The sequence below is a fragment of the Pseudomonas sp. TSO6 genome, from assembly GCF_056098905.1.
Genome location: NZ_JBLZWV010000037.1, coordinates 280,899 through 337,663 on the forward strand (window position 1 = coordinate 280,899; position 56,765 = coordinate 337,663).

The 56,765-nt window shown below is 62.6% G+C and carries 50 protein-coding genes and 5 pseudogenes (2 of these 55 cut by a window edge); 25 read left to right on the forward strand and 30 right to left on the reverse strand.

The window, feature by feature from the left end; all coding sequences use genetic code 11:
- Window positions 1-36, reverse strand: a pseudogene (locus tag ACN6NG_RS17460) (transporter); its annotated part reaches 155 nt to the left of the window's first position; the annotation flags it as partial.
- Between the two features lie 15 nt (window positions 37-51).
- Between ACN6NG_RS17460 and ACN6NG_RS17465 the strand changes: the two are divergent.
- Window positions 52-231 (forward strand): annotated as a pseudogene (locus ACN6NG_RS17465) (DUF1254 domain-containing protein); the annotation flags it as partial.
- Between the two features lie 58 nt (window positions 232-289).
- On the opposite strand, the gene betT reads toward ACN6NG_RS17465, so the two are convergent.
- Window positions 290-2,515, reverse strand: a complete 2,226-nt coding sequence (betT, locus tag ACN6NG_RS17470; protein WP_353456343.1) for a choline BCCT transporter BetT — start codon at window positions 2,513-2,515, stop codon at window positions 290-292.
- A 648-nt stretch (window positions 2,516-3,163) separates the two neighbouring features.
- Between betT and ACN6NG_RS17475 the strand changes: the two are divergent.
- Window positions 3,164-3,361: pseudogene (locus ACN6NG_RS17475) on the forward strand (AraC family ligand binding domain-containing protein); the annotation flags it as partial.
- Here ACN6NG_RS17475 and ACN6NG_RS17480 read toward each other — a convergent pair.
- From ACN6NG_RS17480 to ACN6NG_RS17495, 4 genes and pseudogenes are all read right to left on the reverse strand, one after another.
- A pseudogene (locus ACN6NG_RS17480) lies at window positions 3,361-3,831 on the reverse strand (LysR family transcriptional regulator); the annotation flags it as partial. The pseudogenes ACN6NG_RS17475 and ACN6NG_RS17480 sit on opposite strands and share 1 nt — an antisense overlap.
- Before the next feature lie 82 nt (window positions 3,832-3,913).
- Window positions 3,914-4,420: a peroxiredoxin gene (locus ACN6NG_RS17485; protein ID WP_063425871.1), complete on the reverse strand. Its 507-nt coding sequence runs from the start codon at window positions 4,418-4,420 to the stop codon at window positions 3,914-3,916.
- An 88-nt stretch (window positions 4,421-4,508) separates the two neighbouring features.
- Entirely contained in the window at window positions 4,509-4,649 is a 141-nt protein-coding gene (locus ACN6NG_RS17490) for a hypothetical protein (RefSeq protein ID WP_016486219.1), read from the reverse strand.
- 234 nt (window positions 4,650-4,883) lie between these two features.
- Window positions 4,884-5,771 (reverse strand): LysR substrate-binding domain-containing protein, encoded by an 888-nt coding sequence (locus tag ACN6NG_RS17495; RefSeq protein WP_016500200.1) that lies wholly within the window; start codon window positions 5,769-5,771, stop codon window positions 4,884-4,886.
- Between the two features lie 95 nt (window positions 5,772-5,866).
- Here ACN6NG_RS17495 and ACN6NG_RS17500 point away from each other — a divergent pair, with 95 nt between their 5' ends.
- The 14 genes from ACN6NG_RS17500 (at window position 5,867) to dsdC (ending at window position 22,338) form a co-directional block, all read left to right on the forward strand.
- Complete coding sequence (locus ACN6NG_RS17500; protein WP_474315191.1) at window positions 5,867-7,309, forward strand: aldehyde dehydrogenase family protein; 1,443 nt, start codon at window positions 5,867-5,869, stop codon at window positions 7,307-7,309.
- Between the two features lie 13 nt (window positions 7,310-7,322).
- Window positions 7,323-8,309: a dipeptidase gene (locus ACN6NG_RS17505; RefSeq protein WP_016500202.1), complete on the forward strand. Its 987-nt coding sequence runs from the start codon at window positions 7,323-7,325 to the stop codon at window positions 8,307-8,309.
- A gap of 55 nt (window positions 8,310-8,364) precedes the next feature.
- A complete protein-coding gene (locus tag ACN6NG_RS17510; RefSeq protein WP_016500203.1) occupies window positions 8,365-9,915 on the forward strand; it encodes a BCCT family transporter in 1,551 nt (516 codons plus the stop codon).
- Window positions 9,916-9,941: 26 nt separating this feature from the next.
- Window positions 9,942-11,636 carry a hypothetical protein gene (locus ACN6NG_RS17515; protein WP_474315195.1) on the forward strand — a complete coding sequence of 565 codons (1,695 nt, stop codon included), beginning with the start codon at window positions 9,942-9,944 and terminating at the stop codon, window positions 11,634-11,636.
- Between the two features lie 2 nt (window positions 11,637-11,638).
- Window positions 11,639-12,334, forward strand: a complete 696-nt coding sequence (locus tag ACN6NG_RS17520) for a DUF3726 domain-containing protein (RefSeq protein WP_474315198.1) — start codon at window positions 11,639-11,641, stop codon at window positions 12,332-12,334.
- A gap of 28 nt (window positions 12,335-12,362) precedes the next feature.
- Window positions 12,363-12,734 (forward strand): RidA family protein, encoded by a 372-nt coding sequence (locus ACN6NG_RS17525; protein WP_028613671.1) that lies wholly within the window; start codon window positions 12,363-12,365, stop codon window positions 12,732-12,734.
- A gap of 435 nt (window positions 12,735-13,169) precedes the next feature.
- Window positions 13,170-14,579 carry a circularly permuted type 2 ATP-grasp protein gene (locus ACN6NG_RS17530; protein ID WP_016486198.1) on the forward strand — a complete coding sequence of 470 codons (1,410 nt, stop codon included), beginning with the start codon at window positions 13,170-13,172 and terminating at the stop codon, window positions 14,577-14,579.
- Between the two features lie 3 nt (window positions 14,580-14,582).
- Complete coding sequence (locus tag ACN6NG_RS17535; RefSeq protein ID WP_016500207.1) at window positions 14,583-15,533, forward strand: alpha-E domain-containing protein; 951 nt, start codon at window positions 14,583-14,585, stop codon at window positions 15,531-15,533.
- Window positions 15,530-16,309: a transglutaminase family protein gene (locus ACN6NG_RS17540; RefSeq protein ID WP_063425856.1), complete on the forward strand. Its 780-nt coding sequence runs from the start codon at window positions 15,530-15,532 to the stop codon at window positions 16,307-16,309. Before ACN6NG_RS17535 ends, ACN6NG_RS17540 begins: the two co-directional genes overlap by 4 nt.
- A 72-nt stretch (window positions 16,310-16,381) precedes the next feature.
- Window positions 16,382-17,104 carry a proteasome-type protease gene (locus tag ACN6NG_RS17545; RefSeq protein ID WP_059396061.1) on the forward strand — a complete coding sequence of 241 codons (723 nt, stop codon included), beginning with the start codon at window positions 16,382-16,384 and terminating at the stop codon, window positions 17,102-17,104.
- A 319-nt stretch (window positions 17,105-17,423) separates the two neighbouring features.
- Window positions 17,424-18,560: an MFS transporter gene (locus ACN6NG_RS17550; protein ID WP_474315203.1), complete on the forward strand. Its 1,137-nt coding sequence runs from the start codon at window positions 17,424-17,426 to the stop codon at window positions 18,558-18,560.
- Window positions 18,561-18,699: 139 nt separating this feature from the next.
- Window positions 18,700-20,043: a GntT/GntP/DsdX family permease gene (locus ACN6NG_RS17555; protein ID WP_028613665.1), complete on the forward strand. Its 1,344-nt coding sequence runs from the start codon at window positions 18,700-18,702 to the stop codon at window positions 20,041-20,043.
- A 34-nt stretch (window positions 20,044-20,077) separates the two neighbouring features.
- Entirely contained in the window at window positions 20,078-21,427 is a 1,350-nt protein-coding gene (locus tag ACN6NG_RS17560; RefSeq protein WP_474315206.1) for a D-serine ammonia-lyase, read from the forward strand.
- Window positions 21,424-22,338 carry a DNA-binding transcriptional regulator DsdC gene (dsdC, locus tag ACN6NG_RS17565; RefSeq protein WP_016500212.1) on the forward strand — a complete coding sequence of 305 codons (915 nt, stop codon included), beginning with the start codon at window positions 21,424-21,426 and terminating at the stop codon, window positions 22,336-22,338. Before ACN6NG_RS17560 ends, dsdC begins: the two co-directional genes overlap by 4 nt.
- A gap of 213 nt (window positions 22,339-22,551) precedes the next feature.
- Here dsdC and ACN6NG_RS17570 read toward each other — a convergent pair whose 3' ends face one another.
- The 11 genes from ACN6NG_RS17570 to pedF form a co-directional block, all read right to left on the reverse strand.
- On the reverse strand, window positions 22,552-23,166 hold the full coding sequence (locus tag ACN6NG_RS17570; protein ID WP_474315258.1) for a hypothetical protein: 615 nt from the start codon (window positions 23,164-23,166) through the stop codon (window positions 22,552-22,554).
- A gap of 637 nt (window positions 23,167-23,803) precedes the next feature.
- Complete coding sequence (locus ACN6NG_RS17575) at window positions 23,804-25,474, reverse strand: PAS domain-containing hybrid sensor histidine kinase/response regulator (RefSeq protein WP_353456337.1); 1,671 nt, start codon at window positions 25,472-25,474, stop codon at window positions 23,804-23,806.
- Window positions 25,458-26,621: an alcohol dehydrogenase-like regulatory protein ErcA gene (ercA, locus tag ACN6NG_RS17580; protein WP_279923871.1), complete on the reverse strand. Its 1,164-nt coding sequence runs from the start codon at window positions 26,619-26,621 to the stop codon at window positions 25,458-25,460. Before ercA ends, ACN6NG_RS17575 begins: the two co-directional genes overlap by 17 nt.
- Window positions 26,622-26,764: 143 nt before the next feature.
- On the reverse strand, window positions 26,765-26,836 hold the full coding sequence (pqqA, locus tag ACN6NG_RS17585) for a pyrroloquinoline quinone precursor peptide PqqA (protein WP_010455123.1): 72 nt from the start codon (window positions 26,834-26,836) through the stop codon (window positions 26,765-26,767).
- A gap of 386 nt (window positions 26,837-27,222) precedes the next feature.
- Entirely contained in the window at window positions 27,223-28,743 is a 1,521-nt protein-coding gene (gene exaC / locus ACN6NG_RS17590; protein ID WP_474315210.1) for an acetaldehyde dehydrogenase ExaC, read from the reverse strand.
- Window positions 28,744-28,933: 190 nt separating this feature from the next.
- Complete coding sequence (locus tag ACN6NG_RS17595; protein ID WP_474315213.1) at window positions 28,934-29,908, reverse strand: RHS repeat-associated core domain-containing protein; 975 nt, start codon at window positions 29,906-29,908, stop codon at window positions 28,934-28,936.
- Between the two features lie 128 nt (window positions 29,909-30,036).
- Window positions 30,037-31,824: a PQQ-dependent alcohol dehydrogenase PedH gene (gene pedH, locus ACN6NG_RS17600; RefSeq protein ID WP_353456334.1), complete on the reverse strand. Its 1,788-nt coding sequence runs from the start codon at window positions 31,822-31,824 to the stop codon at window positions 30,037-30,039.
- Between the two features lie 164 nt (window positions 31,825-31,988).
- Window positions 31,989-32,921, reverse strand: a complete 933-nt coding sequence (locus tag ACN6NG_RS17605) for a quinoprotein relay system zinc metallohydrolase 1 (RefSeq protein WP_474315216.1) — start codon at window positions 32,919-32,921, stop codon at window positions 31,989-31,991.
- Between the two features lie 39 nt (window positions 32,922-32,960).
- Complete coding sequence (locus ACN6NG_RS17610) at window positions 32,961-33,722, reverse strand: quinoprotein dehydrogenase-associated SoxYZ-like carrier (RefSeq protein ID WP_474315219.1); 762 nt, start codon at window positions 33,720-33,722, stop codon at window positions 32,961-32,963.
- 178 nt (window positions 33,723-33,900) lie between these two features.
- The gene (locus ACN6NG_RS17615; RefSeq protein ID WP_474315222.1) at window positions 33,901-34,776 is read right to left on the reverse strand and encodes a substrate-binding periplasmic protein; all 876 of its coding nucleotides are present in this window, start codon (window positions 34,774-34,776) and stop codon (window positions 33,901-33,903) included.
- A gap of 5 nt (window positions 34,777-34,781) precedes the next feature.
- Complete coding sequence (gene pedF, locus ACN6NG_RS17620; RefSeq protein ID WP_016500222.1) at window positions 34,782-35,243, reverse strand: cytochrome c-550 PedF; 462 nt, start codon at window positions 35,241-35,243, stop codon at window positions 34,782-34,784.
- A gap of 254 nt (window positions 35,244-35,497) precedes the next feature.
- Between pedF and exaA the strand changes: the two genes are divergently transcribed.
- On the forward strand, window positions 35,498-37,384 hold the full coding sequence (gene exaA / locus ACN6NG_RS17625) for a quinoprotein ethanol dehydrogenase (RefSeq protein ID WP_474315224.1): 1,887 nt from the start codon (window positions 35,498-35,500) through the stop codon (window positions 37,382-37,384).
- Between the two features lie 173 nt (window positions 37,385-37,557).
- Window positions 37,558-38,217 carry a pentapeptide repeat-containing protein gene (locus ACN6NG_RS17630; protein ID WP_474315226.1) on the forward strand — a complete coding sequence of 220 codons (660 nt, stop codon included), beginning with the start codon at window positions 37,558-37,560 and terminating at the stop codon, window positions 38,215-38,217.
- Window positions 38,218-38,376: 159 nt separating this feature from the next.
- Here the strand turns inward: ACN6NG_RS17630 and ACN6NG_RS17635 are convergent, their stop codons facing one another.
- Both ACN6NG_RS17635 and ACN6NG_RS17640 read right to left on the reverse strand, forming a co-directional pair.
- Window positions 38,377-39,015 carry a response regulator transcription factor gene (locus ACN6NG_RS17635; protein ID WP_474315228.1) on the reverse strand — a complete coding sequence of 213 codons (639 nt, stop codon included), beginning with the start codon at window positions 39,013-39,015 and terminating at the stop codon, window positions 38,377-38,379.
- The gene (locus ACN6NG_RS17640) at window positions 39,015-40,289 is read right to left on the reverse strand and encodes a HAMP domain-containing sensor histidine kinase (protein WP_474315231.1); all 1,275 of its coding nucleotides are present in this window, start codon (window positions 40,287-40,289) and stop codon (window positions 39,015-39,017) included. Before ACN6NG_RS17640 ends, ACN6NG_RS17635 begins: the two co-directional genes overlap by 1 nt.
- Window positions 40,290-40,451: 162 nt before the next feature.
- On the opposite strand from ACN6NG_RS17640, the gene ACN6NG_RS17645 reads away from it, so the two are divergent.
- From ACN6NG_RS17645 to ACN6NG_RS17670, 6 genes are all read left to right on the forward strand, one after another.
- Window positions 40,452-41,645, forward strand: a complete 1,194-nt coding sequence (locus ACN6NG_RS17645) for an ABC transporter substrate-binding protein (RefSeq protein WP_474315234.1) — start codon at window positions 40,452-40,454, stop codon at window positions 41,643-41,645.
- A 30-nt stretch (window positions 41,646-41,675) separates the two neighbouring features.
- Window positions 41,676-42,665: a YVTN family beta-propeller repeat protein gene (locus ACN6NG_RS17650; RefSeq protein ID WP_474315237.1), complete on the forward strand. Its 990-nt coding sequence runs from the start codon at window positions 41,676-41,678 to the stop codon at window positions 42,663-42,665.
- Entirely contained in the window at window positions 42,662-43,402 is a 741-nt protein-coding gene (locus ACN6NG_RS17655) for an ABC transporter ATP-binding protein (protein WP_063425821.1), read from the forward strand. Before ACN6NG_RS17650 ends, ACN6NG_RS17655 begins: the two co-directional genes overlap by 4 nt.
- Entirely contained in the window at window positions 43,399-44,190 is a 792-nt protein-coding gene (locus tag ACN6NG_RS17660; protein ID WP_016500230.1) for an ABC transporter permease, read from the forward strand. Before ACN6NG_RS17655 ends, ACN6NG_RS17660 begins: the two co-directional genes overlap by 4 nt.
- Window positions 44,191-44,459: 269 nt before the next feature.
- Window positions 44,460-45,008, forward strand: a complete 549-nt coding sequence (locus ACN6NG_RS17665; protein ID WP_016500231.1) for a PQQ-dependent catabolism-associated CXXCW motif protein — start codon at window positions 44,460-44,462, stop codon at window positions 45,006-45,008.
- 52 nt (window positions 45,009-45,060) lie between these two features.
- Window positions 45,061-45,726: a response regulator transcription factor gene (locus tag ACN6NG_RS17670; protein WP_016500232.1), complete on the forward strand. Its 666-nt coding sequence runs from the start codon at window positions 45,061-45,063 to the stop codon at window positions 45,724-45,726.
- Window positions 45,727-45,787: 61 nt separating this feature from the next.
- Here the strand turns inward: ACN6NG_RS17670 and ACN6NG_RS17675 are convergent, their stop codons facing one another.
- The 9 genes from ACN6NG_RS17675 to pstS all read right to left on the reverse strand — a co-directional run bounded on the left by ACN6NG_RS17675 (window position 45,788) and on the right by pstS (window position 55,790).
- Entirely contained in the window at window positions 45,788-47,686 is a 1,899-nt protein-coding gene (locus ACN6NG_RS17675; protein WP_063425817.1) for a PAS domain-containing hybrid sensor histidine kinase/response regulator, read from the reverse strand.
- Window positions 47,655-48,818, reverse strand: coding sequence for a nitric oxide-sensing protein NosP (gene nosP / locus ACN6NG_RS17680; RefSeq protein ID WP_474315240.1), 1,164 nt, complete (start codon window positions 48,816-48,818; stop codon window positions 47,655-47,657). Before nosP ends, ACN6NG_RS17675 begins: the two co-directional genes overlap by 32 nt.
- A 238-nt stretch (window positions 48,819-49,056) precedes the next feature.
- Window positions 49,057-50,244, reverse strand: a complete 1,188-nt coding sequence (locus ACN6NG_RS17685) for a porin (RefSeq protein ID WP_474315243.1) — start codon at window positions 50,242-50,244, stop codon at window positions 49,057-49,059.
- Window positions 50,245-50,598: 354 nt separating this feature from the next.
- On the reverse strand, window positions 50,599-51,198 hold the full coding sequence (locus ACN6NG_RS17690; protein ID WP_016500236.1) for a trehalose-phosphatase: 600 nt from the start codon (window positions 51,196-51,198) through the stop codon (window positions 50,599-50,601).
- Window positions 51,198-51,896 (reverse strand): hypothetical protein, encoded by a 699-nt coding sequence (locus tag ACN6NG_RS17695; RefSeq protein ID WP_063425813.1) that lies wholly within the window; start codon window positions 51,894-51,896, stop codon window positions 51,198-51,200. The genes ACN6NG_RS17690 and ACN6NG_RS17695 overlap by 1 nt, the downstream gene beginning before the upstream one ends.
- Window positions 51,897-51,990: 94 nt before the next feature.
- Window positions 51,991-52,779 (reverse strand): phosphate ABC transporter ATP-binding protein PstB, encoded by a 789-nt coding sequence (pstB, locus tag ACN6NG_RS17700; RefSeq protein ID WP_016500238.1) that lies wholly within the window; start codon window positions 52,777-52,779, stop codon window positions 51,991-51,993.
- A 50-nt stretch (window positions 52,780-52,829) separates the two neighbouring features.
- Window positions 52,830-53,723 carry a phosphate ABC transporter permease PstA gene (gene pstA, locus ACN6NG_RS17705; protein ID WP_016486166.1) on the reverse strand — a complete coding sequence of 298 codons (894 nt, stop codon included), beginning with the start codon at window positions 53,721-53,723 and terminating at the stop codon, window positions 52,830-52,832.
- The gene (gene pstC, locus ACN6NG_RS17710) at window positions 53,720-54,688 is read right to left on the reverse strand and encodes a phosphate ABC transporter permease subunit PstC (RefSeq protein WP_016486165.1); all 969 of its coding nucleotides are present in this window, start codon (window positions 54,686-54,688) and stop codon (window positions 53,720-53,722) included. The genes pstA and pstC overlap by 4 nt, the downstream gene beginning before the upstream one ends.
- Window positions 54,689-54,758: 70 nt before the next feature.
- Window positions 54,759-55,790 (reverse strand): phosphate ABC transporter substrate-binding protein PstS, encoded by a 1,032-nt coding sequence (pstS, locus tag ACN6NG_RS17715; RefSeq protein ID WP_016486164.1) that lies wholly within the window; start codon window positions 55,788-55,790, stop codon window positions 54,759-54,761.
- 140 nt (window positions 55,791-55,930) lie between these two features.
- On the opposite strand from pstS, the pseudogene ACN6NG_RS17720 reads away from it, so the two are divergent.
- Window positions 55,931-56,008: pseudogene (locus ACN6NG_RS17720) on the forward strand (termination factor Rho); the annotation flags it as partial.
- A gap of 100 nt (window positions 56,009-56,108) precedes the next feature.
- Here ACN6NG_RS17720 and ACN6NG_RS17725 read toward each other — a convergent pair.
- Both ACN6NG_RS17725 and ACN6NG_RS17730 read right to left on the reverse strand, forming a co-directional pair.
- Window positions 56,109-56,342, reverse strand: coding sequence for a hypothetical protein (locus ACN6NG_RS17725; RefSeq protein WP_063425809.1), 234 nt, complete (start codon window positions 56,340-56,342; stop codon window positions 56,109-56,111).
- Window positions 56,343-56,477: 135 nt separating this feature from the next.
- Window positions 56,478-56,765: the 3' portion of a DUF2834 domain-containing protein gene (locus tag ACN6NG_RS17730; RefSeq protein ID WP_474315247.1), read on the reverse strand. The gene runs 27 nt beyond the window's last position; 288 of the gene's 315 nt are visible here — the last part of the coding sequence; the start codon falls outside the window, past its right edge — the gene reads right to left on this strand; it ends in the stop codon at window positions 56,478-56,480.

Consider the following 56,765-nt stretch of genomic DNA (forward strand, 5'->3'; position numbering starts at 1 on the left):
TGCGCTGATATCGACATAAAGCTGAGTTACCTGTATCGCAGAGTTGCGCCCGCCGACATCCTGATGACCACGCCCAACCCCGACCTGGTCTACGCCATGAGCTACCTGGACCTGACGAAGTACGGGCCGCTGGTGGTCGAAGCACCGCCCGGGGTGCAGGGCATGTTCGATGATTTCTTCCAGCGGCCGATTATGGGGCCGACCATCGGTGGCAAGATCTGGCGCGATGAACACTGGGTGCGTCACCCATGCACGGTCGCCGCGCACACCAAAAATGTCACGGACAGCATTACGACTGCCTGGGTGTCAACACAGAGGCGGTAGCGTTCTCGCTGGAGAAAACAAGGAACGCCAAGTGGGCCTCATAGCGATTGAGCACATCATCTATGACCTGCTGTTTGGTCAGGCCCATCAAGTCATAACCGCCAGACCCCGTCTGGGTGAACACCTCCAAACGGTAATAGACATCGATCTCGCGCGTCATGCGGCCACTGAACATGGGCACAGGCGCCTCGACAATAGCGACGTGGTAATGGAAGTCACGGAATTCGTCCATCGATACCCGCAGCAACGGTTCCTCGATACCGCTGGTATTGACCAGGTTTTCCCGGGTGACGTGATAGCCCTGATGGCGGAATTCAGCGACGACTTCGCCCAGCGCTGGCCCGACTGTCCGGTCCAGGAACTGGGTGACCTGGTGCAGCGATGGGTACGCCCGCAGGTGCTCGAGCCGTTGCTTCCAGGAGCGCTCCGGTACATGCCCCCCGCTCGCCGCCATCGAGGGACGGCGCAGCACGCGCCCTTCACGTTCGGCACGTTCCATGCGCAATACCTTGTAGAAGGATGCCATCACCAGATAAGCGATGACCGTCACCGGTAGCGCAAAGATCAGCGTTGCATACTCCATGGTCGTGACCCCACCTGCGACCAGCATCGCCACAGTGAGCATGGCCGTGAGCAAGGCCCAGAAAATCCGCAACCAGCTCGGGCCGTCCTGGGAAGGGTCGGGAATCGTTGCAGAAAAGTTCGACATCACCATCGCCCCGGAGTTGGCGCTGGTGAGGTAGAACAGCAAGCCTGACAGCGTTGCCAGTCCAATCAGAAACATCGAGCCCGGGAACATCTGAAGCAGTGCATACCAACCCCGCTCGGGGCTGTCCATCGCCAGCGTGGCAAACTCGGTGTTGCCCTGGAGTACCTGAAAAAGTGCGCTGTTGCCGAAAAGCGAGACAATGATGAAATCGCACAGTACCGGCGCTGTGACTGCTGCCAGGACGAATTCACGCAAGGTGCGGCCCCGCGAGATTCGCGCCAGGAACACGCCGACGAATGGCCCCCAGGCCAGCCAGAAGGCCCAGAAAAACAACGTCCACCCCCCCATCCAGCCGGCCCCGTCGGGCTCGTAGGCAAACGTCTGGAATGTACGCGCAGGAAAGGTGACGAGAAACTGACCGATGTTCGACACCAGTGCATTCAACAAGAACGCCGTCTGCCCTGTTATCAGGATGTACAGCATCATCGCCACGGCGCTCCAAAGGTTCAACTCGGCGATCCAGCGGATGCCTCGGTCAACCCCGGAGGTGGTGGCCGCAATGGTAAGCGCCACAGCACCCATCACCAATGCGATCTGTAATGAGAGGCCCTGTTCCAGGGCGAATATCAGCGAAAAACCAACACTCAGCAGTACCACACCGATACCCATCGACGTGGCGACTCCAAACACGGTGCCGACCAGCGCAATGATACTGATGCCATCGCCCAAGGGGCCGCGTACGCGTTTGCCAAACAGAGGGTAGAGCGCGGCGCGAATCGACAGCGGCATGTCCCACCGATAGGCGAAATAACCCATGGCCATTCCCAGCAGGGCATACATCGCCCACCCTGCGATGCCATAGTGAAACATGGTCCAGATGACCGCGTCCTGCATGGCCTGGGCAGTACCGCCTTCACCGCTGGGCGGGTGCAAGTACTGTACGACCGGGCCGGTGACCGAATAGAACAGCATGTCTATGCCGACCCCTGCGGCGAACAGCATGGCAACCCAGGTCACCAGCTTGTACTGCGGCCGCGAGTGGTCAGGGCCGATGCGCACGTCCCCTTCCCTGGATAACGCGACCCACAGCACGAAGCCGACGACCAGGGTCATCGTCAGCACGTAGTACCAACCCAGGTTCGTCGCAATCCAGTCGGTTGTCCGCTTCATCGCCGAGCGTGCTGCATCGGGCATGAGGATCGTGGTAATGGAAAACACCAAGATCACCATTGACGAGATCAGCAGGACGCGCCAGTTGATGCGCGCCTCCTGATGTACGACCAATTGGCCGTGACCTTTGCCGAGGTCACTGCGAGATACGGGAGGATCGTCAGCGTCGCCTGGTCGGCCAGGGCGGCGTGCCGTACCGCCGTATTTGCTGCGCTCGAGTGCTGGCATCGACTTCACGCAGGGGCCAGCAGTCGTTGAAGTGGTCGGATCGTTACCGTTGCAGTGTTGATCCTTGGGAGGTACGAAGGGCATGAGCTTTCTCCTGTTGCGTACTTCATTCAACTCCGCCTGATCAGGCCTGCCTCACAGTAGGAGCGAATTCCATCCATTCGGTTGTTTCATGCGATTGCACGCGCGCGTATGCGCGTTTGGGCAGCAGTCCCCAAGGCAGGCTCGCCCGGCGCCAGCGCAAGTGCGTGAAAGGGCCTGATGATGACGACCACATTGATCGTGCGGGGCAGGATTGCCGGTTCTGGACCAGGCTCCGTTGGCCGGGCGCAAGGCAGACAGCACAAGAGTGTCACGCATGTCGGCTGGATACACCGCAGTTCAGGCCCGCAGTGTCAATCAAGCGCTTCAACTGAGCCTTGGCTCAATTGAGGGTGGAAGCCCTGGGCACGGAGCATCGCCAGGGTTGGCGTCGTCGCTGTTGCCGGACGACGTATGGGGAATGTTCTGGTGGAACCCGCGAATTCTAACGATACAGGCAGTCAAATAGAAGGCTCACCCACAGCTATCGTTCAGAAGCGGCGGAAAACGATGTGGCCAGTCGATTTGGATTGACTGACTCCCTCAGGGCGTGAAACGGGCATTGAGCGGAAATGGATTGGGTGCTCGCGTAATCCTGAAATAGCATGGACTATTCACATTCAAGATGGCGCACTCGCGGTGAGCATACCCATGGAGCGAAAAGCAATCCCCTCAGCCACCTCTGATTGGGTCATACGCAGCACTACACCTGGCAGTGTGGAGCGCATCGAAGCGTGGTTTGGCGGCCATGGCTACGACCCGCATCGTCACGATACCTATTCGATAGGCCGCACCCTTGCCGGCGTCCAGAGCTTTCACTACAAGGGCGCGCTGTGCCACGGTGAGCCCAGGCTCAGCCGGCTCAGCGGTTGCTGCGAGGTAATGGCAAAGTCCAGGCTGCCGTCGCGCAGGCGTTGCAGGATCTGGCTGGGGCGCAAGTCGGTGATGGTGATCTTCACTCGCGGGTACTTGCGCCGGAACGCGAGGATGCTCTCATCGACACCATCGAGCATCGCTGTCAGCGATGTGACCCCGATCGACACAGCGCCCAGCGCGGCATCCTGAATGCTCGCCGCTTCGATCTGCAGGCGACGAATGCTCTCCACCACGAGGTTGGCGTGGCGAATGACGCGCTTGCCTTCCTCGGTAAGGGCCATGCCTTTGTGCGAGCGCTGCAACAGGCTGAAGCCGACCTCCCGTTCCAGGTCCTTGATCGAACGACTCAGCGCAGGCTGGGTAATGTGCATGAGCTTGGAAGCTTCAAGGATGCTGCCTGCGTTGTGGATGGCGACCAGCGCCTTGAGTTGATGCAGTTTCAACCGTCTTTTCCCTTGTTGTTATCGGGTCGGTTTGAAATAGGCTTTGGCGACCCTGACAGGCCCTGACTGAAAGGCCTGGCGGCTAAACGTGACGCAACGTGGCCAACACGCTCGCCGCATCACTGACCTCGAACTTGCCAGGCGCTTCGACAGCAAGGTGTTTGACAACCAGGTTGTCGACCACCATGGCGTAACGCAGCGAACGGCGCCCCAACCCACGCGCCGACAGGTCCTGGATCAGGCCCAGTGCGTCGCTGAATTCGCCGTTACCATCGCCGATCATCCTCACCGCTTCGCCCACCTGCAGGCTGTTGCCCCAGGCATTCATGACAAAGGCATCGTTCACGGACACGCAGAGAATCTCGTCAACGCCCGCGGCGAACAACGCTTGTGCCTCAGCGACATAACCCGGGACGTGGCGTTCGGAGCAGGTAGGCGTGAACGCGCCGGGCAAACCGAACACAACCACTTTTTTCTGCTTGCAGCGCTCGTGAACGGAAAAGGCATTGGGGCCGATCGCGCAGACGCCCTCGTCATTGTTGTACTCGTACAGCGTAACGTCGGGCAGTAGATCGCCAGTGTTGATCATCGTGGTCTCCTGGGTGCGTTGATGGCCGGGCACGCTATGATGGCGCAGTCCACCAGGCCAGGTACACCATGCCCGCCGCAACGTCCGTTCAACGCGCCAATATCGCCTGGGTATGGTCGATGGAAGGAACGGGCACCAGCACACGCCGAGCCGCCAGCCATTCCCGCATGCGCGCCGTATCGAAAATCTGCCCCTCTTCCATCATCACCAGGATGAGCGCTTGTGACATTCGGTAACATCCACACTGGGAACAATGCCGCTCTTCCCATCCCTGGGTGCACTCGACGGATTGCGCCTGTCCCGCGCAAATCAGACAACTCATGTAAGCCCCCTTTTGTTTTTGTCCATGGAGGTGAGCGCAAGGTTACGAAAATCGTATGCCAAGCGCTGTACATGAGATTTCCATGCCAACTTTAAATCCCCTCCATTTTCAGAGCGAAATTGGGTGCCATGAGCCGCAGGCTCAGCCGGCGTGGGCCAGCTGCACCTGCAAAAACGCCATCAATGCCCCCGCCGCAGGTGACAAGCTGCGCCCCTTGCGGGTGAGCATGCCGATATGCCGCTCGACCTTGGGCTCCACAAGCGGTACGAACGCCAGCTTGTCGTTCTCGTGCGGAAAGGCGAGGTACGGCAGGGTGCTGATCCCCACCCCCTCCTCCAGCATGGCGATCAACGAAATCATGTTGGAGATGAAGAGCCGGCTGTGCGACAGCAAACCCTCGGCCTCGGTGCCTGCCAGCAGTTGCGAGGTACCATTGCGGATCATCGGCACGCCCTGCAACTGCGCCCAGTGCAGCGGATCACCCGCCTGCGCCAACGGGTGGTCGCTACGGCACACCACGCCCACCTGATCGTTCACGATCGGGGCGAATTCAACCTGCTCATCATCCATCCACAGGCTGCTGATGCCGAAATCCACCTGCCCTTGGGCCAGCAACTGCTGCACACGTTCGGCGGTGCCATCCTGAATGCTGACCTGCACGTTCGGGTGTGCGGCCACGAACCGGGCCAGCGGCCCTGGCAGCATGCGGCTGGCCACCGAAGGTACCGTGGCGATGCTGACTTGGCCGATTTCATGCCGGGCAAGCAGCGTGGCTTCACGGGCGATACGGTCATGGTGCTCGATCAAGCCGCGAAACAACGGCAGGCAATGCTCGCCGAAGGGCGTCAGCTCTACCCGTCCCCCGCCCTTCTCGACCAATGCCTGGCCCAGCTTCTGCTCCAGTTCACGCACGGCCAGGGATATCGCCGGCTGGGTGCGAAAGGCCTGGCGGGCGGCGGCATGGAAGCTCTTGAGTTCGGCGACCAGTACGAAGTAGCGCAATTGGGCGATCTTCAGCTCGGGCAACATGGTTAGCATTCCTTATCAAAGCATTTTTTTTATTAATTTTTATTTGCTGCATATTGCTCGCATGATGAATGCCATGCAAACAGAGGCGTTCATCCATGTCACACAAGACCTACAACAACTACATTGATGGCCAGTGGTGCGAAGGCCACACCACCCTGGGCAACTACAGCCCCTCGGACACCGGCGACCTGATCGGCCAGTACCATCAGGCCAGCGCCGAACAGGCCCGCCAGGCCATCCAGGCCGCCCGCGCCGCACAACCGCAGTGGGCCGCCAGCGGCCTGGAAGCCCGTCAGCAAATCCTGATGGCCATTGGCGACGAACTGATTGCCCGCAAGGAAGAGCTCGGCGAACTGCTCTCGCGAGAAGAAGGCAAGCCCCTGGCCGAAGGCATCGGCGAGGTCAACCGCAGCGGCCAGTTCTTCCATTACTACGCCGCCGAAGTGCTGCGCCAGATGGGCGAAACCGCCGCCTCGGTGCGCGCCGGGGTCGACATCGAAGTGCATCGCGAACCGGTGGGTGTGGTGGGCATCATCACCCCATGGAACTTCCCCATGGCCACCGCCGCCTGGAAAATCGCCCCGGCCCTGGCCTTCGGCAACACCGTGGTGTTCAAGCCGGCCAACCTGGTGCCGGCCAGTGCCTGGGCACTCACCGAGATCATCAGCCGCCAGGGCCTGCCAAGCGGCACCTTCAACCTGGTAATGGGCAGCGGCGCCGAGGTCGGCGAAGCGCTGGTGCAGTCCGCCGACATCGATGCCCTGACGTTCACCGGTTCGCTGCAGACTGGCCGGCGCGTGGCGGTCGCCACCGCAGGTAACCTGGTGCGCTGCCAGCTGGAAATGGGCAGCAAGAATGCCTTGGTGGTCATGGATGACGCCGACCTTGAACTGGCCGTGGAATGCGCGCTCAACGGTGCCTTCTTCGGCACCGGGCAGAAGTGCACGGCTTCGTCACGGCTGATTGTCTGCGACGCCATCCACGACCGCTTCGTCGAGGCCCTGCGCCTGCGCATGCGCCAGCTCAAGGTCGGCCATGCCCTGGATACCGGCGTGCAGATCGGCCCGGTGGCCGACGCGCGCCAGCTGGAACAGAACCTCGCCTACCTGCAGTTGGCCCAGGCCGAAGGCGCAACCCTTATCGAAGGTGGCGAACGCCTGCAACTGGAGAGCGACGGCTACTACATGCGCCCGGCGCTGTTTATCAACAGCCGCAACGACATGCGCATCAACCGGGAGGAAGTGTTCGGCCCCATCGCCTGCGTGATCCGCGTACGCGACTTCGAAGAGGCACTGGCCACGCTCAACGACACCGAATACGGCCTCACTGCCGGCATCATCACCCAGTCGCTGCGCCACGCCAGCCACTTCAAGCGCCGCGCCCAGACCGGCTGCGTAATGGTCAACCTGCCCACCGCCGGCACCGACTACCACGTGCCGTTCGGTGGCCGCAAAGCCTCAAGTTTCGGCCCACGGGAACAGGGCCAGTACGCCCGTGACTTCTACACCGTGGTCAAGACCACCTACCTGCGGCCCTGAAGGAGTACACGCCATGCACGACCTCTTGATGATCGACGGCCTGCAGTACTCCAACTGGAGCCCGGAAATATTCCAGCAGATGCAGGCCGGTGGCCTGAGCGCGGTGCACGCCACCATCGCCTACCACGAGAACGCCCGCGAAACCCTGTCGCGCCTGGGCGAATGGAACCGCCGCTTCGAGACCTGGCCCGAGCTGATCCGCCCGGTGCGCACGGCCAGCGACATCCGCCTGGCGCACGAGGAAGGCCGGGTGGGGATATTCTTCGGCTTCCAGAACTGCTCGCCGATCGAGGACGACATCGCGCTGGTGGAAGTCTTCCGCCAGCTCGGGGTGTTCGTCATGCAGCTGACCTACAACAACCAGAGCCTGCTGGCCAGCGGCTGCTATGAGCGCGAAGACAACGGCATCAGCCGCTTCGGCCGCCAGGTGATCGCCGAAATGAACCGCGTCGGCATGCTCATCGACATGTCCCACAGCGCTGAACGCAGCACCCTGGAGGCCATCGAGCTGTCGAGCCGACCGGTGATCATCTCCCACGCCAACCCGGCCAGCTTCCACGCAGCCAAACGCAACAAGTCCGATGCGGTGCTGCGCGGGATCGCAGCATCAGGCGGGCTGCTGGGCTTCAGCACCTACCCGTTTCACCTCAAGGGTGCCTCGGGCTGCAGCCTGGAAAGCTTCTGCGACATGGTCGCGCGCACCGCCGACCTGATGGGCGTGGAGCATATCGGCATCGGCACCGACCTGTGCCAGGCGCAACCGCTGGCCGTGCTGGAATGGATGCGTAATGGCCGCTGGAGCAAGGACAAGGACTACGGCGAAGGCTCCAAGGATAACGCCAACTGGCCAGCGCCCTTGCAGTGGTTCCGCGACAGCCGTGACTTCGGCAACATCGCCCAGGGCCTGCGCGCCCGTGGCTTTGCCGAACAGGATGTGGCCAACATCATGGGCCTGAACTGGTTGCGCCTGCTGGAGACTGCCACCACGGCGCAGGCCTGAGCCCCTTGCACGGACAGCATCCACAATAACAACAATCGCAGGTTCCGGAGGCTTCATGAAAAACCCAACCACCCTGCAGGCTGAAGGCCAGGCCATGGGCCTGCCAATGGCACGCGACATCGACTGGCCGCTGTTCGTGATCAGCGGCGGGTTCCTCGGCGCCTTCCTCCTGGCGGCACTGATCGACATCGACAGCGTGTCGGCGCTGGTCAACACCCTGTTCGCCTGGTCGACCAGGTTCTTTGGCCTCTACTGGCAAGTGCTGATGCTGGCAACCTTCGCCGTCAGCCTGTTCATCGGTTTTTCCAGATGCGGACGCGTACGCCTGGGCGGCGTCACCCAGCGCCCGGACATCAGCACCTTCAACTGGATCGCGGTGATCATGTGCGCCCTGCTGGCAGGTGGCGGCGCCTTCTGGGCCGCTGCCGAACCCATGATGCACTTTGCCAGCCCGCCCCCCCTATTCGCCGGCCTGCAGCCGCACAGCGAAGCGGCGGCCACCGCGGCACTGGCGCAATCGTTCGTGCACTGGGGCTTTCTCGCCTGGGCCGTGCTGGGCAGCCTGCTGGCAATCGTGCTGATGCACCTGCACTACGACAAAGGCCTGCCACTGGCGCCGCGCACCCTGCTTTACCCGCTGTTCGGCGAGCGGGCACTCAAAGGCCCGATCGGCACCCTGGCCGACGCCACCTCGATCATCGCCGTAGTCGCCGGCACCATCGGCCCGATCGGCTTCCTCGGCCTGCAGATCAGCAGCGCCATGCATGCGGTGTGGGGCTTGCCCAACGATATCGTCACCCAGTCGCTGACCATCGTCCTGGTCACGGCCATGTACACCGTCTCGTGCCTGGTGGGCCTCAAAGGCATCCGTTTTGTCAGCGAGATCAACGTCTGGCTGATGATCGGCCTGGCGCTGTTCATGGTGGTGTTCGGGCCGACGCTGTTCATCCTCGGCGGCTTCCCGGCGGCTTTTGCCCTGCATGTGGAGCACTTCATCCCGATGGCGATGTTCCGCGCCGACCCCAAGTGGCTGGACTGGTGGACGGTGTTCTACTGGGGCTGGTTTATTGGCTACGCGCCGATGGTGGCACTGTACGTCGCGCGGATCTCGCGGGGCCGAACCATTCGCGAGATCATCATGACACTGTCGATCATCGCGCCGCTGGTAACCATGTTCTGGTTCACCGTGGTGGGCGGCACCGGTATCGGCCTGGAGCTGCAAACGCCTGGCATCGTCACCGCCCACGGCACCCAGCCCGAGGACCTGCTGCTGGGGGTGACGCAGAACCTGCCACTGGGCGGCCTGATCAGCGCGCTGTTCCTGTTCCTGAGCTTCATCTCGGTGGCCACCAATGGCGATGCCATGGCCTTCACCGTGGCGCTGGCGATGTCCAGCAACGATAAACCGAAAAAATGGCTGTGCGGTTTCTGGGCCATCGGCATGGGCCTGGCAGCGGTGGTGCTGATCACCATCGGCGCTGGCGGCGTGACGGCCCTGCAGTCCTTTATTGTCATTACCGCGGTGCCGGTGTCGCTGGTGATCCTGCCAGCCTTGTGGGATGCAGTGCGCATCGCCCGGCACATGGCCCGCGAACAAGGCGTCTGAACATGATCCATCCAGGTACAACAACAATGCCCAACACCGTGCCTGCAATACCCGCGATGCGCCCTGCCAGCCAGGTCATGGACCTGGCCCGGCTGGGCAGCCACTTCCAGAGCCCGCTGAGCTTCGTGCGCAGCAGCATGCGGCGGATGATGCAGCAGCACTGGCACATCCAGCGCAGCTGCTTCGACCTGGACGGCCAAGGCTTCGGCACCGCGATCTACCGCATCGACACCCCGAATGGCCTTTACCACTGCGTGATCTTCTCGGCCTACCTGCCGCCGGAAAAGCGCAGCGACCGGGTCATCGCTGACCAGTGGGATGTTACCTTCGTGCTGGTGAATGGCGATGTCGATGCTGCACAACTGGCCGACCTTCAGCGTAACGTGCCGCTGCAGGAGGCGGGCCGCTTCGATGCCCGCGTACTCGTGCTGTCACGGGCCAACCGCAGCCTGCGCAATTTCGACCGGTTTCTGGCGGCGCTGGCGGAGGGTCGCCAGCCCGACCCACAGCAACTGGTTGAGGTTGGCTACCTGTATCGCACCACTGCGGTTTACGGCAACGGCAAGTTCGGCATCGCCGACTTTGGCTGCCTGCAAGACAACCCGGACTTCAACCAGCCGTTCAGCGCGCAGATGTTCACGGTCTACTTGCTGCGCCACTTCAGCATCGAGCAGATCAACCACATGGCCCAGGCGCTAGACCCGCAGCGGGCAGTGCAACTGGCGCCGGCCCTGCAGCGGTACCTGGGGGTCGGCAACGCGACCGGGTTGGGCATGGCCCCGTTCCTGATCAACCACCCGCAACTGGTGGAACGCTGGATCAGCACCCGGGAAACCGCCCTGACCCTGGTGTTGGCGCAGCCGGCCGACCCTGACCGGTTGGTGCGCCTGCAGGCACTGCTGGCACGCGCCCGCCTGCATTTGGAACAGTCCCGGACCGAAGACCAACGCCAGCATGAGCAGAACCTGCAAACCTTGGCCGAGCTTGCTTTACTGACCACCTGGCTTGGCGCACAAGCCACCGGCGCGGGCCTTTGGTCGCGCCTGCTGGCCTGGGCTGAGGCACAGGCGGGGGTGGGCTGCCAGGAACTGCTGGCAAGCCTGCTGCTGGAGCTGTACCCCGAGCAGGTCACGCCACTGGCCGAGCACATGGGTGTCAACGAAAGCTGGCAGCTGGACGCGCAGATGCCCCTTGGGCAAATGCGCCAGCTCATCGAGCAGCGGTACGGCTGGGCGCTGGGCTACGACTTCAGTGCCGTGGATGCCGAGCACTTCTTCTGGTACCGCTCGGCCGAAAAAGAGGAGCCGCGCCTGGGTATGCGCGCCGAGGAACCGGGGGCCGAAAAAGAAATGCAGCTGGGCATTGCCCGCAATATCCAGCAGTGCCACGCCGCACTGCTGCAACACCTGCAGCTACAGCCCCAGGCATTGACCGCGCACTTCCTGATCGCCCAACCGGCGTTCAAAGGCACGGTGCGCCGCCTGCAAGGCATGGCACAGACAACCTACGGTGAAATCCGCGCCAACCTGCTGGCCCGGGACATGCTGCCGATTCACCTGCTGCGCTGCAAACTGGCGTTTTTCGGCGCGGGCAAGTTCGACCCCAAGTCCAGCCGCTGGGTGCGTATCACGCTGTTCCAGGGCGCACCGCTGGTCAGCGACATCGGCCAGCCATTCGCAGACGACTGGAATTTTGCGGTCATGCCGCAAGGGGAACTTTGACCATGCGCGTATCGCTTAACGAAATACAGGTGATGTGCCGCAAGGCATTCGAAGGCATGGGCTTCGCCCCCGGCGACTGCGAGGATGCCGCCGAGCTGGTGGGCTGGCTGCAATTGCAAGGGCTGGATGGCGTGGGTGCGCTGGAAAAGGCCCTGCTCTACCTGCAAGCCGAAGCCGCCCAGCCGTACACCCTGAGCCGCGAAGATGACGCCCTGCTGGTGATCGACGCCAAGGGCCAGAGCGTGTTGCGCTGCGCCGCAACGGTGGTGGAACTGGCAGCCGCCAAGGCCATGCGCCGTGGTCAGGCCGAGCTGCGCATCCACCAATGCCACAACCGCTTGCTACTGCTGGGTTACCTGAGCCGGGCAGCTGTGCAGGGGCTGCACGTGCAAGCTCGCTGGGAAGACGACCGTCAGTGCCACCTGGCCGACTTTACTGCCGGCATTCAGCGCCCGGCACTGCGCAGTGAAGCCCGGCCCGGCACCATTGACGCGGCCGAGCAAAGCGTCACGGTGCTGTTTAGCCGGCCTGGCCAGACTGCAACGGCGCCAGCCAACCCGCAGAGCACCTTGCAGCAGGGCTTTACAGTCAACGACCACACCTGGCAACGGCTCAAACAGCTTGCCGAACACATCCTCGTCGAAAGCACCGATGCCTCGCGCCGCCACGGCGCAGGCGGCGGCAGCGATGCTGACTGAAGCCGCTCAACACTCAGGAAACCAACCCATGAAACATGCAATCAAGACCGAGCTGTTCGCCTCTCGGGCCCCTCTGGAATGGGCGGTAGTCGGCAACGGTACGCTGTACACCGCCCAGATCCCCATCGACGCACAGGGCCAGGTGGTTGCTGGCGGCATCGAGGCGCAGGCCCGCCAGACACTGGACAACCTGCGCCATACCCTGGAAGCCGCCGGCAGTTCGCTGGATGCCGTGACCCAGGTGCTGATCTACGTGACCGACCGCCAATACCTCGCCACCGTCAACAGCCTGTATGCCGACTACTTCCAGGCCCCCTACCCTAACCGCGCGGCAATCGTAGTGGCGGGGTTGGCACGCGAAGAAATGCTGGTGGAGCTGGTGGTGTACGCCTGCCTTTGAGGGCCTTGAGGCGTTCGCCTGGAGGTTTTCAGCGCCTGTGCGATCGAGCGCCGCCCGCGCGGCGCTCGATATACGCATCACATAACCCCCAAGACATGCACCCGGAACACTACGATTTTTCCCCGCCAGGCACCGACCTGTGCCCCATCTCGGTTCAAAACCCTCTCCCTGATCAAAACCGCCCTTTATTGATGCATCGGCCAAAGCCCCCCCGACAGCACCGGCCCGCAACGCCCCTCGCATTCCCGCATTTCCGGCACTGCCAAGCGTTTTCGGCACTTTCATTGCAAAGGCTGTTTGTGCCCAACGCACAGGCAATCAATCGCAACCGAGGCTTACGCCAGACACAGCACCCACTTACCCCAGCAAGGCAGCACCCTGAAAAACGCAGATGAATCGCAATGAAGCTGCCGGCGACGGCGGCAAGGAGTGGGTATGTCCCGGGCTTTTTTCAATGAAATGTACGAAGCGAACGGCAGTTGCCGCCCGCATTACCAGGAGTTCGCCCGCTGGCTGGCCAACACCCCGCTGGAGCTGCTGGAACAGCGCCGGCGCGAGGCCGACCTGCTGTTTCACCGTGCAGGCATCACCTTCACTTTGTACGGCGATAGCCAGGACACCGAGCGCCTGATCCCCTTCGATATCATCCCGCGCAGCATCCGCGCCAGCGAGTGGCGCACGGTCGAGCGTGGCTGTATCCAGCGGGTGCAGGCCCTTAACCTGTTCCTGCAGGACATCTACCACGACCAGCGCATCCTCAAGGCCGGCATCATCCCGCCAGAGCAAGTACTGGCCAACGAGGGCTATCAGATCGCTATGCAGGGCCTGGACCTGCACCGTGGGCTGTACGCCCATATCGCCGGTGTCGACCTGGTGCGTGACGGCGATGGCAGCTACTTCGTACTGGAAGACAACCTGCGTACCCCCAGCGGCGTCAGCTACATGCTCGAAGACCGCAAGATGATGATGCGCCTGTTCCCCGAACTGTTTGCCGCCCAGCGTATCGCGCCCATCGACCATTATCCCAACCTGCTGCTGGACACGCTCAAGAGCGCCAGCCCGCTGGACAACCCCACCGCCGTGCTGCTCACCCCGGGCCGTTTCAACAGCGCCTACTTCGAGCACGCCTTCCTGGCCCGGGAAATGGGCATCGAGCTGGTCGAAGGCGCAGACCTGTTCGTGCGTGACGAGCATGTCTACATGCGCACCACGGCCGGCCCCCAGCAGGTGGACGTGATCTACCGCCGGCTGGACGACGACTACCTCGACCCGCTGTCCTTCAACCCTGACTCGACGCTGGGCGTACCGGGGCTTATCTCGGTTTACCGCGCCGGCAATGTGGTGCTGGCCAACGCCGTCGGCACGGGCGTGGCCGACGACAAGTCGATCTACCCGTATGTGGACGACATGATCCGTTTCTACCTGAGCGAAGAGCCGATCCTCAACAACGTGCCCACCTGGCAGTGCCGCAAACCCGCAGACCTGTCCCATGTCCTGGCCCACCTGCCCGAGCTGGTGGTCAAGGAAACTCAGGGCTCCGGCGGCTATGGCATGTTGGTGGGGCCGGCATCAACCAGCGCCCAGATCGAGGATTTCCGGGCGCGTATCAAAGCCCGCCCGCACGCCTATATCGCGCAACCCACCTTGTGCCTGTCGACCTGCCCCACCTTCGTCGACAGCGGCATCGCGCCGCGCCACATCGACTTGCGCCCGTTCGTGCTATCGGGCAGTGAAACGCGCCTGGTGCCTGGCGGCCTGACCCGCGTGGCCTTGCAGGAAGGCTCGCTGGTGGTCAACTCGTCGCAGGGCGGCGGTACCAAGGACACCTGGGTGGTAGAGGACTGAACCATGCTTTCGCGAACCGCTTCCGACTTGTACTGGATGTCCCGCTACCTGGAACGTGCAGAAAACCTCGCACGCATGCTCGAGGTCAGCTATTCGCTGTCGCTGATGCCCCAGGCCGGGCGCAGCGACGGCCATGCCGAACTGGCGATGTCGCTGCTGGCCTCGGGCACGCTGGACGACTACATCCGCCGGCACACCGAGCTCGACACCGAGCGCATGTTGCACTTTTTTGCCCTGGACGCGACCAACCCCAGCAGCATCTATTGCTGCCTGCAGGCCGCCAGGACCAATGCCCATGCGGTGCGCGGCCGGATTACCGCCGACATGTGGGAGAACATCAACGCCACCTGGATCGAAATGCGCAACATCGCCAGCAATGGCCTTGGCCGCTATGGCATCAGCCAGTTCTGTGACTGGGTCAAGGAACGCTCGCACCTGTTCCGCGGCGCCACCTCCGGCACCATCATGCGTAACGATGCCTATAGTTTCATCCGCCTTGGCACCTTCCTGGAGCGGGCAGACAACACCCTGCGCCTGCTCGATGCGCGCTACGAAATGTTCGGCGAGGCCTCCGAAGAGGTCAGCGACAGCTCCGCCCGCGGCTATTACCAGTGGAGCGCCCTGCTGCGCGCGCTTACCTCGTATGAAGCCTTCAACGAAATCTATCGCGGCGCACCCAGCGCCCGGCCGGTGTCCGAGCTGCTGCTGTTGCGGGTGGACGTGCCGCGCTCGCTGCATGCCTGCATCGAGGAACTGGACCTGATCCTGGCCGGCCTGCCAGGCAACAGCGGCCGCGCCGCCCAGCGCATGGCCGCCGAACTGAACGCGCGCCTGCGCTACACCGCCATCGACGAAATACTCGACGCCGGGTTGCACCCGTGGCTGAGCGACTTCATTGGCCGCGTCAACCAATTGGGCCAGGCCGTCCACCACTCCTACCTGGAGGTCGTATGAAACTGTCCATCCGCCACGACACCACCTACAGCTACGCCAGCGACGTGAGCAACAGCATCCAGTTCCTGCGCCTGACGCCGCGCAGCAGCGAACGCCAGCGCATCAATGACTGGCAACTGGACCTGCCCTGCAAGGTCAAGGGCCAGATCGACCCCTATGGCAACATCCTGCATGTGCTGACCCTGGACAAACCCCATGGCCACCTGGCACTTACCGCCCGCGGCCAGGTCGAGATCGACCCGGACTGCGAACAGGAAGTCGAGAGCCAGTCCCCCCTGCCGTTCCTGCGCGGCAGCCACCTGACCCAGGCCGATAACGCACTGATCGCGTTTGCCGCCCGGCAATGTGGCAGCCACCGCGACCGGGCAGCGCTGGTCGGGCTGATGCAAGGCCTGGCCGAGCACATGCCCTACAGCCCCGGCGCCACCTCGGTGGGCACCACGGCCATCGAAGCGTTCAGGGGTGGCGCCGGCGTGTGCCAGGACCACACTCACGCCTTCCTGGCCTGCGCCCGCAGCCTCGGGGTGCCCGCACGCTATGTGTCCGGTTACCTGTGCACCGAGGACGAACAGCACCTGGCCAGCCATGCCTGGGCCGAGGCCTGGGTCGACGACGCCTGGTACAGCTTCGACATCACCAACCGCCTGACACGCCCGGAACGCCACCTGAAGCTGGCAGTTGGCCTGGACTACCTGGACGCCTGCCCGGTCAGGGGCGTACGCCGCGGGGGTGGCGCCGAAGCGATGCAGGCCAGCGTCCACGTGCATCGCCAGTGACGGGTTTGCTGCAGGTCGGTCTTGCCGCACGGTGCGGCAAGACCACTCCACTCGCAACACAAGGGAAACCGCATGACTTACTGCGTCGCCATGCACCTGGAGGCCGGGCTTGTCTTCATCAGCGACTCACGCACCAACGCCGGCATCGACCAGATCTCCACCTTTGCCAAGTTGTTCGTTTTCAGCCTGCCGGGCGAGCGGCTGATCGTGCTGCAGACCGCCGGCAACCTGGCAACCTCGCAGTCGGTGGTGAACCTGCTGCGCCAGCGTACCCAGGGCAGCGGCCCTCATCTGCTGAACGTTGCCACGCTCTACGATGCAACGGTGCTGGTTGCCGACACCCTGCGCGAAGTGGTCAGCCGTGACCGCAGCAAGCTTACTGCCGACGTCGACCTGAGCAGTTCATTCATTGTTGGCGGCCAGATAGCCGGCGGGCCCATGGCCATCTACAACGTCTACGCACAAGGCAATTTCTTCCAGGCCACGCCGGATACCCCGTTCCTGCAACTGGGCGAAAGCAAGTACGGCCGGCCAATCCTCGACCGCAACCTGGATTACCGCACCCCGCTCGATGAAGCGCTGCGCTGCGGCCTGATTTCGTTCGACTCCACCATCCGCAGCAACCTGTCGGTGGGCATGCCGCTGGACTTGCTGGTGTACCGCAATAACAGCCTGGAAAGCATGACGCGCCAGCGCATCACCAGCGACGATGCCTATTACCAGCAGATTCGCAGGCAGTGGAGTGACGGTCTGAAAACCCTGCTGGCCGAACTGCCAGCGCCGCCTTATGGCTGAATGAGCGAACAGCCCGGAATCTCTGCTGCCTGTACCGGCCTCTTCGCGGGTAAACCCGCTCACAGTGGAAGCAGCTGTCTTGCACCATCACTCAGGCTACCGCATCACCAGGTAGGAGCAGCCTTGCGCTGCGAAGAGGCCGGTAGGGCTGAAGATCATCTTTGGCTGCAATGGCCTCTTCGCAGCACAAGGCTGCTCCTACAGGTCCGGTACTTGCCTTGGAATCGAGCCAATCAGTTGGACCACGTCAGTGACGTCGATTGCAATGTTCGAGACGCCGTGGGTTATCCTGCACCCTCACCCCTGTCACGAGACTGTCATGTCGTCCGCTGCCACACCGGTGCAAACCCACCGCGCCGACCAAGACTCCCGCAATGCCGCACAGGTGCTCAGCCTGTGCCTGCCCAGTGACGTACTGCTCTACCTGCTGCTGCCGATGTACGCAGCCGATTTCGGCGTGACCCTGGCCGAGGCTGGCATTCTGCTGGCGGCCAACCGCCTGGTGCGCATCATCGGCTACGGCTGGGTAGTGCGTTTCTATGCCCGCCATGGTGACCGCGCGGCCTGCAGCCTCGCCGCCTTTGCCGCCGCGGTGTGTGCACTGGGCAACGCGGTGCTGACCGGTTTCGCCGCGCTGCTGGTGCTGCGCCTGGTCTGGGGCCTGTGCTTCGCCACCTTCAACCTCAGCACCCAGACCCTCGCCACCGCTGAAGCACAAGGCGCGGCGCAGCGTGCCGGGCGTTCGCGGGCGAGCATTTCCATCGGGCCAATGCTGGCCTTGCCGCTGGGTGCGCTGATGGCCCAGGCCTACGGCCCGCGCAGTGTGTTCTTTGTGCTCTGCATCAGTGCCCTGTTCGGGCTGTGGCGGGCGCGTGCCCTGCCCAGCACCGGCCACCCGGTCGCCAGCCGGGGTGGCCGGCGCCTGCGTCTGCCAGACAGCATTGCCACCTGGTCCTTCATCGAAGGGGTGACCCTGGACGGCCTGTTCATCTTCGGCCTTTCGCTTTACGCACAAACCCACCTGGGTGAGTCCGGCGTGCTGGCAGCGGGTGTGCTGATGGCGGTGCGCTACCTGAGCGAAATGCTCTTCAGCCCCTTCGGTGGGCGCCTGGCCGAACGTTTCGGGGCGCTGCGCATGCTGGTAGTGCTGTCACTGGCAACGTCCATGGCGCTGCTGCTGTTCGGCAGCCACTGGCTGTTCATCGGTGCCTTCTTCGTGCTGTTGCTGCGCGCCCTGCAACTGCCGCTGGTGATGACCCTGGTCGCCATGCGCAACCCGCAACAACGCATCCAGGCGCTGGCTGGCAACGCCGTATGGCGCGACATCGGCGCCGGGCTCGGGCCGATGCTTGCGGGGGTATTGCTGCCGCAGGTACCGGCGATCTGGGCCTATGCCGGGGCGGCAGTGGCGGTTGCCGTGGCAGCCTTGAACTGTGCCTGGTCGGCGCGGCATTGAGCGCTGGCGCCATGCATGACATGGGCTCACCTATGGGGTGAGGAGTGATCGTTTGAGTCGATCAAATCGCTGAAATCTAATGGGTGCAAACCAACAAGAAGCTCGCACGGAAGCGATCAGCGATAGAGAAAACCACACGATGACTCCAACGTTCTCATTACTCGTCCTGGGCACTGCGATACTCCTGATCGTCGTCATGATCAGCAAACTTAAAGTACACCCCTTTCTGGCCTTGATGGCCGCAAGCCTGGTGGTCGGTGTCGGCACCGGCATGGCGCCTACGGCAATCGTGGCGGCATTCGAGAAAGGCATGGGCAGCACGCTGGGCTTTCTTGCCGGCATCATCGGCCTGGGCAGTATCCTCGGCAAACTGCTGGAGGAATCCGGAGGCGCCAGGCGCATCGCCACCACGCTGCTGAACAGGCTGGGGGAACGCAATGCCTCGTGGGCAATGATGCTCGTCGGCTTCATCGCCGGCATCCCGGTATTCTTCGAGGTCGGCTTCGTCCTGCTGATTCCGTTGATCTACGTGGTGGCACGGCAAACCCGCATCAGCATGCTGTACCTCGGCGTGCCGCTGGCCACTTCGCTGATGGTGGTGCACTGCATTCTCCCGCCACATCCGGCCGCCACAGCCATCACCGGCATGCTCAATGCGGATATCGGTACTGTCATCCTGTACGGCCTGATCGTTGGCCTTCCGACCGCTATCATCGCGGGCCCCGTGTGGGTTCGCTTCACCTGTAGCCGTGAAGCTGGCGAATCCCAGCAGGCCTTCCTGTCTGCGCGCACGGTGGCTCAAGCAGAAGAGCAGGCAATGCCCGCGTTCGGCATCACACTCACCACCGTACTGCTGCCACTGGTGTTGATGGTCGGCAAAACGTTGGCCGTCACGGTCCTGGACAAGGGCTCTGCGCTGTACGAGTGGGTGGCCTTCCTAGGCAGCCCATTGATTGCCCTGACGCTGTCGGTGGTGTTCGCCTACTGGGCGCTGGGCTTGCGTCGCGGCCTGGATATGGCGCACCTGCTGAGCCTGACCCAGCGCTGTTTCCCTCCCCTGGCCGGCATTCTGCTGATCATCGGTGCCGGCGGTGCCTTCAACGACATGCTCGTGGGCAGCGGCATCGGCAAGGCACTGGCCGATGTGCTGAACCAGACGCAGCTCAACCCGATCATCCTCGCCTGGTTGATCGCCGGGATCATGCACTTTGCCGTCGGCTCGGCCACCGTCGCGATGATCAGCGCGGCCGGCATGGTAATGCCGATCCTTGGCCAGCACCCTGAATACAACCGGGAAATCCTGGTGATCGCCATCGGTGCGGGCGCCATCGGCTGGACCCACATCACCGACTCGGCGTTCTGGGTGGTGAAGGAATACCTGGGCCTTTCCCTGAGTGATGCACTGAAGAAGTTCACTGCCGCTACAGTGCTGGCCTCGGTAGTCGCCTTGTGCCTGACCCTGCTCCTTTCGAAGATTGTCTGATCTACTCTGCACATACCGCACTACAGGTGAAATCATGATTCACGGAAAAACCCTGGAAGCCTGGCAACAAAGCCACCCGATCATCGCCGACCTGGTGGCCCTGAAGCCAACCAGCTGGTTCAACCCTGGCATCGCCAAGGCTGCAGAAGCCCTGCGCGACGTGGGCCTGACGGCGGCCGACGTGCAAGCCACCAGCGCGCGGCTGCAGCGGTTCGCGCCCTACCTGGCCACCGTGTTCCCCGAGACGGCAGCGGCCGGCGGGGTCATCGAGTCGCACATTACCCCGCTGCCACAGCTGCGCCAGCTGCTTGTCCAGGAGGGATCGCTGCAGAACGTGGGCAGCCTGTGGCTCAAGGCGGACAGCGACTTGCCTATCTCCGGCTCGATCAAGGCCCGGGGCGGCATCCATGAAGTGCTCAAGCACGCCGAGGACCTGGCCCTGGAAGCCGGCCTGATCACGCCAACGGATGACTACACCAAATTGGCGAGCGACCAGGCCCGCGCATTCTTCAGCCAGTACAAGATCGCAGTGGGCTCGACCGGCAACCTGGGGCTGTCGATTGGCATCATGAGCGCCAAGCTGGGCTTCCAGGTGAACGTGCACATGTCCTCTGACGCCAGGCAATGGAAGAAGGACAAGCTGCGGGCCAACGGCGTCACGGTGGTCGAACACGCCTCCGACTACAGCGTGGCGGTCGAGCAAGGCCGCCAGCAGGCGGCATCAGACCCCAGCTGTTACTTTGTCGACGACGAAAACTCCCCGCAGCTGTTTCTCGGCTATGCCGTGGCCGCCGAACGGTTGGCGCGGCAATTCGACCAGGCGGGCATCCAGGTAAACGCAGATCATCCATTGTTCGTGTACCTGCCGTGCGGCGTAGGGGGCGGCCCAGGCGGTGTTGCGTTCGGGCTGAAGCTGGTATTCGGCGATGCGGTGCACTGCATCTTCGCCGAGCCTACCCATTCCCCCTGCATGCTGCTGGGTGTCTATACCGGCCTGCACGATGAAACCAGCGTGCAGGACTTCGGCATCGACAACATCACCGCCGCCGACGGCCTCGCGGTCGGGCGCCCATCAGGGTTTGTCGGCAAAGCCATGCAGCGCCTGATCGATGGTTACTACACCGTGACCGACGAAGCACTGTACCGCTTGATGGTCATCGCCCATGAGCAGGACAAGGTCAAACTGGAACCCTCTGCCCTGGCCGGCGTACCCGGTATGCTGCGGGTGCTGCAAGCAGGCGAGTACCTGGCTCGCCAGGGCTTCACCCCAACCCAGCTGCAGCAGGCTACCCACCTCGTCTGGGGGACGGGTGGCAGCATGGTGCCGAACGATGAATTCAATGCCTATCTGGCGAAAGGGCGTAGCGTGCAGGCGGCGCCGTGAAACTCAATGGCTCGCACCTGGGCAGCCTGCATGTCTTTCTGGTGGCGGCACGGCACTTGAGCTTCTCGCGCGCCGCCGATGAGCTGTGCCTGACCGCCAGTGCCGTGAGCCATCGCATCAATCGCCTGGAAGATGAGCTGGCGCTCAAGCTGTTCCACCGCATGCCGCGCAAGGTCAGCCTCACCGAAGACGGCGAGCGCCTGTTCGCGGTCATGCAACGGACCATGGATGAGTTAAGCGAGGCCGTGCAGGAACGTGCTCACGCCGAAATCGCCGGCCAGTTGACGTTGTATGTGCGCCCGTCAGTCGCACAATGCTGGCTGGTGCCGCGGCTGGCGCAGTTCACCGCCCGCTACCCTGATATCCAGCTGGATATCAGGGTGGGCAACGAGAGCATCGATTACCGCACACGCAAGATCGACCTGGTCCTGTGTTATTCGGATGGCCATCATCCGGGGTTGCAGAGCATCCACTTGATGGACGAGCGGATCGCCCCGGTGTGCTCCCCCCGTTACGCAGAAACCCATGCACTGACCGGTGACCTGCACCCGCTGGATCACTGCACCGCCTTGCATGACGTAGCGGCCTGGGACAACGCTGCATTCGATGCAGAATGGCAGCTCTGGGCCAGCACCACAGGCGCGGGTATCAGCCTCCCGCGCCGATTCCTCACATTCGATCGCTCCGATCTGTGTACGCTCGCCGCGCTGAATCACGTAGGCATCGCCATTGGCCGCGAACAGCTGGTCAAGGATCGCATTGCACGAGGTGAGCTGGTTTTGCCGTTCGGTGGTTTCGTCGACACCCCCAACTATGGCTATTACCTGGTCTACCCGCATCATGACCCGATGCCCAAACGCCTGCAGGTGTTGATCGACTGGCTCGTGAAAGAAGCCTGCACTGACCTGTAGGAGCGGCCAGTGCAGGCCCAAGGACTGGGTCAGGCGCGGATACACTGGGCAAACGGGCGGGGAGATATCCGAGCCGGTAGGGTTGTGGCACACCGACTGGATGAGGAACAAACGGGGCCAGTTTAGCCTGTGTCATGTCCAAAGCCTCAACAACGCCGCGAACCCGCGTTACAGGTTCGCAGCGTTCTGCGTTCACAGCCGTGGCTCAGGCTATCAGCAAGGAATGCCCGCCAGCGGCCAGACAGGTGCTTGCGTCGCTTTGGCCATAGTGCGTTTTCGCGCCCACTGGGTCAGTGCGGCCATCAGGGCAAAGCCGAGCAGGATCATGACGGGATAGGCCAGCAGCAACTCGGTCAGCGAATACTTCCAGGCCAGCGGCCGACCGACACCCAACATTGCCGCATATAACCAGGAAACACCGGACAACGCGCCGGAGAACAGTGCAAACATGCGCACGCCGATGTTCAGGTCAAGCAAAGAGCCCGCCTTGAGTAAAGCCGGCAAGACATAACGGTGCAACAACATGCCATTGAATGTCAGCAACAGGACAATAATAACTTTGGCGTGAAGTTTCGGATTGGCAAAGTAACTCATGCCTTTTTCAAGGTAGTCGATACCGATGACGGCAGCCCCGCTGAGCCACAAGAACATCAAGGCGTTCGTAACAGACTTCTGCAAACGTGCCATATGCCTACCGTCATGCCCAGCCTGTTGATGACCCTTCAACAAGTCCCTGATCATCTCGGCATCGCTGGCAAACACCAGCCCGATGGCAACGCAGCAGGCCAGCAAATGAACATAAATAACCGACAACCGCACCAGCTCCATGGATTCTTTCTGCCCGAACAGGCTAATAATTGTATTAAACTCCACGTCGAATTCTCCACGTAATGCATTAGCGCTAGCGGGCCTTGCTACAGGCGTGCGAACGGCGTGGTCGCAGCGGCAAGAGCCCATTCATATCGTTAATTGAAACAGCGGATTGAAACTTGAATACACAGCGGCTCAACCGTTGAGCCTCGGTTTGGCATAGGCGTTACTCCATGATCAGAGACAATAAAAATTCCCATGTGCATCCCTGCGGCGCACATGAGGTTTAAGGTTGATAACTTCCTGAAAGGTGCGGGGTGCAGTTCATGCGAATACACCTGCTGGCAAATATGAGCCATCAACAGGGAAATCGTTCATTTCTTGAGCAAAAGCACCGACCAGCGGCATTTAAAGCGGCATTAGTTAGTTTCCTAACTTCTTGCAAGCTGACCGAACGGTAAAGTTTTCTGCTCACTGGATCCAAACTTCGCAACGGGCCTTCACGGCTCTACTCCGTTATTCGCAGGGCAACGCTAAATCAAGGGGGCGGTGTATAGCGCCACCCCACTTCATCTTTTCCCGGGCCAGCCCGCTCCCACATACAGCGCAGGCTTCAGGCAAAGCAGTAACCGCGCCCCCGATGAGCCCTGCGCAATCAATGCTCCTGCAGCAACTGGCTCAATACAGCGCGCAATTTCCCAGGCTTGACCGGTTTGTTCAAAAGCGGCGCCCCCAGTTTCTGCAAGCCCCGCCGGCATTGATCGCTGCGGTCGGCGGTGATGATCACCGCCGGTATGGCAACCGCAAAATGCTCACGCAAATGCCTGACCACCTCGCACCCCACCACGCCATGGTCCAGGTGGTAGTCGGCCAGGATCAGTTCCGGGGCCTGCCCCTGCAAGGCCAGCAAGGCACCTGCCTGGTCGGTCGCGGTCACCACTTCGCAGCCCCACTGCCCAAGCAGCGCGCCCATGCTCTCGAGGATGCTCACTTCGTTGTCCAGTACCAACAGGCGGCGGCCCGGTAGCGGGTTGCCGACGCTTGGCAACGGCACGGCCTGGTGAGCGGCCAGCGGCACCTCCTTACCCAGCGGAACCTCGATGCTGAACACCGAGCCACGCCCCGGCCACGAACGTACCTCAATCCGGTAGCCGAGAATCTTGGCAATCCGCTCGACAATGGCCAACCCCAGCCCCACACCCTTGCGATCCGCTGCGCGGCCGACGTCCAGTTGGTTGAACTCAAGGAAAATCGCCTGTAGCCGGTCTTCGGCAATACCCCGCCCGGTATCCCACACTTCCAGCCGCAAATGGCCAGCCCGGCGCCTTGCCCCCAGCAAGATCCGGCCTTCGTCGGTGTAGCGGCAGGCGTTGCTGAGGAAGTTGCGCAGGATACGTGTCATCAGCCGCAGGTCAGTGCTGATGGCGTAGGCCGGGATACGCGCATGCAACTTGAGGCCTTCGGCATCGGCCACCGAGCGGAACTCCGAAACCAGTGGCCCGAACAGCTCGTCAAGGCGGTACACAGCCACGTCCGGCTTGACTGCTGCCTGGTCGAGCCGTGAAATGTCCAGCAGGTCGGTCAGCAGGTCTTCGGCGCCCTCCAGGGCCTGGTGGGTACGCTCCACCAGCACGTGCTCGGCCTCTGGCAATGGCCGCTCGCGCAAGGTGGAGATCAGCAGGCGGGCGGCGTTCAACGGTTGCAGCAGGTCATGGCTGGCGGCGGCCAGGTATTTGTCCTTGCTGCGGTTGGCAGCTTCTGCAGCATCGCGGGCCTCCAGCAATTCATCGGTACGCGCAGCAACCCGTTGCTCCAGCTCGTCATTGAGCTGTTGCAGGCGTTGCTGGGCCAGCTTGCGTTCGGTGATGTCGGCGACAAAACCCTCCACCAGCCCTTCCTGCCCGGGCTTGAGCAGCAGATTCATCAGCACATCGAGATGGCTGCCGTCCTTGCGCCGCAAGCGGGTTTCATAGCCGTGCAGGCTGCGCTCACGGGCGAGGATCGCGGTAATCGCCTGCAACTCCTCGGCACCGCCGTCGAACAGGTTGGCGGCCAGGTCCGTCAGGGAAAACAACACCGCTTGCGGGTCGTCGTAGCCGAGCATGCGCGCCAGCGCCGGATTGGCGGCACGCATGCCGTCCTGCAGGCTGGCCTGGAAAATCCCGTGCACGGCATTTTCGAACAGCCACTTGTAGCGGTTGCGCTCGGCCTCCAGCTCGTCCAGGCGGGCGGAAAGCTCCGGGTAATGGCTTTTGCGTGCCGAGTGGTCGCCCAGCCCCAACAGCCCGGCCACTGCCCGCTGCTGCTCGTCAGAGGGCCTCGCCATAAACCACCTCGACATCACGCTGGCTCGACGCACGGGGGTTGGTGAGGATGCACGGGTCGCCCATCGCATGGTGCGACAGGAACGGGATATCGGCAGTGCGCACCCCGTGCAGCCCCAGGGTTTCATGGAAGCCGATGGCGTGCTTCAGGGCAATCAGGTGCTCCACCAGGCGCCCGCAGATCTGCCGGTGGTTGAGGCCGCGGCAATCAATACCGAACACCTCGGCAATCACCTTGAAGCGCTCGGGCGCCGAGCTGTAGTTGAACGCCACCACGTGCTCCACCAGCACCGCGTTGCACAAGCCATGGGGCAAGTCGAGGAAGCCGCCCAGGCTGTGGGACATGGCGTGAACCGCGCCCAGAATCGCGTTGGAGAACGCCAGCCCCGCCTGCATGCTGCCCAGCATGATCTTCTCGCGCAGGGCGATATCGGTGGGGTTGGCGATCATCTCCACCAAATTGCCGTTGATCAGGCGCATGGCTTCCAGCGCATGGGGGTCGGTCAGCGGGCCGTGGCCGGTGGAAACAAAGGCTTCGATGGCATGCACCAGCGCATCGATACCGGTGCAGGCCGACAGGAACGGGTCCATGCTCAGGGTGGTTTGCGGGTCGATCAGCGACACGTCCGGCACCACCGCCTTGCTGACGATGGAGAACTTCATGCGTTCCTGCTGGTTGGAGATGATCACGAACTGCGAAACGTCCGCCGAGGTGCCGGCCGTGGTCGGGATCAGGATCAGCGGCGGGCTGGGCACGCGGATCATGTCCACGCCTTCGAATTCGAGGATGCTGCGCCCGTGGGCCACGACGATACCGATGGCCTTGCCGCAATCCATCGGGCTGCCGCCGCCGACGGCGACGATCACATCGCAGTGGTTCTGCCGGTAGATCTCGGCGCCGAGCATCACCTCTTCGACCCGCGGGTTGGGCGACACGGCCGTATACAGGCAGTAATCGATGCCCTGGGCCTGCAAGCTGGCCTCCACGTCCGCCACCCAGCCGGCGGCGATCACGCCCGGGTCGCTGACCACCAGCACCTTGCGTGCACCGAAGGTTTTCGCGTAATTGGCGACGTTATGCCGGCAGCCGGCACCAAAGATGATTTCAGGCGATACGAACTTGCGAAGCGGGCTGAAACTCTGGCTCATTGGCAAGCCTGTTCTTATTGTTCTGGAAGGTAACCGCCAGCGTAAAGCATCCCGCAGCGAAAGCAACCAGACCAATGAGCAGCACTGGCTCAGCCACGGGCAGTCAGAGGAGCCGGCCACCGTAGTGATGGCCGGGTGGCACATCAACGATTGGCGAAATACATCGTCACTTCAAAGCCGATGCGCAGGTCGGTAAAGGCAGGTTTATTCCACATGGGCAGTCCTCTTCTTGTGCCGGGGGAGTCCGGTAGATGCATTAATGCACGGGGGGGCGGTGGGACTGAATGCTACTTTGGAACGAGTAGGGCGGTAGATTTTCAGCGCCTGTGAGATCGAGCGCCGCCCGCGCGGCGCATCGCGAGCTGCGCTCGCTCCTACGTGTGTTTCTGGCCAGTAACGCCTGTTACAGGCGCGCGCGACCGCCTGGTTTGTACGACGCAATATCACGCCATGCGCAAAGGCGTTCGCGTGCAAGTTCCCCAGGAATAATTGGCCCGAAACAACCGTAGGAGCGAGCGCAGCTCGCGATGCGCCGCGCGGGCGGCGCTCGATCTCACAGGCACCGATAATCTACCGGCATAAAACTTCCAGATTGTGCTCCTTAGAAGAAGCCCAGCGGATTGATGTCGTAGCTCACCAGCAAGTTCTTGGTCTGCTGGTAGTGGTCGAGCATCATCTTGTGGGTCTCACGGCCCACGCCAGACTTCTTGTAGCCGCCAAACGCTGCATGCGCCGGGTACAGGTGGTAGCAGTTGGTCCACACGCGGCCGGCCTTGATGCCGCGCCCCATACGGTAGGCGCGGTTGATGTCGCGGGTCCACAGGCCTGCGCCCAGGCCAAACTCGGTGTCGTTTGCAATCGCCAACGCTTCGGCTTCGTCCTTGAAGGTGGTCACGCCCACCACCGGGCCGAAGATTTCTTCCTGGAACACACGCATCGTGTTGTTGCCTTTGAGCAGGGTCGGCTGGATGTAGTAACCGCTGCCCAGGTCGCCCTCCAGCCGCTCGGCACCGCCGCCGGTGAGCAGCTGCGCGCCCTCCTCCTTGGCAACCTGCAGGTACGAAAGAATCTTGTCGTATTGCTGCTCCGAGGCCTGTGCACCAACCATGGTCTCGGTGTCCAGCGGGTTGCCCCGCGTTATCTTGGCGATCTTCTTCATCACCTCGGCCATGAATGGCTCGTAGATCGATTCCTGGATGAGCGCGCGCGACGGGCAGGTGCACACCTCGCCCTGGTTGAAGAACGCCAGCACCAGGCCCTCGGCGGCCTTCTCGATGAACGCGGGCTCGGCCTGCATGATGTCTTCGAAGAAAATGTTCGGCGACTTGCCGCCCAGTTCGACGGTGGACGGGATGATGTTCTCGGCCGCGCACTTCATGATGTGCGAACCCACCGGGGTGGAGCCGGTGAACGCGATCTTGGCAATGCGCTTGCTGGTGGCCAGCGCCTCGCCGGCCTCACGGCCGAAGCCCTGGACGATGTTCAACACGCCGGCCGGCAGCAGGTCGGCAATCAGCTCGGCAAAAATGGTGATCGACAGTGGCGTCTGCTCGGCCGGCTTGAGCACCACACAGTTGCCGGCGGCCAGGGCCGGGGCAAGCTTCCAGGCGGCCATCAGCAGCGGAAAGTTCCACGGGATGATCTGCCCAACCACGCCCAGCGGCTCATGGATGTGATAAGCCACAGTGCCTTCGTTGATTTCGGCCGCGCCGCCCTCCTGGGCACGGATGCAACCGGCAAAATAGCGGAAGTGGTCCGCTGCCAGCGGCACATCGGCATTGAGCGTTTCGCGCACCGCCTTGCCGTTGTCCCAGCTTTCGGCGACGGCGAGTACTTCCAGGTTCTGTTCGATACGGTCGGCAATCTTCAGCAGCACCAGGGCGCGGTCTTGCACCGAGGTCTTGCCCCAGGCTTCGGCGGCTGCGTGTGCGGCGTCCAGGGCGCGGTCGACGTCCTGGGCAGTGGAACGCGGGAATTCGGCAATCGGCTGGCCATTGACCGGCGAGCTGTTGGTGAAGTACTGGCCAGCCAACGGTTGCACGAACTCGCCATTGATGAAGTTGCCATAACGTGGCTTGAAGGACACGACGGCGCCTGGGGTTCCGGGTTGTGCGTAGATCATGCTGAGCCTCTGCGGGTCGATGCCTGTCCAGCGACAGGCGATGGACCGATGGTAAAAAGCCCCGCGTGCCAGGCGAATGCATCGTTGGCAGCGGGGCTCTCGTCATTTGGTAGTAGGCCTCGTCCGAGAGTTTCTAACCCTTTGCCATCATGCAGTCCCTTTCCGTTGATGGCGGGTGGTTCTACAAAATCTAAACGTCCGGAGCGCGACGACCGGGCTCCGGCGAAGTTCGTATATCGCCTTGTATAGGGACTGGATCAGCGATGTGGTTTGTGTGAGGCTGCTGTAAAGTGCCACCGGCTACTATCTGTAAAGTGCCACCGGCTTCTGGTGACCCTCTCATCTGTGCGAAAGCTGCCCGATTACTTCTTCCAGCTTGGCCACCCATGTCATATGCCATTTCTAGTAAAGGGCGGGCTAGAACCCCGATAGCACCCGACGCTATCACCTGTCCATCCGAGACTCCCTTGTCGTACGCTTTCTTGGCTTCCTCTTTTGCTTTCTTGGAGCTTTCCTCGACACCTAGTCTTTTACCGTAAGCCCTCGCTTCTTTGACTGATGTCTCGTGACGATCGTTAATAGCTGCAGCAAGCTGGGCCCGTAGGGCCTCAATTTCTCTTTCTTGCTTAGCATTTATACTAACTAGTGCCTCCCTGCTAATCTTTTTAGGGCGTTTTACACGCGAACCAAGCCACCTAAGCCAACTAGGCAACCGCAATCTTCCAGATGGATCCGTATAATTGATCGGGTCTGCATTGCAATACATGTAGCTATTAATGCCACCCTTGCCAAATGGGCTAAAGGGGTCTGACACTGTCCGCCTCATCAGTACGGGACTATATGGCACCCGCCCTGCTCCCAGCAGGTAACATTCGCTTATTGGGTCCCATCGCTGCCCCGTGAAAGCAACGCTTTGCTCTGGGCTGTCGCCAGCGTAGCCGTAAGGGCTGTAAGCCAAGCGCAGCCTGCCTTCGGTGGAAAGCGCAGTACTCAAACCGTCGACCGCCAAGCAAGTAACATTAGATAAGCCTGTACCTGCAGTATGCGTGATAGCTAACGGCACCTCGAGCTCCCTGAGCGTTTGCGTACAACTTGAATCCGCATGCAGTAGCAACTGGAGTTTGCCGCTTTTGTAAAATGAGCGTTGCTTGGCTTCTGCTCGCATGTCAAATCACCCGTTTATTTGCCGATACCAACGAGTATTTGAGCGATTGATCTAATTAACAACTAGCAGAAATGATGGGTAAAGCCGCTTGCCGCCAGGTCACGGCAGCAAGCGGCAGGCTTCGCGCCTTATGGCTTGGCGCTTGCCGTTTGTTGCAGTTGCTTGGGCAGCTTGAAGGTCCAGAGCATGCCGCCCTGGTTGAAGTCCTTGACCCGCTTGGCCACTTCGCCACCCCACAGTGGCACCGCGCCGCCCCAGCCGGAGACCACCGACACGTATTGCTCGCCGTCCATTTCCCAGGTCACGGGCGAACCAAGCACGCCGGAGCCGGTCTGGAATTCCCAGACCTTGTCGCCGGTCTTGGCGTTGAAGGCCTGCAGGAAGCCTTCCGGCGTGCCGGTGAACACCAGGTTGCCCTTGGTGGTCAGCACCCCGCCCCACAGCGGCGCGTAGTTCTTGTGGCGCCACACTTCCTTGCCACTGATCGGGTCGATGGCGCGCAGCACGCCGATGTAGTCTTCGTTGAGCGGTTTGATGGTGAACCCGGCGCCGAGGAACGCCGCGCCTTTCTTGTAGGCGATGCCTTCGTTCCAGATGTCCATGCCCCACTCGTTGGAGGGCACGTAGAACAGCCCGGTGTCCTTGTTGTAGGCCATGGGCATCCAGTTCTTGGCGCCGAGGAACGCCGGGGCGACGAACACCGAACTGCCCTTGGCTTCGCTGCCGGGTGCGCCTGGGCGGCTGGCCTCGTTGTAGATCGGCCGGCCGTCCTTGTCCAGGCCGGTGGCCCAGGTGATCTTGTCGACGAAGGGGAAGCCGCGAATGAACTTGCCGTTGGTGCGGTCCAGCACGTAGAAGAAGCCGTTGCGGTCGGCCGTGGCAGCGGCCTTGACCTCCTTGCCGCCATCCTTGTAGTTGAACGAGATCAGTTCGTTGACGCCGTCGAAGTCCCAGCCGTCATGCGGCGTACTCTGGAAGTGCCACTTGATGGTGCCGTCGTCCGGGTTCAGCGCCAGGCGCGACGAGGAATACAAGTTGTCACCGGGGCGCAGGTGCGAGTTCCACGGTGCCGGGTTGCCGGTGCCGAACAGGATCAGGTTGGTTTCCGGGTCGTAGTAACCGCCCAGCCAGGGCGCAGCGCCGCCGGTCTTCCACAGGTCCCCGGGCCAGGTCTTGCCCGCCTCGCCGCCGGAAATACCGTTTTCGATGGCCTTGCCGTCCTTGTACACGTAGCCCATGTGCCCTTCCACGGTGGGGCGCATCCACAGCAGCTCGCCGTTTTCCGGGTTGTAGGCCTGGATCTTGCCCACCACGCCGAACTCGCCACCGGCGACGCCGGTGATCAGCTTGCCGTTGACGATCATGGGCGCGGCGCTGATGGAATAGCCTTCCTTGTGGTCGGCCACCTTCTTGCTCCAGACCACCTTGCCGGTGTCCTTGTTCAGGGCCACCAGTTTGGCGTCCAGGGTGCCGAAGAACACCAGGTCGCCGTACAGCGCCACGCCGCGGTTGATCACGTCGCAGCAGGGGCGGATGTCATCCGGCAGGCGTGCATCGTATTGCCACAGCTTCTTGCCGGTGCGCGCATCCACGGCGAACACCCGCGAGTAGGAACCGGTCAGGTACATCACCCCGTCCTTGATCAGCGGCTGGGCCTGCTGGCCGCGTTGCTTTTCACCACCGAAGGAGAACGCCCAGACCGGCCGCAGTTCCTTGACGTTGTTGGCATTGAGCAGGTCCAGCGGGCTGTAGCGCTGGCCCTGCACACCCAGGCCATTGGTCACGATCTGCTGCGGGTTCTTCGGGTCCTGGAGGATTTCTTCATTGCTGACAGCGGCGTGGGCTGCACCGGCAAGCAGCATGGCGCTGAGCACCAGGCTCACGGCGAACATGGGGCGACGCGGGGATCGGGTCATGACGGCTACCTTTGGTTTTTTTGTTGTGCCCGGGAAAATTTCCCGGTGTGCCGGGAATTCTTGGTTGCCGCCAGTTCGCCAACAATTGCCCGCTGTGCGGAGTTTTCTAGTTCCTTGGTACAGGGCTGCGTCCCCAAAACAAGCGCGATCCCTTGGGGATAGCGTCAGGGGTTGGCGTCGACCCGCTGGAGTTGTTGGCGTTCGTAGCGGGGATACAGATGGCTGACACTGCGAATCAGCTCATAACGGGTCAGGGTGATCCCGGCAAAGCGTTCGGGGATGGGGCTGCGGATCATCTCGGCCATGTCGTCGCCACGCGCCGCGCCGTCGCGCATCAGGCCATCCAGCCAGCCCAGGTAATCACGCATCTGGGCAAACGGCCGGGCATCGCTGGCCACCGGCCCGTGCCCGGGCACAAGCAGCTTCCAGGGCAAGGCTTGCAGGGTGTCCAGGTCCTTTTGCCACACCTGAAGCCCCGGGCTGTTGGGGGTGGTCAAGGCACGCTCGTAGAACACCAGGTCGCCAGCGAACAGCACGCCGGTCTTCTCATCCAGAATCGCCAGGTCGGCGCCGGTATGCCCGCCTAGCGCCAGCAACCGCAGGCGGTGCCCGCCCACCTCGTGGACTCCCGGCTGCAGCACCCCCGTCGGCAGCACCACTTCGGTGCCGCGCATCCAGTCGCCGACCAGGCGGTACATGTTCTCGGCCATGGCCTCGCCCTGCTGGCGCAGCAAGTCGCCGGTACCGGCCAAGGCGCCAATAGGCACATCGGCAAAGGCCTGGTTGCCCAGTACATGGTCAGGGTGATGATGGGTCAGCAGCACCTCCAGCACCGGCTTGTCGGTGGTGGCGGCAATCGCCTGGCGTAACGCGTCGCCGTAACGCTTCGACGGCCCGCTGTCGATCACCACCACACCGCTGTCGGTGGCAATGAACGCGGTATTGACGATATTACCGCCATTGGCCTTGCCGAAGTTGTCAGTGCTGCCCTCCAGTAGCCAGGTGCCCTCCGCTATCTGCCGGGGCGCAAGCCGATAGTCCAGATCTGCCTGGGCCGGCAGCCCCAGGCACAGCAGCAACAGCATCATCCAACGCATGAAGAGCGCCTCTGGTCAGGGGTAAAATCGGCAACGCGCTCAGGGCACTGCCGCCTCGAACTGGTTGCCGCTGTTGTCCTGCAACAGCAGCCGGGTCGGCCCGGCGCCCTGGATATCGAAGCCCAGGTTGGGGTTTTCGCTGACAGCCGGGTACAGCTCGAGGCTGGCCAGGCGCTGGCCGTTCACGTCTTGCAACTCGGCATGGTTGAGGTAGAACTCGGGAATACCGCTGACCAGGCCGTTGTCCATCGGGTGGGCCACCTGCAGGCGCAAGCGGCTGCTGTCGCCACGCGGGTAGCGCCCGCCCAGCACTTCACCGAGGTGATCTTCCCAGCCGGGTTGGGTGCGCACCACGCTGGGCGCGGTACAGCCGCCGCCGGCAGCATCGATCAGGGTCGAGCCGACGTGCCACAGGCCGTCGCGTGTCAGCACGGCGGCGCGCAACGGGGTGGCCTGTTCGATGCGGATGCGGATCGACAACCAGGGCAACACGCGCTCGCCGGGCTGGAAGTCGACAATGCGCGGCAATGGGTTGAGCTCGGCCCAGGCGATTATCCGCACCACCTCGCCAGCGAATGCCCGGGCGTCGATCTCCAGCGGCACCTGCCGTGCGTCCTCGGCAAAGGGCGGCGCCAGCAGCTTGACCCGGTCATCGAAGACGAACGCGGCCTGGCCCAGCAGCTGCTTGTGGTAGAAGTCCCACATCACAGAGGGCACCGGGTCCATCTGGGGGGCTGGGGTGGCAGCCTGGGCGGACCAGGGTATGCAGCAGGCCAGCAGGAAAGTCGCTTTCAAGTTCATGATCCGCTCCCATGGATCAACACAGGATCTTCAGGGGTATCGAGGCCACTGTGGGAGCGGGTTCACCCGCGAAGAGTCCGACGCGGTGCATGGCACCGGCTTCGCCGGTGTTCGCGGGTGAACCCGCTCCCACAGGGGGTTGTGTTGCCTGCGCGAATCCGCGGGGCTGGGCAATTTGTTACTGATACATCTCGGGAACCTCGTAACGCAGGCCGTAAGCGGCATACATCGCCTTGAGCCGGCCATCGCGGATCATCACCTCAAGGGCTTCTTCCACGGCATAGGCCAGCTGACGGTTGCTTTCGTGCACGGCCATGCCGATTTCCCAGGCCTGCTTGCCCAGGTTGGGGTAGGCGTTTTCCGCCAGGGCCAGTTGCGGGTCGGCGGCCTGGTGCAGCTGCCAGTCAACTTCGCCCCGCATCGCCATCACCGCGTCCACCTGGCCGGCCTGCATGGCGCTGAACGCCTGCTGCACGCCGGGGTAATGGTGGGTTTTGGCACTGAGCATGCCGTTGAACACCGAAGTCAGGTAGAACGACGGCACGCTGTCCACCTCGACCCCGATCGGGTGCTGCTGGAACACCGCCACACTGGCCACCGACTTCAGACGACGCTGGTCGTAGGCCACCTGCCAGCGCTCTTGCTGATAAGGGCCGAACATCACCACCTGGGCGTTTTCCAGCTCGCCCAGTTCGTTGCGTTTTTGCGCGTAGGCGTGGTCGTAGGGCACCCTCATCATCAGGTCGGCCAACTGCTGGTGGCGCAGCGGGCTGCCGCGCCAGATGTAATCGCGCAGGTCATCGTCAAGCTTTTCCCCGGCCGGCGCCCAGATCAGTTGCAAGCGCACCCCCAAGGCGGTCGCCAACGCCTGCGCCAGCTCCACATCGACACCCCGGGGCTTGCCGTGGTCCTCGAAACTGTAGGGCGCGAAATCCTTGTACACCGCCACCTTCAGTTCGCCAGCGGCGATGATCGCGTCGTAGTTGCGCACCTGCGCCTGGGCCGTCGTGCACCACAGCAGCAAGCTACAAAGCCACACGGCAAACAGACGCATGGCCGTCACTCCTCGACGTGCACGCTGTCCAGGTAGGTACGCACCGCCCACAGGGCTTCCTGGCTGAGGTAGTCGGCCATCTTCGGCATGTACACACGGCCATCGCGGACCGCGCCATGGCGTACCCGTTCGACAAACCATTCATCCCCGGCGTCACCGGCATCGAGCATGCGCAGGTCGGGGGCAATACCGCCGGACTTGGCCTCCAGGCCATGGCAGGCAGCGCAATTCTGGTTGTAGGCCGAGGCGCCGATTTCCACGGCCTTGTCGTGCTCGGGCGAGCTGCGGTAAGGGTTTACTGCCGCCCAGCCGTCGCCGTCCAGGCTTACACCGGCGTCCTTGATCGGGGTCAGGCCCTTGGTCTCCACCGCCTGGGGCACCACGTTGCCATGGGCAAAGGCCGTACTGGTCAGCACCGCCGCAGCCAGCAGCCCTGCAGCAAGCAACACATTGCGTTTTGTTGTCATTGTTATGCCCTCACCATTGCACGCAAAGCCTCAACCACAGAGGCCGTGCCGCCATCTTAGAAACAGCTTGCGAATGGTCGAATGCTGCTTTGGTGGCCGGGCCTTACTCCCTTGGTAGTAGGGCTTGTGGCGAAGGGCCAATTGAGGTGCCGTTCGGGAACTATTCCCGGCAAGGGCGGGATTTTTTCCGTATCCCGCGACAGCTCGCCCGCCCCACCCTGTGCAGGCCAAAACCTCCACTGGGAACTGCAACCATGACAATAAGATCGCTACCCGCCCTTTCCCCTCTGGCCCTGAGCGTGCGCGTCCTGCTACTGGCCGGTGGCCTGGCCCTGGGCAATGTGGCAACAGCGGCCACTGCACCTGCCGGCAAGAGCGTTACCTGGGAAGACATCGCCAACGACCACCTGACCACCAAGGACGTGCTGCAGTACGGCATGGGCACCAATGCCCAGCGCTGGAGCCCGCTGGCCCAGGTCAATGACCAGAACGTGTTCAAGCTGACCCCGGTCTGGTCGTACTCCTTCGGCGACGAGAAGCAGCGCGGCCAGGAATCCCAGGCCATCGTCAGCGACGGCGTGGTCTACGTCACCGGCTCGTACTCGCGGGTGTTTGCCCTCGATGCCAAGACCGGCAAGCGCCTGTGGACCTACAACCACCGCCTGCCCGACAACATTCGCCCGTGCTGCGACGTGGTCAACCGCGGGGCGGCCATCTTCGGCGACAAGATCTACTTCGGCACCCTCGACGCACGGCTGATCGCCCTCGACAAAAACACCGGCAAAGTGGTGTGGAACAAGAAGTTCGGCGACCACAGCGCCGGCTATACCATGACCGGCGCCCCGGTGCTGATCAAAGACAAGACCAGCGGCAAGGTGCTGTTGATTCACGGCAGCTCCGGCGATGAATTCGGCGTGGTCGGCCAGCTGTTCGCCCGCGACCCGGACACTGGCGAAGAAGTGTGGATGCGGCCCTTTGTCGAAGGCCACATGGGCCGCCTGAACGGCAAGGACAGCACCCCGACCGGCGACGTCAAGGCGCCATCCTGGCCAGACGACCCAACCACCGAAACCGGCAAGGTCGAAGCCTGGAGCCACGGCGGCGGCGCCCCTTGGCAAAGCGCTAGCTTCGACCCCGAAACCAACACCATCATCGTCGGCGCTGGCAACCCTGGCCCCTGGAACACCTGGGCGCGTACCTCCAAAGATGGCAACCCTCACGACTACGACAGCCTCTACACCTCGGGGCAGGTTGGTGTCGACCCCAGCACCGGCGAGGTGAAGTGGTTCTACCAGCACACGCCAAACGATGCCTGGGACTTCTCCGGCAACAACGAGCTGGTACTGTTCGACTACAAGGACAAGGACGGTAAGGTGGTCAAGGCCACCGGGCACGCCGACCGCAACGGCTTCTTCTACGTGGTGGACCGCAACAACGGCAAGCTGCAGAACGCCTTCCCCTTCGTCGACAACATCACCTGGGCCAGCCATATCGACCTGAAGACCGGGCGCCCGGTGGAAAACCCAGGCCAACGCCCGGCCAAGCCGTTGCCGGGTGAAACCAAGGGCAAACCGGTGGAAGTCTCGCCGCCGTTCCTGGGTGGCAAGAACTGGAACCCGATGGCCTACAGCCAGGACACCGGTCTGTTCTACATCCCGGGCAACCAGTGGAAAGAGGAATACTGGACCGAGGAGGTGAACTACAAGAAGGGTTCGGCGTACCTGGGCATGGGCTTCCGTATCAAGCGCATGTACGACGACCATGTCGGCACCTTGCGCGCCATGGACCCGACCACCGGCAAGCTGGTGTGGGAGCACAAGGAGCACCTGCCGCTGTGGGCGGGCGTGCTGGCAACCAAAGGCAACCTGGTGTTCACCGGCACTGGCGACGGTTTCTTCAAGGCGTTCGACGCCAAGACGGGCAAGGAGCTTTGGAAGTTCCAGACCGGCAGCGGCATCGTCTCGCCGCCTATCACCTGGGAGCAGGACGGCGAGCAGTACATCGGCGTGACCGTGGGCTACGGCGGCGCCGTGCCGCTGTGGGGCGGCGACATGGCCGAGCTGACCAAGCCAGTGGCTCAGGGCGGCTCGTTCTGGGTGTTCAAGATCCCGAGCTGGGACAACAAGACTGCGCAGCGTTGACTGCCTGAGGTAAAGCGTTACTGGGGCTGCTTTGCAGCCCATCGCCGGCAAGCCAGCTCCCACACTACGGTGCAGATCTCAAGGGCTGTGCAGTCCCTGTAGGAGCTGGCTTGCCGGCGATGGGCCGCAACGCGGCCCCGAAAATGCCCTGTTCCAACTGAGAGCCTTTCGCCATGAACTACCTGCCATTTGCCTTGCTGTTGGTACTGTCCCCTGCCTTGGCCGTGAGTGCCGACGACGATGGCAACGATGCCCCCTTGACCATCAACGGCTGCGTCATTGCCGAAGCCAGCCAGTGCCCGGGGGCCAACCTGCGCGGCGCCAAGCTGGCCAACCAGGACCTGCGCAAGATGAACCTGGCCGGCGCCGACCTGCGTGATGCCGACCTGCGCCATGCCCGGCTGGACTTGGCCAACCTGGAAAAAGCCCGGCTGCAGGGCGCCAACCTGACCCGCGCCAGCCTGCAACAGAGCAACCTGCGTGTGGCTGACCTGAGCAACAGCAAGCTGGTGGCCATTCAGGGCTGGGGCTTGTTCGCCCAAGGGGCACAGTTTGAAAAGGCCGACCTCAGTGCAGCCTACTTGCAGTTCGCCAGGCTGTCAGGGGCGAAGCTGCAGCGTGCCAACTTGCAGGCGGCGGACCTGGAGATGGCCTGGCTGAGCAAGGCTGATCTGCAAGGGGCCAACCTGAGCGATGCCAACCTGCAAGAGGCCAAGTTTGGCCAGAGCAACCTTGGGCGTGCCGATTTGCGCGGGGCGCGGCAGCATTACGGGAATTTCCAGGAGGCCAACATGGAGGGGTGCAAGGGGTGCCCGGATACCTGGGACAAATGAGTTTAGTTAACAGGGGCCGCTTTGCGGCCCATCGCGACACAAGGCCGCTCCCACAATGACCGCGTACACACAGCGGTTTGTATGTACGCGGTCATTGTGGGAGCGGCCTTGTGTCGCGATGGGCTGCGAAGCAGCCCCAGCAAGCGCAGCTGACACACCTCACCCCGCCACCCGCACCACCCCCAGGTTGATGCCCAGGTGCACCAGCTCGGCATGCGAGCTGACCTGCAACTTGCTCTTGAGCAAGGTCAAATGATTGGACACAGTCTTGGCGCTGATGCACAGCTGCTCGGCAATCACCCGCATCGGCGTACCTTTGGCCAGCATCGTGAAAATCTCCAGTTCACGCTGGGTCATGCGCTGCAAGCGCGGGTCACTGGTGCTTTGCCGTGACGTGCACGCCAACTGGGTAGCCAAGGGTTGTTCGATGTAGGCATGCCCGGCCAACACCCGCTGCACCGCTTCGATCAACACCTCGGGCGCCGAGTTCTTGGTCAGGTAGCCCGAGGCCCCCGCCTCCAGCGCTTGGCGCACCAGTGGCAGCTCGTCGTGCATGCTGAAAAACAGCACCCGCAGCTGCGGCAAGCGCTGGCGCAGGCGGCGGGTGGTTTCCAGGCCGCTGATACCCGGCAGGCCAAAGTCCATGATCACCAGGTTCGGCACTTGCTCCTGCACCCGGGCCAAGGCCTCTTCACCACTGGCGGCCTCACGCACCTGCATCGCCGGCAATACCGTGCGCAGCAGGCTGGCATAGCCCTGGCGGACCACAGCATGGTCATCGACCAATACGATATTCATTACACCTCCTTGGGGATGTTCAGGGCCAGCGCCCAGCCGCCACCCGGGCGGCTCAAGATGCGCAGCTCCCCCCCAAGGCTACGGGCGCGCTCGGCCATCGAATGCAGGCCTACCCCTGGGCGCTGGGGCGGGTGCGCACCGCGGCCATTGTCGCGAATGAACAGGCGCAAACCCTTGGCACTGCGCTGCAGGCGCACGCGCACCTGGCTGGCGCCGGCATGTCGGGCGACGTTGGTCAGCGCCTCTTGCAGCAAGCGGTACAAGTGCGTTCTGCTCGCCCCGGGCAGCGCCGGCAAGTGCTCGCCAACCCGCAGCCGGCACTCGATGCCCTGGCTGGCCTGCCACTGGCTCACCAGCAGGCCGAACGCCTCGGCCAGCGGCATGTAGTGCAGCGCCACCGGATACAGGTTGTGCACCAGGGCGCGAAAACCTTGCTGGAGGCGCTCGCAATTGAGTTCGAGGTCGTGCGCCGTCTGTGTCACCACCGCAGGTTGCTCGGCCACCATACGCAACAGACAGAGCTGGGCACGAATACCTGCCAGGTATTGCCCCAGGTCATCGTGCAGCGCCTGCGCCAGCTGGGTACGCTCTTGCTCCTGTGCCGCCAGCAGGGCCTGGGTCAGCTGCGCATTGTCGCCCCGGGCCTGTTCCAGCGTCGCGGTCATATGGTTGAAGTAAGCCGCCAACTGGCGCGCCTCCGGCAGGCCCGCCTCGCGCAAGCGCGCAGTCAACTGCCCGCCCGAAACCTGGCGCAAGGCGCACAGCAGCTCATCCAGCAGGCCCATGGCCCGCCGTACCGCCCAGCGAATGGTCAGCAAGCTCAACAGCAAGGCCAGGCCACACAGGCCAAGCAGTTGCTGCAGAGAGTCCCAGACTTCGTCGATCTCATCCCGCGGATCGACCGCAATCAACACCCTGCGCCCGTCATTCAGCTCCAGCAGCCGACTGCTGCTGGGGCGCTCGCCAAACAGCTGGTGGCCCAGCCAGGCATCCAGCCCGGTTTGCGGCGGTAACCGCGGCGCTTCGCCCGGCGCCAGCCAGTGCACCCGCACATGGCGCAGGCTCTGGGTCAGACGGGGCTGCAGGCTCGCCGGGTCGTGTTCGGCAGTGTCACCGAGGTACGCCACCACCGCTTCGGCAGACTGTAACTCACGCTCTACGTCAGCCACCGCCTGGTGCAACAACACGCCGGCACAGGCCAGCGTCACCAGGGCGAAACAGAGCGTGACCCAAAGGTTGATCCGCCACAGGGCCGACAGGTTGACAAGGCGCACAGGCGATTCTCCTCGGGGCGTCGTGGCCCATCGTGCTCCCCATCCTAAAGCCGCGGCACCCGCGCCGAATTACTACCTTGGTACCGGCCGAGCGCTACTTTCTGCATATTTCCCCCTCCCGGCGGGCTTCCTATGCTGGCGCCATCTGCCATGGAGTGTGTTATGCGCCAGCCTGCCCACCTTGCCCTGACCTGCCTGCTGGCCCTGGCCGCGACGTTGTCTGCGCCCCTGGCCCCCGCCGCTCAGGATCAGCCCGCAGAACCGCTGCACGTGGGCATCGGTTACCTGGGCTATCGCCCCGATCCCGGCCCGCTGCTGTCCACTGTCATTCCTGAGCCTGCCGATGCCGGGCGGCAAGGCGCCGAACTGGCGATTGTCGACAGCAACAGCACCGGGCGCTTCCTGAAGCAGCAATTCCAGCTGACCAACGCCACTGTCGACAGCCCCGAGGCCCTGCTGCAGGCAGCGAAGGCGCAGCACGACCAGGGCCTGCGGCTGTTTGTAGTGAATGCCCCGGCCGCCAGCCTGCGCGCTTTGTCTGCCGCGCTGCCCGACAGCCTGCTGTTCAACGCCGGCAGCCCCGACGACAGCCTGCGCAGCAGCCAGTGCCTGGGCAATGTGCTGCACAGCCTGCCGGGGCGGGCCATGCTGGCCGATGCGCTGGTGCAATTTCTGGTGCTGCGCAAGTGGCAGCGGGCGCTGCTGGTGGTGGGCCAGACCGAAGACGACCATGCCTACGCCGCCGCCCTGCGCCGCTCAGTGAAGCGCTTTGGCGTGCAATTGGTAGCGGAGAAGACCTGGACCTTCGACAACGACCAGCGCCGCAGCGCGCAGGCCGACATGCCGCTGTTCACCCAAACCGCCGAATACGACGTGGTGCTGGTGGCCGACGAGCGCGGCGACTTTGGCGAGTACTTGCCCTACCAGACCTGGTACCCCCGCCCCGTGGCCGGCACTCAGGGCCTGACCCCCACAGGCTGGCACAAGACCGTGGAAACCTTTGGCGCAGCGCAGCTGCAAAAACGCTTCGAAGCCCAGGCCGGGCGCTGGATGAATGACCGCGACTTTGCCGCCTGGATGGCCGTGCGCAGCATTGCCAGCGCAGCCAGCAAGCTGCGCCAGGCCGAACCCCGCGCGCTACAGCAACTGCTGCTCAGCGAACAGTTGCCACTGGATGGTTTCAAGGGCCGCAAACTCAGCTACCGCCCGTGGAATGGCGAACTGCGCCAGCCAATCCCGCTGGTGCAGCCGCGCGCCCTGGTCAGCACTTCGCCGCAGGAGGGCTTCCTGCACCCTTTCAACGAAATGGACAGCCTGGGCTACGACAAGCCCGAAGTGACCTGCAGCTACCCCTGACCCGATAACCACAACAATAAGGAATTCGCCATGCGCCGCCCCCTCTTCCACAGGGCCCTGCTTTACCCCAGCCTGCTGTCGGGCGCTTTGGCGCTTGCCTGCGGGCACGCCATGGCCGCCACTGCCTGGGTCTCCAACGAGAAGGACAACAGCCTCAGCCTGATCGACATGCAAACGCTGGAAGTCACCGAAACCTTGCCGGTGGGCCAGCGCCCGCGCGGCCTGCTGCTGTCACACGACAACAAGCTGCTGTACATCTGCGCCAGCGATTCGGACCGGGTGCAGATGATGGACGTGGCCACCCGCAAGATCATCAAGGAGCTGCCCTCTGGTAAAGACCCAGAGCAGTTCGCCCTGCACCCCAACGACCGCTGGCTGTACGTGTCCAACGAGGACGATGCGCTGGTGACGGTGATCGACACTGTCACCGACAAAGTGCTCGGGCAGATCGACGTCGGTATCGAACCCGAAGGCATGGCGGTGAGCCCCGATGGCAAGTGGGCCGTCAACACCAGTGAAACCACCAACATGCTGCACTGGATCGACACCAGCACCCAGACCCTGGCCGACAGCACCCTGGTCGACCAGCGGCCGCGTTTCGTCGAGTTCAACAAGGACGGTTCGCGGTTGTGGGCCTCGGCGGAAATCGGTGGCACGGTGACCATCCTCGACGTGGCCACCCGACAAGTGCTGAAAACCCTGAACTTCCAGATCAAGGGCGTTCACCCGGACAAGGTCCAGCCGGTGGGCATCAAGCTCAGCGCCGATGGCAAGTACGCCTTCGTCGCCCTGGGCCCGGCCAACCATGTGGCGGTGATTGATGCCAAGACTTACGAGGTACTCGACTACCTGCTGGTCGGGCGGCGGGTCTGGCAGCTGGCATTCACCCCGGACCAGCGCCAGTTGCTGGCCACCAACGGGGTCAGCGGCGACGTTTCGGTGATCGACGCGAAATCCCTCAAAGTGCTCAAGTCGGTGAAGGTCGGGCGCTACCCCTGGGGCGTGGTGGTAACACCATGAACGCCCTGGACGTCAGTGATGTGAGCTTCGCCTACGGCCAGCGCGAAGCCCTCAAGCAGGTGGGTTTCAGCCTGGCGCCCGGGCGCTTCGCCGCGCTGCTAGGCCCCAATGGCGCCGGCAAGTCGACCTTGATCGCCCTGCTTACCCGCCTTTACGACCTGCAGCACGGCGACATCCGCGTGAGCGGCTGCTCACTGCGCAACGCTGCACGCCCGGCGTTGCGCCAGTTGGGCGTGGTGTTTCAGCAAAGCACCCTGGACCTGGACCTGAGCGTTGAACAGAACCTGCGCTACCACGCCGCGCTGCATGGCCTGTCGCGGCGCCAGAGCGACCTGCGGGTGGAAGCCGAACTGGCCCGCCAGGGCCTTGGCGAACGCAGGCGCGATCGTGTACGCGAGCTGAACATCGGCCATCGGCGCCGGGTGGAAATTGCCCGCGCGCTGCTGCATGAGCCGCGCCTGCTGCTGCTCGACGAAGCCAGCGTCGGCCTTGACCCTGCCAGCCGACTGGCGCTCAACCAGCACCTGCGCGGGCTGTGCCGCGAGCAGCAGCTCAGTGTGCTGTGGACCACCCACCTGCTGGACGAAGTGCAGCCCAGCGATGACTTGCTGATTCTGCATCAGGGCCGCCTGGTGGCCAGTGGCACCGCCGATGCGCTGAGCCTGGAGCACGGCGGCGACCTCGACAACGCCTTTGCCAGGCTGACCAACGCCCACTCAGGAGCCGACGCCCGATGAACGCTTACTGGCAATGTTTCAACGGCATCATGCTGCGCGAATGGCTGCGCTTCGTGTTGCAGCGCACGCGCCTGCTCAGTGCCCTGGTGCGCCCGCTGCTGTGGTTGCTGGTGTTCGCCGCCGGGTTTCGCGCGGCGCTAGGCATTGCCATCATCGAGCCCTACGACACCTATATTCCTTACGAGGTGTACATCATTCCGGGGCTGGCCTGCATGATTCTGCTGTTCAACGGCATGCAGGGCTCGCTGTCGATGGTCTATGACCGCGAGATGGGCAGCATGCGCGTGCTCTTGACAAGCCCATTGCCGCGGCCTTTCCTGCTGGGCAGCAAGCTGTTGGCGACGTCGTTGATTTCCCTGCTGCAAGTCTATGCCTTCCTCGCCATCGCCTGGCTCTACGGCGTGCAGCCACCGGCTGCGGGCTTGCTGCTGGCGCTGCCGGCAATGCTGCTGGTGGCGTTCATGCTCAGCGCCCTGGGTCTGTTGCTGTCGAACGCGATCCGCCAACTGGAGAATTTTGCCGGGGTGATGAATTTCGTGATTTTTCCGCTGTTTTTCCTGTCTTCGGCGTTGTACCCGCTGTGGAAGATGCGCGAGGCCAGCCAGTGGTTGTACTGGCTGTGTGCTGTGAACCCGTTTACCCATGCCGTGGAACTGGTGCGGTTTGCGCTTTATGAGCGGCTGAACCTGCTGGCGCTGGCGGTGTGCCTGGGGTTGACCGCCTTGTTTACCCTGCTGGCGATACTCACCTTCAACCCCCAGCATGCGGCGCTGCGCAAGCCACGCTGACGGGCCGCACAATCCATTGGCTGAGCGAGGCGCCTGTGGGAGCGGGTTTACCCGCGAAGAAGGCGACGCGGTGTATGGCACCGGCTGCGCCGGTGTTCGCGGGTGAACCCGCTCCCACAGGGACTGCTCCAGCATGAAAAAAGTTAGCAAATCGGGAATATCGTCGGTCCGCCATTTACTACTTTAGTACTGCCTTTGCTGTCTAATCGTCGCATTCACAACGCACCGCCACTGACATGTAATGGGCCTATAACAAAAAGGACAAAACCATGCCACGTGCCCTGCGCCCTTTGTTGGCTGCCCTTTCGCTGAGCCTGTCGCTGAGCGTCGCCCACGCCGACACCACGCCGCTGTTCTCCGCCGAAGGCTACCGCGCCACCCTCTATCGCAGCCCGACCCCGCAACAGGTCGAAGGTGGCCAGGTCATCGACACCGCCACGCTGCAACGCCTGCTGGCCCAGACGCCCAGGCCGGTGCTGGTTGACGTCTACCGCCGGCAATGGCTGCAAGGCCGCTTCATCGAAGACGAACCACACAGCAACCTGCCCGGCAGCGTGTGGCTGGCCAACACCGGCGACGGCGAACTGAGCCCGGCCTGGCAGGACTACTTCGTGCGTAACCTGCAAAAAGCCACTGCCGGGCACCCGGAGCAACCGCTGGTCTTCTACTGCCGCTCCGATTGCTGGCTAAGCTGGAACGCGGTAAAACGCGCAAAAGCCCTGGGCTATGACAACCTGTACTGGTACCGCGACGGCGTGGATGCCTGGCAGCAGGCCAACCTGCCGCTGCAGCCGGCGCAGCCCGTGCCCTTCCCCTGAAACACTTGCCTGCGAACGCGTGCCCATCCAATAAAAACAAGGTGAAAAGGCCATGTACAAAATTCTGATTGCCGACGATCACCCCCTGTTTCGCGAAGCCATCCACAACGTCATCAGCGATGGTTTTCAAGGCAGCGAGGTCATGGAGACGGCCGACCTGGACAGCGCCCTGGCATTGACCCAGGCGCACGATGACCTCGACCTGATCCTGCTTGACCTGAACATGCCCGGCATGCACGGCCTCAATGGCCTGATCACCCTGCGCAACGAGGCGCCGACCACGCCGGTAGTGATCGTTTCGGCCGAGCAGGAAAAGCAGATCGTGTTGCAGGCCATCACCTACGGTGCCGTGGGCTTCATCACCAAGTCCTCGCCACGCTCACAGATGATCGAAGCGATCGAGCAGATCCTCAATGGCAATGTCTACCTGCCACCCGACATCATCCGAGCGCAAAAAAGCAGCACCAGCCGGCGCCACAACGATACCCCGAGCTTCCCGCCGGAAATGCTCCAGGCGCTGACCCGCAAGCAGCTGCTGGTGCTTGAGCGCATGACCAAGGGCGAATCGAACAAGCAGATCGCCTACACGCTGGATATCGCCGAAACCACGGTCAAGGCGCATGTTTCGGCTATCTTGCGTAAGCTCAATGTGCACAATCGGGTGCAGGCGATCCTGAGTGCCGGCGATATTGATTTTGCTGATTACTTGAGGCGTTGACCTGTAACGGCCTATTCGCGGGCTTGCCCGCTCCCACAGAAGCCTGCGAAAAGGCCAGCGGCTATGTCATGCCGCCGGCCAACAAGTGGCTCATGGCCGTCTTGAGCTTCATCGGCCGCACCGGTTTGTGCATCAGGGTATGGCCCAGCTCGCGGATCTGCTGCTTGAGGTCGTTACTGTAGTTGGCGGTGATCATCAGCGCCGGTAGCGGCTGAGCGCGGCGGGCATTGATCCGCGCCACGGCGTCGACACCGTTGCAGTCGTTGTCCAGGTGGTAGTCGGCGATCAACAGATCGGCCTCGGCGTGGTAATTGTCCACCTGGCGCGCCAGGTCTTCCTCCGACAGCGCCGTGACCACCTGGCAGCCCCAGCCCTCCAGCAGGGTGCGCATGCCGGCGCAGATGGCCGCATCGTTATCCAGCACCCACACCCGCGCCCCACGCAAGCGTTCGAGCATCGGCTCGCAGATCACCAGGCCTGGCTGGGCCTTGGGCGCGGTGGCGCTCAGCGGCACTTCGACGGCGAACACCGAGCCTTTGCCGAGCCATGAACGCACCCGGATCCGGTGGCCGAGGATGCCGGCGATCTTTTCCACGATCGCCAGGCCCAAACCCAACCCGCGGTCCTGGTCCGGGCGCTGGACATCACCGCGCTTGAACTCCTGGAACATTTCTTCAAGGTGCTCTTCGGCAATGCCGATACCGCTGTCCCACACTTCGATCCGCAGGCCGCCACGCTGGCGCCGACAACCCAACACAACGCGCCCGCTGTGGGTGTAGCGGATGGCATTGCTGAGCAGGTTGCGCAGGATCCGCGCCAGCAGCTGGATGTCACTGCGCACCACCGCAGAACAGCCCACAAAATGCAGTTCAAGCCCTTCGCTGCGCGCCACTTCGGCGTATTCGGCAGCCAGGTTGTCCATCAGTTCGCTGAGGGCGAACGGGGCGACATCGGCCTTGATCACCCCGGCATCGAGCTTGGATATATCCACCAGGGTGCCTAGCAGGTTCTCTACATCCTCCAGCGAGTTGCTCACATTTCGAACGAGGTGGGCACTGTCTTGCGGCTCACGGCGCTCGAGCAGCGCGCTGGTGAACAGCCGTGCCGCGTTCAGCGGTTGCAGCAGGTCGTGGCTGACCGCAGCGAGAAATTTGGTTTTCGACAGGTTGGCCTGTTCGGCCTCGCGCTTGGCCTCGCGCAGGCGCGACTCGGCCTGGCTGCGCTCCTCTATCTCACGCAGCAACTGGTCGTTGAGGCTGGTCAGTTCAGCGGTGCGTTCGCGCACCCGTTGCTCCAGGTGTTGATAGGCCTGGTGCAGCGCCTGGGCGGTATTGCGGCGCTCGGTAATGTCGCGGATCAACACGAAGATACCCACCACGTCGCCATTGGCCAGGCGGTTGGGTACGTAGGAGCGCAGCATGTAGCGCTCCTGGCCATTGATGTTGGTTTCGGCAAATTCGAAGGTGACGCTCTCCCCCGCCAAGGCACGCGCCACATAGGCTTGCAGGCGCTGGTAATGCTGCTCGCTGTGGGCCTCGCGCAGGCTCTGGCCCAGCATCACGCCGTGCGGCCAGCAATACCATTCTTCATAAACCTTGTTGGTGAATTCGTAGACCAGATCGGCATTCAGGTAAGCGATCAGCGCCGGGACATTGTCGGTAATCAGGCGAATCTGGTGTTGGTGGGCGGTCTCGGCCCGCTGTCGGGCTTCGCTCAGCAGACGGTTGACGGCCTTGAGCTCGGCCATTGCCTGGTTCAGGGCATCGGTGCGTTCACGCACCTGCTCGGCCAGCACCACCGAATGCTGGAACGCCGCATAGGGGTCGTTGCCCCGCGTTACCCCCGACTCGATGCGTTCAATCAACGCACCGTTGATCCGCTGCAACTTGTGGTTTTCGTGCTGCAGCCGGCTGAGCTCTGCTTGCAGTTCAGCGCCCGACAGGAGGCCGGTTGCGGGCAATGGCGACCCCGGTGAAGGTCTGGTTGATATGCATGCCATTGAACTGTTCTCCGTAGGTGTTGAAGCCGATCACCCGCTGCTCGCGCAAGAACGCACCCACCGGCTCCAGGCCGTGATGGGCTTCCAGCTCCAGACGCCGCAGAAAGCAATCACAACCGATGGTCAGCAGCGGCGGGCCGAGGCGCTGGTGCAAACCGTCGAACAGCTGGTGCAGGTTCGGCAACAGCGGGCCCGGGGCCATGGCGGTGAGCACGATGCCATTTTCCACTGCGCAGTAGAAACTCAGGCTCAGGTCCGGATGCACTTGCTGGATCGCCCGCACGTAGTACTGGTCATGAATGCGCACGGCCAGCGGATGGGCGGCGAAAACCCGGTAATCGAGCGCAGCCACCGGCACGCCGATGTGCCGGGCGTACTCCTCGGCAGCAGGCTCGGCATTCAGCTCGAAGACCCGACGCTGGGCGCTGTCGGCGCCGGTTACCACCAGTTTTTCCTGCCGTGGCAGGATGTGGTGCGTGGTGAACACTTCGAAATCGAGCCAGGTGTTGACCAGCACCACCACTGCGGCACCGTTGTGGAACGCGCCACCGAAATACACATGGGTACGGGTCAGGTAATTGTCGTCACCGGCCGAACCGCCAAAATGCGGGATGTCACCCAGTGCCGCGCTGAGCGCGGTGAGCACCATCTCCTCGCGGCTGGACAGGCCGTCGAGCAGGGTCAGGGCAAAGCTGTGGCCCTTGATCGGCGCCAGGGTGTTGCTGCGGCAGGTGCCGACCAGGCGCTCGACCATCTGCTGCGCGTCGATCAGGCTGAAGTGCTCCATCTCATCGATGAGCTCGGTGGCGATGGAAAAATGCCGGTGATCAAAGCCCACCGCCGTGACGCAATTGCGGCCGTAGCCCAGCGGCGTGATTTCGCCGGCACTGGTGCAACCGACCAGGCGGATACCGCCAAAGCCCTGCTCCAACGCTTCGCCCAAGACTTGCAAGTCGTATTCGGCGGAACAGAAGAACAGCACGAAACCCAGGTGCGGGTGCAGCAGCTGCCGCGCCAGGTCCTGGGCGGCCAGCCGTGCATCGGGGGCCTGTGACATGGCGCTGACCACACCGTCGTTTTGAGCCTGCTGCATCGTGGTCTCCGGCGCGGGTGGCTGAGGGGTCAGTGTACGAAGGTGAGCAAGGGGGACGAATGCTACTTGGGTAGTGGGTGGGCGGTTCCATGGGCGTAATGGCCCGCATCATTTAGGGCCGCCTTGCGGCCCATCGCCGGCAAGCCAGCTCCCACAGGTACGGTGCAGGTCTCAAGCTTTGCGGGGTCTCTGTGGGAGCTGGCTTGCCGGCGATGGGCTGCGCAGCAGCCCCAGGGATTCACCAGGTCAACACCGCACCCACCGCAAAGGTATCGGTGTCTTCGTTCTGCGCGCTGGTGTCATGCCCGTCGATGGAAAACTGGTTGTACTCGGCCACCAGCTTGAGGTTATCGTTTACATCATGGAACAGCGCCACGCCGCGGGTCTCGTAGTCCGCCCCGCTGCCCACCGCGCCATTACCATCGTCCTTGGTCTTGCCATAAGACAGCGCCACGCGGTTCTTGCCGAACTTGTACGAGCCCTGCAGCAGGTAGCCGTCACTGTCGACATTGCGCAAAACCGGTTCGCCCGCGTTGTTGGTGAAGAACGGGTTGATGCCCTTGGCCTGGAACCCCGAGCCGGTCAGCGACAGCCCGCCCATCTTGGCCTGCACGCCATAACCGACACCTTTGGAGGTAATCGACTCCACCGTCGAATCGGTATTGTCGGAAGTCTGGTAGCTGCCGTTGACCCAGCTGTAGATCTGCGCCCCGCCCAGGTCGAACTGGTAGGTGATCTCGCTTTCGGTGCGCGGGTTTTCCTGGTAGGCCTTGCCGGTCGGGCTGCTGTCGTTGGTGTCTACCGGGTCCATGATGCCCACCGCCACCCGCAGGCCGTCCATCACCGGCGTGCGGTAAGTGATCTGCGAGGTGGGGAACGGGTACGGGTAACCACTGCCGATGTTGCCGAACGACACCCCGCCGCCGTCCACCAGCCCCAGCGTGTCGCTGACCTGACCGTACCCTGCCAGCAGCTCGTCCAGCAGGATGTTGGAGCGGGCAAACAGCCCGAAGTCCTTGCCGATCAACACCTCGCCCCACGCGGGGTTGGCCACGGTGCCGTAGAACTGGCGCACGTCGATGGCGGTGTCGGTGCCGTTGGTTTCACTGTCGTTGATGGTTACCCAGAACGAGGCACGCGCGCCGAGCTTCAGGTGATCCACCTGCTTGCCCATGTTGAAGCCAAGGTAGTTGGGCAAGAAGCCCATTTTCACCCGCGACTGGCGGCGGTCGAACTGTTCGCCCTCACGGTCGACCTTGCTGTTGACGTAGAAGGCATTGATGTAACCGTCGGTGGAAAACGTTGTCTGGTCCTTGTCGTACAGCATGATCTCGGCCTCGGCGACGCCGCTCAGGCCCAGGGCAGAAAAGCTGGCGATGGCGGCTGCGAGGAAACGAGGCGGCAGGTGCTTATTGTTGTTGTGCATGGCGCGCTCCAAACGGGGACTGGATGTCGGAGGCGATTATCGGAAGTGGCCAAATGGCCAGATACGCTGCTTTGGGGCAGGCGGGCAGGTGCTTTGGGCTGGCGAATGCGATGTGAGGACTTGGTCGCGGTACCAGGTCGGGCCAGGAGGCAAGACTTAGGGTGTACGCATGAATAGCAGGCCGGTATCAGTACAACTGTACGAACTGGGGCCGCCTTGCGGCCCATCGCCGGCAAGCCAGCTCCCACAAGATCACCACCGGCCCTGAGACCTGTGCAGTACCTGTAGGAGCTGGCTTGCCGGCGATGGGCTGCGTAGCAGCCCCATTGATACCGATTGCGCTGACCACTGGCTTCAGGAAGCAAGCGCCTGCGAACGCTGGCGCACGGGCATCTCATAGCGGTGCGGTTGCTGCCAGGCCAGCCGTGCCTGCACGTCGACCGCCGCGTCCATCACCTTCTGTGCCCAGTTTTCGTCCTTCGGGCACACCACCACAACGCGAAAACCGTGGTCGACGCCTTCCAGCCGCACACCTTCGGAATCATCGACATGCAGGTCGATATCGAACGCCGAGGGCAACTTCGAGGGCGAATGCTCAAGGCCGTTCTGGGCCAGGATATGCTGGTGCCGGTCGCTGTTGACCACACCATCGACATGGATGCCATAAAGCATCAGCCAGCGCCGGATGTAGGCCGGGGTCCGCCCCGACGAGGTATAGATCCAGATGCTGCAGCCCTGGCGGCGCAGGTCGCGGATCAACGAGCGCGTGCCACTGCGCAGGGGCTCGCCCAACCAGCGATGGACAAAATTCGGCAGCTTGCTGTCTTCGGCGGCAGCGTGCTCGGGCAGGCAGGCGAGCGTGTCGTCGATATCGAACGAAATGCGTACCTGGCCACGCTTGAACTTGCGTTCAAGGGCTTGGCGCCCGCGTGCGAACATGGAGTAACGTTGCATCAGCGGCGCCCCTCGCAGGCAGGCACGGGCGTGCCGTTCAGGAAGAACTTGCCGGGCGCAGGCGCCTTCTCTTCAAGGAAAGCCGCGTACTTTTTCTTGATCTTGGGTAGTTCGTACAAAGCCTTTACACCGTGTTTAGCGGAGTTGCGTATGACCGAGGACGGGTTGAAGTAACCCTCGGCGTTGTCCAGCGACAGCACGAAAGGCGGCAACCCGGCACGCATCAGCAGGTAGCTGACGATGAGCGAACCTGTGCGGTTGTTGCCTTCGATGAACAACTGCGGCTTGCTGAGGATTCGTACATAAACACCGGCTGCCCGCTTCCAGACCGAATCGCTGCGGTACGAGCAGTACCAGTTGTACAAGTCCTTGATGCCACCTTCGACGTTATTGAAAAAGTGCGCCTCGGTTGCGGCGAGGTGCGGGGCATATTCCAGGCGACGGGCCGGGTCGCTGCCGCACAGCACGGTGGCATTGATTTCCAGCATCAGGTTCAGCTGTTGCAGGTCGAAGAGGTCGATACCGCGAGCGACATAGTCGTCAATCAGGGCGTAGCCTTCAAGCACGTTCAGCAGCACCTCGTCGGTAAACGGGTCCCGCGGCTCGGTGAAATGCCGGCTGAGTTCGGCAAAGCGGCCCTGCACCTCGCGCAGTGCGCGCTCTACCGCTGAAAGATCAAGACGACGCGTTGCTCGCATTGGAAATCCCGGGTAACACTTTAACGGAAGGTAACGCGGCCGGGTGCTGCAACCTCCCTGGCTGCAACACCCGGCCACCTTGGGCGTGCCTGACTCAGCTGAACTTGCCGCTGATGTAGTCGCTGGTCAGTTGCTCGCGTGGGTTCTGGAAAATCTGCGCCGTAGGGCCCATCTCGACCAGGTAACCGGTGCGGCTGCCTTGGGAAATATCGACCGAGAAGAACGCCGTGGTGTCAGCCACACGAATCGCCTGTTGCATGTTGTGGGTCACCAGGGCGATGGTGTAGTCCTTCTTCAGCTCGACCATCAACTCTTCCACGCGACGGGTGGCAATAGGGTCGAGTGCCGAGCAAGGCTCGTCCAGCAGCAGCACTTCTGGCTCGGTGGCAATGGCGCGGGCAATGCACAGACGCTGCTGCTGGCCGCCGGACAGCGACAGGCCACTGACCTTGAGCTTGTCCTTCACTTCGTCCCACAGCGCGGCACCTTGCAAGGCGTGCTTGACGCGGTCACCCAGGTCGCCCTTGTAGCGGTTCAGGCGCAGGCCGAAGGCGACGTTGTCGAAGATGCTCATCGAGAACGGGTTGGGCTGCTGGAACACCATGCCGATGTAGCGGCGCACGACCACCGGGTCAACACCCTTGCCGTAGACATCCTGGCCCAGGAAGTGCACATGGCCTTCAAACCGGAAGCCCTTCACCAGGTCGTTCATGCGGTTGAGGCTACGCAGCACGGTACTCTTGCCGCAGCCCGACGGCCCGATGAAGCCGGTGATCTCGTTCTTCCTGATCGGCACATGGCTGTCACGCACGGCCATGAAATTGCCGTAGAAAATCTTGTCCAGCTTGCAGTCCATGACGATCGGGGTGGCTTCACTGACCATGGGAGCGGCTCTTTGCGCAGTGGATACGTTCAAGTGGGATGCTCCCTTTCTCAATACTTGGGCTTGCCGAAGACTCGGCTCAGAATGTTGATTACCAGCACGATCATTACCAGCACCAGCGAGGCCGCCCAGGCGAGCTCGAGCTGGTTGTCGAACGGCATGCCGGAGAAGTTGTAAATCAGTACGGCGAGCGAGGCCGTAGGGTTCATGACCGCCAGGCTGCCGTCATGGTAGATCCAGTAGTTGCTGAACAATGCGGTGAACAGCAGTGGCGCGGTTTCGCCAGCGGCGCGGGCCACGGCCAGCATGACGCCGGTGAGGATCGCCGGCAGGCCGGTGGGCAGGACAATCTTCCAGATCACCTGGGCACGGGTGCAGCCCATGCCGTAAGCGGCGTCTTTCATGATCTTGGGCACCATCTTCATCGACTCTTCAGCGGTCAGCACCACGATCGGCAGCATCAGTACTGCCAGGGCCACACCGCCAGCCGGCGCCGAGTAGGTACCGGTGGTCATCACCACCAGGGCGTAGGCAAACACCCCGGCCAGGATCGACGGCAGGCCGGTGAGCATCTTGGCGGCAAAGCGCGCGGCGTTGGCCAGCTTGCTGTCGGGGCCGAGTTCGGCCAGGAACACTGCTGCCAGGATACCGACCGGTACCGCGATGGCGGCGGCAATGCCGACCATGACGAAGGTACCGGCCATGGCGTTACCAAAACCGCCACCCATCTCGAAGCCGGTCGGCGGCAGCTCGGTGAACACTTCCAGACTCAGGCGTGCACCGCCGCGGGTGATCAGCATGTACAGCACGGAAATCAGCGGCACGCTGGCCACCAGCGCCGCGAGCCATGCCAGGGTAGTCAAAAGCACGCTGCGCAGGGCACGGCCTTCCAGCTTGCGTTGCAGGCTGGGCAATGCGGCTACAGGGGTCGTCAAGTCAGTCATTGTTTGTTACCACGCTGGGCGTAGAGCATGATCATCGAGCCGAGCACGTTCACCAGCAGAGTGATGAACATCAGGACCAGTGCCGCGTACATCAGCACTTCGACCTCGTTGGGGCCGGCTTCCGGGAAGTTCAGCGCCAGCAGCGCCGCCAGGGTGTTGGCCGGGGCGAACAAGGAAAGGGAAATGGTGTTGGCGTTGCCGACCAGCATGGCCAGTGCCATGGTTTCACCGAGCGCGCGGCCCAGGCCCAGCACCAGCGAACCAAAGATGCCAGTAGCAGCCGATGGCACCATCACCTTGAGGATGGCTTCCCAGTGGGTAGTACCCATGCCGTAGGCAGCCTGCTTGGTTTTCATCGGTACGCTGGTCAGCGCATCCTGGGAAACGGCAGCGATGGTCGGCAGGATCATGATCGCCAGTACCAGCGCAGCAGGCAGCAGGCCGGGCCCGCTCAGGGAGGTGCCGAAAAACGGGATCCAGCCCAGCTCGCTGTTCAACCATGCGGTCAGCGGGCGAATTGCCGGGATGACCACGTAGATGCCCCACAGGCCGTAGACCACGCTGGGGATGGCGGCGAGCAGTTCGACGATGGTGCGGAACACTGCGGCGAGCTTGGCCGGAAGGAAATCCTGAGTGAGGAAAATGGCCATGCTGACGCCGAAGAAACCGGCGATCAACAGGGCGATGAAGGCACTGTAAAGCGTGCCCCAGATCGCTGGCAGAATACCGTACTTGCCTTGGTTGACGTCCCAGACGCTGCCGAACAGCACGTCAAAGCCGTGCTTTTCGATGCCGGGCAGTGCCTTGCGGCCCACTTCGTAGACCAGCGCGAAGACCAGCGCCAGTACCAGCACCACACCAATGCGTGCAAGCGCACGGAAGGTGCGATCTACCAGGAAGTCTTTCGCAGACGGTGGCTGGCACGCGGAATCGGGGTTATCCGGTATGGCAAAGGGTGTGTTCATGGGCAAGTTCCGGGACTAGGGACAAACACCCCCGGCATGGCTTCATGCCGATACCGGGAGCGCCTGGGTATTACTGGATGTTGGCAGACGCTTTACGCACCTGGTCGACAACCGACGCAGGCAGCGGGATGTAACCCATCGAGTCGGCAATGGTCTGGCCTTTGGTCAGGCTGTACTCGACCATTTCACGCATGGCCTTGGCTTTTGCCGGGTTGCCGTTGTCCTTGCGGAAGATCATCCAGGTGTAGGAAGTGATCGGGTAGGACTTGGCACCGTCCGGGTCAGGCAGCCAGGCCACCAGGTTTTCCGGCATGTTTACCGCAGCCAGTGCTTCGGCACCGCTCTCTGCGTTTGGCACGACGTATTGGCCAGCCTTGTTCTGCAGTACGGCGAAGTCGACCTTGGCCAGCTTGGCGAAGCCGTATTCGATGTAGCCGATGGCGCCCGGGGTCTGGCGGACGGTGGCGGTTACGCCATCGTTCTTCGGCGACTTGATGAACTTGTCGGTGGCCGGCCAGTTGACGGTGTTGCCCTCACCCAGCCCTTGCTTGAAGTCAGCGTTGATGGCCGACAGGTGCTTGGTGAAGACCGCAGTGGTACCGCTGGAGTCGGCACGCACGACCACGGTGATCGGGGTAGCTGGCAGTTTCAGCTCAGGGTTGGCCGCGGCGATTTGCGGGTCGTTCCACTGGGTGATCTTGCCCAGGAAGATGTTGGAGTACACCTCGCGCGGCAGCTTCAGCCCTTTAGGGTTGCCCGGCAGGTTGTAGGCCAGGACGATTTCACCGGCGGTCATTGGCAGCAACTGCACGCCTTCGCCAACCTTGGCAATGTCTGCTTCGCTCATGGCCGAGTCGCTGGCGGCGAAGTCGACGGTCTTGTTCAGGAAGTCCTGAACGCCCGCCCCGCTGCCCTTGGACTGGTAGTCAACGGTGACGCCAGCGGTGTTCTTGCTGAAGTCCTTGAACCAGGTCAGGTAGATCGGTGCAGGGAAGCTGGCGCCGGAACCTGTCAGGCGAACGTTTTCTGCAGCAAAGGCTGCCGAAGTGGCGCAAAGGGAGACCGCAACGGCGAGTGCAGCAGACTTCATCAGGCGTTTCATCAAAAAGTGCTCCTTGTGATGGCCGGCACACTTTGCATCAGCTGTGTTACAGCTTTGTGACTGTTGAGTGGCAGGCCGCACGGTAGAGCTTTTTGCCTGTGCCATGAGGCACAGACAAGCAGAAGCGCAAGGCCGAGCACATAGAGGCGAGTTACGAAGACAGGGGTTTGTCGAAAGAAGAGGCCGAAGCCCGCGCCTGGGCCACCGTCAACAAACAGTGAAGCGGTGCGTGAACAAGGTTGAGGGCGCGATGCCTGGCACCGGCGTAGCCGGTGCCATCAATAAAGATATCCCGTCACTTACCTGGGCTTCACCGAATCAGCCAATACCGACAATGCCCGCTTCATCGCCTTCCGGGCTGCGGTTGCGGCACGCGCACTCGAACTCGGCCTGGGCCCGTGTGGCAAAGTTGAGGCTCAACCGCACCTTTTCTTGCGTGTCGTAAAGGTCATAACCCTCCCCCAGTGCGGCCGGAAAGCCAAGGCGCCGCGGGTAAACCTCTCTGTTTATTGGCACTGCAGGAACCACAACGAAGCGCGTCTGCATGATCATCCCTCTTCGGCAGTGCTTAAGTATTAGTACTGCTATGTGAATGCATCAAGATGACTCATGCAATATTTTGGTTTAGTTACCTGTGCTCGCAGTAATGAGTGCGCAGAAACCCAACAGGCCGACAGCCCCGATTGCTCATGGCTGACGCCCCCCGGCAACGCCTCTGTTGACGAGATACAACAGCGGCCCCGCCGAAACGAATACAGCCGTCAGCAACAGGTAGGGCAGCAACGATATCCCCTTCCCGCCCCGCATACGGTTGTCCCTCACCATCCAGACGCAGGCCAGCCCCGCCATCAGGTACAGGTCAATGACCACCTGAGCAGTGTCTGGCCGCGACAGCAGCGTTAGCCCGAACGCCAGCAGCGACTGCTCGGCAATCAGCATCGTCCAGCCGGTATACAGCGTAAACAGCACCAGCAA

Excerpts from the sequence above, each read along its gene's own strand:
- pedF (WP_016500222.1), bottom strand. The coding sequence starts at position 35,243 with ATGACAACAAAACGCAATGTGTTGCTTGCTGCAGGGCTGCTGGCTGCG.
- ACN6NG_RS17495 (WP_016500200.1), bottom strand. The coding sequence starts at position 5,771 with ATGTTGCCCGAGCTGAAGATCGCCCAATTGCGCTACTTCGTACTGGTC.
- pstA (WP_016486166.1), bottom strand. The coding sequence starts at position 53,723 with ATGACTGACTTGACGACCCCTGTAGCCGCATTGCCCAGCCTGCAACGC.
- ACN6NG_RS17570 (WP_474315258.1), bottom strand. The coding sequence starts at position 23,166 with ATGGAGCTGGTGCGGTTGTCGGTTATTTATGTTCATTTGCTGGCCTGC.
- ACN6NG_RS17670 (WP_016500232.1), top strand. The coding sequence starts at position 45,061 with ATGTACAAAATTCTGATTGCCGACGATCACCCCCTGTTTCGCGAAGCC.
- ACN6NG_RS17685 (WP_474315243.1), bottom strand. The coding sequence starts at position 50,244 with ATGCACAACAACAATAAGCACCTGCCGCCTCGTTTCCTCGCAGCCGCC.
- pstC (WP_016486165.1), bottom strand. The coding sequence starts at position 54,688 with ATGAACACACCCTTTGCCATACCGGATAACCCCGATTCCGCGTGCCAG.
- ACN6NG_RS17660 (WP_016500230.1), top strand. The coding sequence starts at position 43,399 with ATGAACGCTTACTGGCAATGTTTCAACGGCATCATGCTGCGCGAATGG.
- ACN6NG_RS17545 (WP_059396061.1), top strand. The coding sequence starts at position 16,382 with ATGACTTACTGCGTCGCCATGCACCTGGAGGCCGGGCTTGTCTTCATC.
- ACN6NG_RS17655 (WP_063425821.1), top strand. The coding sequence starts at position 42,662 with ATGAACGCCCTGGACGTCAGTGATGTGAGCTTCGCCTACGGCCAGCGC.
- ACN6NG_RS17500 (WP_474315191.1), top strand. The coding sequence starts at position 5,867 with ATGTCACACAAGACCTACAACAACTACATTGATGGCCAGTGGTGCGAA.
- nosP (WP_474315240.1), bottom strand. The coding sequence starts at position 48,818 with ATGCAGCAGGCTCAAAACGACGGTGTGGTCAGCGCCATGTCACAGGCC.
- ACN6NG_RS17615 (WP_474315222.1), bottom strand. The coding sequence starts at position 34,776 with ATGCGTCTGTTTGCCGTGTGGCTTTGTAGCTTGCTGCTGTGGTGCACG.
- ACN6NG_RS17690 (WP_016500236.1), bottom strand. The coding sequence starts at position 51,198 with ATGCAACGTTACTCCATGTTCGCACGCGGGCGCCAAGCCCTTGAACGC.
- ACN6NG_RS17490 (WP_016486219.1), bottom strand. The coding sequence starts at position 4,649 with ATGTCACAAGCGCTCATCCTGGTGATGATGGAAGAGGGGCAGATTTTC.
- ACN6NG_RS17645 (WP_474315234.1), top strand. The coding sequence starts at position 40,452 with ATGCGCCAGCCTGCCCACCTTGCCCTGACCTGCCTGCTGGCCCTGGCC.
- pedH (WP_353456334.1), bottom strand. The coding sequence starts at position 31,824 with ATGACCCGATCCCCGCGTCGCCCCATGTTCGCCGTGAGCCTGGTGCTC.
- exaA (WP_474315224.1), top strand. The coding sequence starts at position 35,498 with ATGACAATAAGATCGCTACCCGCCCTTTCCCCTCTGGCCCTGAGCGTG.
- pstS (WP_016486164.1), bottom strand. The coding sequence starts at position 55,790 with ATGAAACGCCTGATGAAGTCTGCTGCACTCGCCGTTGCGGTCTCCCTT.
- ACN6NG_RS17525 (WP_028613671.1), top strand. The coding sequence starts at position 12,363 with ATGAAACATGCAATCAAGACCGAGCTGTTCGCCTCTCGGGCCCCTCTG.
- exaC (WP_474315210.1), bottom strand. The coding sequence starts at position 28,743 with ATGATCTACGCACAACCCGGAACCCCAGGCGCCGTCGTGTCCTTCAAG.
- ACN6NG_RS17540 (WP_063425856.1), top strand. The coding sequence starts at position 15,530 with ATGAAACTGTCCATCCGCCACGACACCACCTACAGCTACGCCAGCGAC.
- ACN6NG_RS17665 (WP_016500231.1), top strand. The coding sequence starts at position 44,460 with ATGCCACGTGCCCTGCGCCCTTTGTTGGCTGCCCTTTCGCTGAGCCTG.
- ACN6NG_RS17515 (WP_474315195.1), top strand. The coding sequence starts at position 9,942 with ATGCCCAACACCGTGCCTGCAATACCCGCGATGCGCCCTGCCAGCCAG.
- ACN6NG_RS17560 (WP_474315206.1), top strand. The coding sequence starts at position 20,078 with ATGATTCACGGAAAAACCCTGGAAGCCTGGCAACAAAGCCACCCGATC.
- ercA (WP_279923871.1), bottom strand. The coding sequence starts at position 26,621 with ATGAGCCAGAGTTTCAGCCCGCTTCGCAAGTTCGTATCGCCTGAAATC.
- ACN6NG_RS17725 (WP_063425809.1), bottom strand. The coding sequence starts at position 56,342 with ATGATCATGCAGACGCGCTTCGTTGTGGTTCCTGCAGTGCCAATAAAC.
- ACN6NG_RS17530 (WP_016486198.1), top strand. The coding sequence starts at position 13,170 with ATGTCCCGGGCTTTTTTCAATGAAATGTACGAAGCGAACGGCAGTTGC.
- ACN6NG_RS17505 (WP_016500202.1), top strand. The coding sequence starts at position 7,323 with ATGCACGACCTCTTGATGATCGACGGCCTGCAGTACTCCAACTGGAGC.
- pstB (WP_016500238.1), bottom strand. The coding sequence starts at position 52,779 with ATGGTCAGTGAAGCCACCCCGATCGTCATGGACTGCAAGCTGGACAAG.
- ACN6NG_RS17485 (WP_063425871.1), bottom strand. The coding sequence starts at position 4,420 with ATGATCAACACTGGCGATCTACTGCCCGACGTTACGCTGTACGAGTAC.
- ACN6NG_RS17605 (WP_474315216.1), bottom strand. The coding sequence starts at position 32,921 with ATGCGTTGGATGATGCTGTTGCTGCTGTGCCTGGGGCTGCCGGCCCAG.
- betT (WP_353456343.1), bottom strand. The coding sequence starts at position 2,515 with ATGCCCTTCGTACCTCCCAAGGATCAACACTGCAACGGTAACGATCCG.
- ACN6NG_RS17650 (WP_474315237.1), top strand. The coding sequence starts at position 41,676 with ATGCGCCGCCCCCTCTTCCACAGGGCCCTGCTTTACCCCAGCCTGCTG.
- ACN6NG_RS17510 (WP_016500203.1), top strand. The coding sequence starts at position 8,365 with ATGAAAAACCCAACCACCCTGCAGGCTGAAGGCCAGGCCATGGGCCTG.
- ACN6NG_RS17595 (WP_474315213.1), bottom strand. The coding sequence starts at position 29,908 with ATGCGAGCAGAAGCCAAGCAACGCTCATTTTACAAAAGCGGCAAACTC.
- ACN6NG_RS17535 (WP_016500207.1), top strand. The coding sequence starts at position 14,583 with ATGCTTTCGCGAACCGCTTCCGACTTGTACTGGATGTCCCGCTACCTG.
- ACN6NG_RS17555 (WP_028613665.1), top strand. The coding sequence starts at position 18,700 with ATGACTCCAACGTTCTCATTACTCGTCCTGGGCACTGCGATACTCCTG.
- ACN6NG_RS17520 (WP_474315198.1), top strand. The coding sequence starts at position 11,639 with ATGCGCGTATCGCTTAACGAAATACAGGTGATGTGCCGCAAGGCATTC.
- ACN6NG_RS17635 (WP_474315228.1), bottom strand. The coding sequence starts at position 39,015 with ATGAATATCGTATTGGTCGATGACCATGCTGTGGTCCGCCAGGGCTAT.
- ACN6NG_RS17695 (WP_063425813.1), bottom strand. The coding sequence starts at position 51,896 with ATGCGAGCAACGCGTCGTCTTGATCTTTCAGCGGTAGAGCGCGCACTG.
- ACN6NG_RS17575 (WP_353456337.1), bottom strand. The coding sequence starts at position 25,474 with ATGGCGAGGCCCTCTGACGAGCAGCAGCGGGCAGTGGCCGGGCTGTTG.
- ACN6NG_RS17630 (WP_474315226.1), top strand. The coding sequence starts at position 37,558 with ATGAACTACCTGCCATTTGCCTTGCTGTTGGTACTGTCCCCTGCCTTG.
- ACN6NG_RS17550 (WP_474315203.1), top strand. The coding sequence starts at position 17,424 with ATGTCGTCCGCTGCCACACCGGTGCAAACCCACCGCGCCGACCAAGAC.
- ACN6NG_RS17610 (WP_474315219.1), bottom strand. The coding sequence starts at position 33,722 with ATGAACTTGAAAGCGACTTTCCTGCTGGCCTGCTGCATACCCTGGTCC.